We start from the raw sequence: 57,127 nt of genomic DNA, 5'->3' as shown, positions 1-57,127 counted from the left end.
CGCAAGCGCGGCCTGCCCCCGCCAAGCCTATCGCCTATTGCGGCTTGCCCTTGGCCCACACCACGTTCTGGCCGTAAAGCGGCACGGTCGTGACCGACATCTTCGCCGAGCCGTTCTGCACCTGGCGCGAATGCGACAGATAGATCAGCGTCTCGTTCTTCTTGTCGTAGATGCGGTTCACCACCTGCTTTTTCCAGATCAGGCTGAGGCCCTGCTTGAACACCTCCTCGCCGCCCTCGCCCATGTCGATGTCGCCGATGGTGATCGGCCCGGTCTGGCGGCAGGAGATCGACGAATCGGAAGGATCCTCGAACCAGTTGCCCTTATGCAGCCGGTCGATGATGCTGCGGTCGAAATAGGCGACATGGCAGGTGACGCCGTCGACCTTCGGGTCCTTGATCGCATCGACCATGATGTCGTTGCCGACCCAGTCGACACCCACTTTACCCACTTCGTCAGCCATGGCCGCGCCGCCGCTCAGGGCAAGACAGGCGGCGAACAAGCCGATCAGTTTTCGCAAGGAAGCCTCCTCGGTTCACGTTTGCCGATGTCAGGTGGGACAGGATCGTGGCGTTTGCAAGCCGATCGGCCCGCCCGGCGGCTTGCGGCAACGCGACATCTTTGCGCGCCCGGCGCCGACCCGCTAAGACTGTCGCCGAACTGGCTTCCAGCCAAAGCAACGGACATTCACTGATGATGCGCTCAATCCTGGTCGGCATTCTCGTCCTGATGGCGGCGGGCATCGGCTGGCTGACATTCGACTGGTACCGGGGCCACTATGGCGGCGAGCCCTTCGGCGCGCCCTTCACGCTGGTCGACCAGAAAGGCGCGCCGATCACCGAGGCCGCCTTCAGGGGACACCCCAGCGTCGTGTTCTTCGGCTTCACCCATTGCCCTGAAGTCTGCCCGACGACACTGTTTGAGCTCGCCGGCTGGCTGAAGACGATGGGCGACAGCGGCAAGGACCTCAACCCCTATTTCGTCACGGTCGATCCGGAACGCGACACGCCGGAGACGATGAACACCTATGTCAGCAACTTCTCCGACCGGATCACCGGCATCACCGGCGATCCGGACAAGGTGCACGCCATGGCCAAGGCCTTCGGTATCTACTGGAAGAAGGTCGACACCGGCGACGGCGACTACACGATGGACCACACGGCCTCGGTGCTGCTGCTCAACGCCAAGGGCGATTTCGCCGGCACCATCGCCTATGGGGAGAGCGCCGACACCGCGATAGCCAAGCTGAAGCGGCTGGCTGCGGGTGGGCAAACCTGATGGGCCAGACTAGGCTCCACTTCACCGCCAACAAGCTCGAGGCCGACCGCATCTTTGCCGCACTGGACGCCGCCTTCGAGGAGGACGGCCTGCCGATCGCCGTGCTGGAGCTCGACGAGGAAAAAGATATCCACGAAGTGTCGCTTTATGCCGATGGCGACGTCGATCCCGTCGAGGTCCGGGTTAGGGATGTCCTCGCCGGTCTCGGCCTGCCGAAGCCTGTCGAGCGTGAGGTCCTTCCCGACGTCGACTGGGTGTCGCGCTCGCTGGAAGGCTTGAAGCCGGTGCGCGCCGGACGCTTCTTCGTCCACGGCTCGCACGATCGGGCCAAGCGTCGCAGTGGCGACCTCGCCATCGAGATCGAGGCGGGCCTTGCCTTCGGCACCGGGCACCACGGCACCACCGCCGGCTGCCTCGAAGTTCTGGAGCAGGTGGTGCTGCGCGAGCGGCCGCGCAACGCGCTCGACCTCGGCACCGGCAGCGCCGTGCTTGCGATTGCGCTGGCCAAGCTCGCGCATATCCCGGTGCTGGCGACCGACATCGATCCGGTCGCCGTCCGCGTCGCCACCGCCAATGCCCGCCTCAATCACGTCAAGGCGCTGGTCGAGACGGTGACGGCGCCCGGCTTCCATCATCCGATCTTCGCCAGGCGCGCACCTTTCGACCTCATCGTCGCCAACATCCTGGCCCGGCCGCTGATGCGGCTCGCGCCCGAAATGGCCAAGCACATCAGTCTCGGCGGCTCGCTGGTGCTCTCCGGCATCCTCGACCGGCAGCGCGACGCGGTGATCTCGGCCTATGTCGGCCAAGCCTTCCGCCACGTGCGCACCTGGCATCGCGAGGGCTGGGTGACCATCCACCTCAAGCGCTGAGGCCGGGTTGCATCCAGCCGATCTGGCCCTGCCGAAATCGATTCCGATTTCCGGGGTCATGCGCTACGCTCGCAACAAGCATCGAAGAGAGGCCAAAAATGTTCCAGACCTTTGATTCCGCTGGTGATCCTGCCGTCGGTAAGCCGCGTGTGGCGCAGCTGCGGCAATGGCTGGCTGAGCATGGTTTGGATGGCTTCCTTGTTCCCCGCGCGGACGAGCACCAGGGCGAATATGTCGCCGACCGCTCGGCGCGGCTGAAGTGGCTGACCGGCTTTTCCGGTTCGGCCGGCGTCGCGATCGTGCTGCGCGACCGCGCCTTCATCTTCGTCGACGGCCGCTACACGCTGCAGGTGCGGGGCGAGGTGGACCTGTCGATCTTCACCGTCGAAAGCCTTGTCGACAATCCGCCGGCCAGCTGGATCAAGGACAATCTCGGCAAGGGCGCAAGGCTCGGCTTCGACCCCTGGCTGCACACGATCGGCGAGATCAAGGCGCTGAAGGCATCGGCCGAGCAATCCGGCGCGACATTGGTGCCGCTCGACAGGAATCCCATCGACATCATCTGGACGGATCAGCCGGACCCGCCGCGCGCGCCTGTCGAGATCCATCCGCAGAATCTTGCCGGCGAGCTCGCCAAGGACAAGCTCAAGCGGCTGGCGGGCGCGATCGAAAAGGACGGCGCCACCCATGCGGTGCTGACCGATCCTTCCTCGATAGCCTGGGCCTTCAACATCCGTGGCGGCGACGTGCCGCATACGCCCCTGGCGCTCGGCTTCGCCATCCTCGCTGCCGATAGCAAGCATCAGCTGTTCATGGACCAGCGTAAATTCCCGCGCCAGGTCGCAGCCTATCTCACCCAGCTTGCCGATCCGCATGATCCGGGCGAGTTCGAAGCCGCCATCGTCGCGCTAGCCAAGGACGGCGCCAAGATCGCGCTCGATCCGGTGCTGGCGGCGGAGAAGCTCCGCATGCTGGTCGAGGACAATGGCGGCACGGTCGTCCTGGCGGCCGACCCGGCGCGTATTCCGCGCGCGACCAAGAACCAGGCCGAGATCGCCGGCAGCCGCGCCGCGCATCGCCGCGACGGCGCCGCGGTCGCCAGGCTGCTGTGCTGGCTCGACCGCCAGAAGCCCGGCACGCTCGACGAAATCGCGGTGGTCACCAAGCTCGAGGAGGTACGCCGCCAGACCGGCGAGGAAACGCAGATGCCGCTGCGCGACGTCTCCTTCGACACGATTTCCGGCGCCGGCCCGAACGGCGCGATCATGCACTACCGCGTCTCGCGCGCCACCAGCCGCAAGCTTGAAAGCGGCGAGCTGTTCCTGCTCGATTCCGGCGGCCAGTATCAGGACGGCACGACCGACATCACCCGCACCGTGCCGATCGGCCAGCCGAGCGAGGAGATGCGCGAGCGCTTCACCCTCGTGCTGAAGGGCATGATCGGCATCTCGACGCTGCGCTTCCCCGCCGGCACGCGCGGTTCGGAGATCGACGCCGTTGCCCGCGTGGCCCTATGGAAGCATGGCTGCGACTTCGCCCACGGCACCGGCCACGGCGTCGGCTCCTACCTTGCCGTGCATGAAGGGCCGCAGCGCATCGCCCGCACCGGCACAGAAAAGCTGCTGGCCGGCATGATGCTGTCCAACGAACCGGGCTACTACAAGGAAGGCGCCTACGGCATCCGCATCGAGAACCTGATCCTGGTCACGCCGGCGGAGCAGATCGAGGGCGGCGACATCGCCATGCACGGCTTCGAGACGCTGACGCTGGCGCCGATCGACAAGCGGCTGATCCGCACCGACCTGCTGCATCGGGACGAGTTGCAGTGGCTGGACCGCTATCACGCCCGGGTGCTGGCCGAGATCGGCCCGATGGTCGACGGCGAAACGCTGGCCTGGCTGGAGAAGGCGACAGCACCGCTGCCGCACGATGCGAAGATTTGAGGTGAGCTTCTGTCTCCCGGTTCGACGGCTACGCCATGCACACATCTTCTGTGACTGGCGCGACTGATCAGGCCGAAGCCTTGATTGCCACGTGGTTCCCCCAATCCGTCGCTGCTTCGCAGCGCCACCTTTCCCCCTCCGGAGGGAAAGGAAGGGAGCCTTGCTGGACGAGCGTTGGCGGCAAAAAGCTCGGCGCCCTTCCTCTCCCCCGTCGATCGGGGGAGAGGTGGCTCGGCGAAGCCGAGACGGAGTGGGGGTCGACCAGCGCAGCGTAAGACAATGCATGCGCCAAGCTGCTATGCACGCTATCGTCCAAAGACCAGCCGCTTGGGAAATGTGTGCATCCCCTAGCGCTCCACAGCGAGAAATGCCCAGTTCATCCTCCGAAGCTGCTGCGGAGGACGGGCAGGACAATGAGGGGCAGCGCCAGCCATTCAGGATGGAAAGCTATCCGACGAACTGCCTCGCCAGAATCAGGACAGCGGCTCCAGCCAGAAACATCGCCATCAGGCCGCCGCGCAGCGACACCAGCACGGTGACGATCAGCGCCGCCCACTCAGCGGGCCCGGCATGCAGCAGCTCCGGCGCGACGAGGGTCGTCAGCACCGCGGCCGGCACGGCGTTGAGGCCGGCCTCGACGCGGGGATGGATCGTCTCGAAGCGCGAGATGACGAGGTGGCCGCCGATTCGGGTCAGATAGGTGGCAACGGCGCCAGCCAGGATGATCCAGAAGGTCGTGCTCATGGCCGCTTGCCCACGCCGCTGTGATGCGGCGGCAGGATCACCGCCAGGACGATGCCGGCGACCGCGCCGATCGAGACATGCCAGGGCGAGCCCACGGTTCGATAGGCGATGATCGAGGCGACGGCGCTGGCGGCGACGACGGGCGCCCAGAGCGGCCGTTTGCGAAAGCCGAGCACCAGGCCGAGGAAATAGATCGGCAAAAGGAAATCGATGCCCAGCGCATGCGTGTCGGGGATCAGCTTGCCGAACACCGCGCCCAATCCGCTTTCGATAACCCAGAACACATAGACCGGCAGGCCTAGCCCCAGATACCAGACGAAGCCGACGGGACGGCCGGACTCCGCCCTCGCCTCGGCGATGGCGAATTGTGGATCCGTCAGGATGAAATAGCCGAGCGCCTGCTGCAGCACCGGCCAATGCGCGATGCGCCTGCCGATGCCGGCCGAATAGAGCACGTGGCGAAAGTTCACCGCGAAGATCGACAGCACGATCAGCCATGGCGCGACATGCTGGCCGAACAGTTCGATGCCGACCATCTGGCTGGCGCCGCCATAGATCATGGCGCTCATCAGGAAGGCTTCGAGGACGGAAAACCCGTTGTCGACGGCGATCGTGCCGAACAGGATCGCGAACGGCGCGGAGGCGACGACCACCGGCATTGAAAGCCGCACGCCGTCCCAGAAATCGCCGCCCGTTCTGCCTTCAGAGATTGCTTCCGCTGCCATGCGCCGCTCCTCGTGCATGTCGCCCAGAAGTGCGCAGCGGTTCTGGGACAACGACATGCATCAACAAAAGACTTAAAGCGCGTCGCCTGGATTCGTTCAGCGCACGCGCTTTAAGAGCGGCTTGATTTAGAGAGCGTCGCCTCCAATGTCACACCAATTCGCTTGACCCAGCGATCAGCGGAACTGATCGCCGGGTTGCGAAACGTTGGAAATCTTCAGGCAGCTCAGCTGACGAAATAGCGCTGCCACTCGAAGTCCGTGATATGCGAGACCTGCCAGGCATCGAAGGCCGCCTGCTCGGCGCGGCGGCTTTCGGCGTAGTTGTCGCGGAACGCTTCGCCGAACGCCTCGGCGCAGAAATCGGATGCGGCGAAGGCTTCAATAGAAGCATTCAGCGTGCGCGGCAGCTTCGGCTTGTCGAGATTGGCGAGGTTGCTCGTCACCGACGCCTCGAGCGGTAAATCCTTCTCGATGCCTTCGCAGCCGGCCGCCAGGATCGCGGCGATCGAGAGATAGGGATTGACGTCGGCGCCAGGCGCCCGGTGCTCGAACCGGCACGCGGCATCGTTTGGCGTGGTGATGGCGCGGATCGGCGCGGTGCGGTTCTCGAAGCCCCAGGCGACGTCTTCCGGCGACCACGCGCCGCGATCGAAGCGGCGGTAGGAGTTGACCGTCGGCCGGAAGAAAATATGGGTCTCCTGCATGCGGTTGAGCACGCCGGCGAGGAATTTCTCGCCGACCGGCGTCAGCCGGTTCGGTCCAGCCGCGAAGGCCGGCTTGCCGTCCCGCCACAGGCTGACATGATGGTGCGCGCCGCAGGCGCTTTCCTTGCCCGGCGGCTGGAAGCGCGTCATGAAGGTCGCCACCAAGCCACGCTCGGCGCACAGCTCGCGCAGATGCAGCTTGGCGCGCATCGCGGCATCCGCCGCCGCCAACGCGCTCTTCGGCGTCAGCGCGTATTCATACATGCCGTAGCCATATTCGGTGACCAGCGAGGCGACGCCGATGTCGATGCTCTTCATGCGCGTAATGAACTCGGCGGCGAAATCCTGGTATTCGCCACTGCGCACGAGGTCGTAGTTGATCAGCGAATGGCCCCATGGCTTCAGCTCGCGATAACGGCCGGCGCGCATCAGATCATGGTCGGCGTGGAAAATGCCGAACTCGTATTCGAGCGCGAATTTCGGCTCATAGCCAAGCGCCCTCGCGCGCTCCTCGACGCGCGCCAGAACGCCGCGGGGATCATACGGGCAGATCGAGCCGTCCAGCATGTAGGAGCGCGTGATGGCGGAGGCGAATTTCGGCTTCCAGCCATGCTGCACCACTGTGTCCGGATCGATGATACCCTTGATATTAGGAAAGCCGTTCTCCTCATTGGCGCTCGGCGAGGCGAAGGCGACGTCGCCCATCGGCTGGCCGTCGCCATGCGTGACGCAATAGAGGATGGCATTGATCGACTCACCGGCTGTGGAGAGCTTCAGCGGCGCGATCTTGGAGCGTACGACGCCCGACGTGTCGACCGTATGCACCTCGACGAATTCGACGCCGCGCGATGCAAGCTCGGCCTGCAGCGCCTCGAGCTTCGGCGCATACGCCGCCACCCTGTCCTCAAATTCCACGTTCAACCTCCACCAGGAAAAGCTATTTGGCGCTGCGCCGCAAAAGAAGCGAGAGCAGCTCGTCGAGCTCGTGCCGTCCGCTGATGCCGCTCGGCCGGAACGCCATGCAAAGCACGATGACAACGCCGAGCGCCACGCCCGACAGGCCGAGCAGCTGCGGCATCTGGATACCCGCGACCGTCACGCCGGACTCAATGCTGCGGATGAATTCCAGCCCGATCGAAAGCACGATGACGCCGGTGACCGCCCCAGTCACCGTTGCCATGCCGCCGAGGATCAGCATCGCCAGCGTGTTGAAGATCATCTGGAAATAGAACAGTTTTGGGCTGATCGTGCCGGCGAAATAGGCGTAGAGCACGCCGGCGAGCCCGCAGATCAGCGCCGACAGCACCCATGACATGAGCCGCAGTTTCTTCGCATCGATGCCGAGCGCAGCCGCAGCCTGAGGGCTCTGCGCGCTGGCCCGCAGCTGCAAGCCCCAGCGGCTGTCCTTGAACAGTCGCGCCGCCACGATCGCCATCACCGCGAAGACCAGCATCCACGGCAGGCCGACCACTTTCGGAATGCCGAAGAAAGCCTGGTTGCCCTTGAACAGATTGGTCCAGTTGAGGAAAACCGAATGGACGATGATCAGCAGCGCCAGGCTGACGATGGTCGCAGCGACCCCCGACAGCCGGCTGATCACCTTGCCGCTGACCAGCGCCACGATGCCGACCACCAAGAGCGCAATGAGCGCCGACGAAACCGGATCGAGCTCCAGCGTCGCAAAGCCGAACGGCGCGTTGGGGATCGACAGCTTCTTCATGGCAAGCGGCGTCGACAGGATGGCGACGCTATAGGCGCCGAGCCCGACAAAGGCGCTGTGGCCGAGATTGGCGATGTTGGAATTGCCCATGAACACTTGCAGGCCGACCACGACGATCAGGTTTACGAAGGCGCCGAGTGCGAGGAAGGTGTAGTAGGTCGGCGCGAAGTTCAGCACCAGGAGCCCGATCGCCAGCACCGGCAGCGCTGTCACCAGCCCGCCGATCAGCGAGCGGAGGATCGCGTTGCCGGGCTGCGCGGTGGCGGCCGGCGCCGCCATCTTTTCGACCGCTTGCGAGAGTTCGGAGCCTGCCACGTCAGATCTCCCGCCCTAAATCTCTTTGTCGCCGAGTTCGATGCGCTGGCCGAGCAGGCCTTCCGGCCGGTAGACGAGCAGCGCGACGATGATGGCGTAGGTGAGCGCGTCCCGGAAGCCCGCATATTCCTGCGGCAGCGCGACGAGCAGGCCGACTTCGATGAAGCCGAGCAGCATGCCGCCGACCGCAGCACCCGGCAGCGAGCCGAAGCCGCCGATGACGCAGGCGACAAAGGCCTTCAGCACCAGGCCGAAGCCGAGATCGGGTGAGACGCTGCCGCGCCGCGCCAGGATGAAGACGGCGGCGATGCCCGCCAGCGCGCCCGAAATCGCAAACGCCGTGGCAATCACCCGGTTTGCCTTGATCCCCATCAGCCGCACGGTGGCGAAGTCGCGCGCGGCAGCGCGAATGGCGAGCCCGAGCGTCGAGCGGTTGAGGAAGAGCACGAGCGCAAGGATGGTCAGGCCCGACACGATCAGTTCCATCACTTGCAGCGAGGAGACGGCGAAGGGGCCGAAGAACCACATCTGGTTCAAGCCGTTGAGGATCGAGACCGACTGCGGCTTTGGCGAGACCAAAAGCATGAAAAGGTTCTGCACCACGATCGACACGCCGAAGGCGGTGAGCAGCCCGGTGGTGGTAGGCGCATAGCGCACCGGCCGGAAGGCGACGCGTTCGAACACCACCGCCGCCAGCGCCGCCATGCCGACGGCAAGCGGCACCGCGACGAAGGGCGAGGTCAGCCCGAGCGCGGCAGCCAGGAACACGCTGTAGGCCGAGACCCCGATGATCTCGCCATGGGCGAAATTCACCAGGCCCATGATCGAGAAGACGACGGCGAGCCCGAGCGCCACCAGGGAATATTCCGCACCGAAGGCGAGCGCGTTGAGGAGTTGCTGCAAGGCGTAATCCATCGCCGCCTACCCGCCGATATAAAGGTTGAACAGGCCGTGCTCGTCGGCGAGCCTGGCCGGCGGTCCGTCATAGCGCAGCGTGCCCGAGCTCACGACATAGACGCGGTCGGCGAAGCGCAGCGCCTGCTTGGCGTTCTGCTCGACCACCAGCAGCGTCAGCCCTTGCGCCTTGAGTTCGCCGATGAAATCGAAGATGCGCGCCACGATCTTGGGCGCGAGCCCCAGCGACGGCTCGTCGAGCAGCAACAGCTTCGGCCGCGACATCAGCGAACGGGCGATCGCCAGCATCTGCTGCTCCCCGCCCGAAAGCGTGCCGGCCGCCTGGCCGAAGCGTTCGGACAGCACCGGGAACAGCGACAGGAACCGCTCGATGTCCTGGCGCACGCTGGCGGGGTCGCGCCTTGTCGCGGCTCCTAGCCGCAGGTTTTCGCCGACGCTCAGGTTGGAGAAGATGTGCCGGCCTTCCGGCGTCGCGGTCAGTCCGGCGCGGATGCGGTCCTCGGTGCGGACATGCGAGATGTCCTTGCCGTCGAGCACGATGCGCCCCGAAGCTGGCGTGACCAGCCCGGTCAGCGCGTTGATGGTCGAGCTCTTGCCGGCGCCGTTGGGCCCGAGCAGGGCGACAAGCTCGCCCTGCCCCACCTCGAGCGACAACTCGCGCACCGCCGTGACGGCGCCATAGCGCACGACAAGCTTCTCAACCTTCAGCACGTGTTCCCGGCCCCGCTTAGTTCAGCGCCGGAACGAAGGTCGGCGGCGTGTCGGTGATCAGCACCCGCTTGCCGTCGGCAAAGCCCATCACCGGCACGGCTTTGACCGGATAGCCCTTCTTCTCGGCGAAGGAGATCGTCGGCGCGGTGGTGCCCGGATAGCCGCCAGGCGCGCGGATCGCCTCGCGTAAGGCGGCGGGGTCGACGGTGCCGGCCTTTTTCGCCGCTTCGTAGCTGATCTGCACCATGTCGGCGCCGAGCGCGTCGAAGATGCCGTTGATCTTGTAGCCGTCGGCCTTGCACTGGGCGAGGAACTTGTCGATCGGGCCGTCGACGCCGGTCGCGCCATGGGTCGCGAACATCACCTTTTCCAGCGACTTCGGATCGCCGACCGTGCCTTCCAGCGACTTGTCGTCGAAGGCATCGCAGCCCGCCACCCACCCCTCGTAGCCGTTGGCGCGCAATTGCCGGATCAGGATGCCGACATCGGGCAGCACTGCGCAGATATGGATCGCGTCCGGCTTCTGTGGCAACGCCTTGATCGAGGCGATCTGCGGGGACCAGTCGGTGGTGCCGTAGGAATAGTTGAATTTGCCGACCACCTTGCCACCGAGATGCTCGAACACCTCGCCGAACCACTCCGGCAGCTTCTCCGAGTAGGACCCGGCATCGGGTGACACCATCAGCGCGACGGTCCGCGCGCCTTTGCCGTAAAGCGCGTTGGCGGTGGCCGAGGCATTGATCGGATCGGGCACCGCGCCGGCGATGAAGTTGTCGAGCCCAGCCTGCTGCATCTCGAGCTGCGTGTTCGGCGCCGAGAACACGGTGGCGCCATAAGGCTGCGCGGTCTGCGCCATCGGGATCAGCGCATCGGGAAACGGCACGCCGGTGATCACCTGCGCGCCGGCATCGAGGAATTTCTGGCCGAGCGAGACCGAAAGCTGCGGATCGGAGCGGTTGTCCTCGATCATCAGCTCGACCTTGGGATCGTTCGCGCTTGCGGCCTTGTTCAGCCTGTCGGCCATGCAGCGCGCGCCCTCGGCCTCGCTATAGGGCGCGTAGGCGCCGGTCATGGCGACCGCAAGCCCGATCTTCAGATCGGCGGCGCCTGCATGCCCGGCCTGCAGCAGTCCCGCGGTCAGCACCGCGGCTCCCAGCAAAATCTTTTCCATTCTACCCCTCCTTCCTCTCATTGCGGTTGTTCCTCCGGGCCTTCAGGCCGTCTCTGACTGCCCGACATAGACCTCAATGACGCGCGGATCGCGCCACACGTCTTCCGTCTCGCCCGAAGCGATCACCTGGCCCTGGTCCATCACGCAAAGCCGGTCGCAGAGCCGGTTGATGAAGCGCAGGTCGTGATCGATGACGATGGTCGCGCAGCCGACGTCGCGGCGAATGCCTTCGATGGCGATGGCCAGCGTCTCCGACTCGGCCTCGTTGAGACCGGCGGCCGGTTCGTCGAGCAACAACAGCGACGGCCCAAGCGCCAGCGCGCGTGCGATCTCGAGCCGGCGCTGGCTGCCATAGGGCAGCGTTCCGGCCGGGCTGTCAGCGAAGCCTGCGAGCTCATATTGCTGCAGCAGCTGATCGACGCCGATGCGCATGGCGGCATCGGGGCGCACGGCCCGACAAGTGATATGCGCGACCTCGACATTCTGCCGTACAGTCAGGTCCTTGAATAATCTGATGGTCTGGAAGGTGCGGCCGACCCCTGCCCGCGCGCAATGCTCCGGGCTGCGGCCGGTGATCTCTTCGCCCGCGAGGCGCACGCTGCCGCTGTCCGGCTTGAGCACGCCCGAAATGGCGTTGACGAGGGTGGATTTGCCGGCGCCGTTCGGACCGATGAGACCGAGGATCTCGCCGGCCTCGCAGGTCAGCGAGGCGCTGCGTAACGCCTGCACGCCGCCGAATGTCTTGCTGACTGCCCCAACCGACAGCATCGGTCATCTCTCCCATTCCCGGCCGCTGGCTGTTCTCCTGTCGGCCGGTCAAAGGATGCTAGTCCTCCGACTTTTCCATAACAAGTATTTTTTTCCATTCTAGAAAAATTCTTGAGCTGAGGCCCGTCGGTCAGACGCCTGCTCCCGGCGGCAGCCCGTCGCGCGGTACCGTGTTCGACATCAGCATGATGACGGGCTCGTCGCCGAGCGCCACATAGGCGTGCTGCATTTCGCCGTCGAACAGGATGCTGTCGCCGGGCTGCAGGACGCTCGGGTCGTAGTGGAGCGTGTGGAGTTGCAGGCTGCCGCTCAACACATGGATGAACTCCTCACCCGAATGGCTGCGCCAGCCGCCGTTTTCCTCGAAGGTTCTGGCGCGCAACGTCACGCGCCAGAAAATATTGGTCTTGTCGCGGAAATCGCTGCACAAGACCTCGAATTCCATGGCGTTGCCTTCGTGCAAGATGCCGCTGCCGGCGCGCGTGATCGAGCGGCGCGCCTGCGGCCCGGGCTTCGGGCTGAACAGGAAGGAGGCCACCGGCACGTGCAGCACGCCGGCAATCATCAGCGCGATATCGACGGTCAACCTGGCCTTGCCGTTCTCCAGCTTCGAGAGCTGGGACACGGAAAGGCCGGAGCGCTCGCTGAGATCGCGCAAGGTGATGTTCTGCTGCTTGCGCGCGTCGCGGATCTTGCTGCCCACATTGCCTTGCATCGTCCACGCCCTTGGCTGCCGTGTTTCCAATTCGACAAGCTCTAGCGTTCCGATATTTGAGCGTCCAGCCTTCAGACGGCTACGGCTGATTGCGGCCATAGGGATATCGCGATGGTGGCAAAGGCAGCCTCCAGGAGGCGGCTGACGCGTTCGAAAGTTTCCGGATCGGCAAGCAAGTCGTTGCGCAGCTCGAGGTAGAGGCAGGGCCGGCCCTGCTGCAGCCCGTGCCGGTTCAAGGTGTAGCCGACAGCCTGGCGCCAGTCGTAAGGTTCGTTATCGCCGATTCTGAAGCCTGCTTCCGGGCCTTGGGCCCTGAGCGTTTTCAGCACCGAGGCGACGAAGGGCGACTGTTCCCGCCACAGCACGCCGATATCCACATTGCGCTTCACGCCGCCCATCACCGGCGTGAAGGAGTGCACCGAAATCAGCGCCCCCCTGCCGACAGCGGCTTCGATGATTGCCCGTTCGACCGGCGCCCAGGCGACGAGCTTGCGCAGCCTCGCATCCGCCGCGTCCACAGCGAAATTGCCCGGCACCGGAATGCCGCCGAGGTCGGAACGCATGAAGTCCCACTCCTCGGCGGGGCGGTTATAGTCGAGGAACAGCCGTGAATAGCGCGCGATCACCGCCGGCGCCCGCAGCGTTCGCGAGAGCCGGCGCGTCAGCGCGTCGACCCCGATGTCCACCGCGAAATGCGTGCCGAGATAAGGCTCCGCCAGGCCAAGGTCGCGCCACGGCGCCGGCACGACGTTGCCGGCATGCTCGGCAATCAGAAGATAGGGGCTGGTCGCATCCGGCAGCAATCGTTCCACCCCGGCCCCGGCGAGCGCCGCGACGGCCGCGTCGCCAAGCTTTTCAAGATCGCGCACGGCCGGATGCCGCTGGCGGTCAGGCGATGACGGAGCGGACATGATAAGCCTTCGCCGCCGTCGCCTCGATAAGGCCGGCGCGCCCGTTGGCGCGGCCAAGACCGGAATTCTTGATGCCGCCCCAGGGCAGATAAAGGTCGGCGTGATCGCATCGGTTGAGATAGACGGTGCCGGCCTCGACCTCGTCGAGCAAGGCCACGCCGCGTTCGACATCGCGCGTCCAGATCGAGGCGCTGAGGCCGTAGTCGCTGTCGTTCATCAGCCGGATCGCCTCGTCGTCGCCGCCGACGGCCTGGACGCAGGCCACCGGCCCGAACAGCTCGTCGCGCATGATCGGCATGCTGTGGTCGACGCCGGTCAGCACCTCCGGCGCGACATAGGCGGTCCCGAGGCTTGCCGCCTTGCGCGCGCCATCCTGCGGCATCAGGCGCTTCGCCCCTGCTCGCACCGCGCCTTCGGTCAGGTCGCGGATGGTGTCGGCCGCGACCGCGCGCACCACCGGGCCGACCATCGGCTTTTCAGCGATCGGATGGCCGATCGACCACTTCGCCGTCTCGGCGACCAGCGCCTCGACGAAACGGTCGTGAATCAGGCCGTCGACATAGATTCGCTCCACCGAGCAACAGGACTGGCCGGCGTTGGAATAGGTACCCTCTGCGATCAGCGGAACCGCCGCCTCGAGGTCGGCGTCGGAGCGCACATAGGTCGGATCCTTGCCGCCAAGCTCGAGATGGACCTGGGTGAAGGTGCCGGCCGCCGCCGCATGCACGCGCCGGCCGCCATTGACCGAACCGATGAAATTGACGGCGTTGAAGACGCCGGAAGCGATCAGCCGCTCCGCATCCGGATGATCAAGATGCAGGCACTGGAAGACCCCTTCCGGCCCGCCAGCCGCGCGAAAAGCCTCCTCGGCGAGCTCCGCGATCAGCGGCGTCTGCGGCGAATGCTTGAAGATCACCACATTGCCCGCGGCAAGAGGCGACGTGACCAGGTAGCCGAGCATGGCGGTCGGGTAGTTCCAGGCGCAGATCGAAAGATGTAGGCCGCCGGCCACCGGCTTGGCATAGCGGCGGATGTTCTCATCCGACGGATAGGGCGTGTCGGCCAGCGTCTCGGGCGCGGCACCGGCAAGCAATTCGCCGATCAGCGCCAGGCGCGGCGTCTCGTCGGCTTGCCACAAGGGCCTGCCGATCTGCCACGCCACCGCCTCGGCCAGCGGAGCGGCGCGCGCCTTCATCTCCTCGCCGAAGCGCAGAAGGATCGCCAGGCGCTCGGCCAGCGGCGTGCGCCGCCAGCCCGGCAGCGCCGCGCGAGCGCGGGCGACGGCCGCCTCGATCGCGGCCCCGTCCGCATAGTTGCGCTGGGCATAGATCGAGCCGTCGACAGGAGAGGTCACCGAGAAGGTCCGCGCGCCGGAATGCAGGGTCATGGTCTTGGAATCCACCCAAAAGGAAGCTGTCAGCCACGGCACGATATCGCGATTTTCTATTTTGGCAAATTTTTTCGAATACGGCTTGATGGATTTTTTGTCGGCCCCTATTGTCCCGCCATCGCGCCTTGGCGCAGAGATAGCGCCGCGCCTTGCAGCAAAAACCGAGGGGAAATGAATGGTCGTCTATGATTTCACGGGCCGGCATGCGGTCGTCACCGGAGCTGGCGGCGGGATGGGCGAAGCGATCGCGCTGGCGCTGCTCGATGCCGGCGCCTCCGTCACCGCGATCGACATCAAGCCGCGTCCGGCCTCCCTCGCCTCGTATGACGACCGGCTCACCTTCGCCCAGGGCGATTTGACCGACGCGGCCTTCGTGGAACGGACCATCGGTGCGGCGGGCCGCGAGCGTGGCGGCATCGACTATCTCGCCAATGTCGCCGGCGTATTGTGGTTCGGTCGCGACAAATCGGCGCTCGAAATGGACCTCGATGTCTGGGATCAGGTCTTCAACATCAACTTGAAATCCTTCGTGCACACCGCACGCGCGGTCGTTCCGCAGATGCGCGCCGGCGGCCGCGGCGGCGCCATGGTGCATTTCTCGACCATTCAGTGGTATCGCGGCGACCCGAAGCCTCAGGATGCCTATCAGGCCTCGAAGGCAGGCGTCTGCGCGCTGTCGAAGTCGCTTGCCATGCAGCTTGCCGGCGACGGCATCCGCTCCAACGCGATCTGCCCCGGCATGGCGCTGACGCCGCTGCAGGCGCGCTGGGACACCGAAGAAAAGCGCGCCGCCGTGGCGAATTATACGCCGCTCGGCCGCATCGGCACGCCGCAGGACATGGCAAACGCCGCGCTCTTCCTGCTCTCGGACGCCGCGAGCTACATCACCGGGATCGAGCTTGCCGTCGACGGCGGTCTGCTGATGCGGATGTAAGCCCCCGGCGACAGCCGGAGGCGGCGTCAGGCCGCGACAGCCGTCCCCTGGATCGCCCGGCCCCAGTCGAGCAGCGGCTTGGCGCCAAGCGTGAAGCCGACGAGATCGTCGACCAGCGCCGGCGAATGGATCGTTGCCGGATCGATGTCGTGCCGGACCACGAAATGCCGGTTGCGCACCGCCTGGGCGAGATCCTCGTCACCGACATCCTCGAAACCGCGCGGCGCCCGCTTCAGGCGGTCTTCCGCATCGAGCTCCAGGCCGGCCTTGTTGAGCAATGCGACCATGCCGCGGAACGCGGCCGGCTTGGTCACGATCGCCTTGCGCATCGCCTGCAGCAGTTCCGGCGCCGGCTGCCACCAGGCCACACCGGCAAAGCAGCGCTCCAGACCGATATGCACATAGAAGACGCCCTGCTCCATCTTGGTGCCGTCGGGCGACAGAATCGCCGAGAGATGCCGGTTGTAGGGCCGCTTGTCCTTGGAAAAGCGCACGTCGCGATTGATGCGGAACAGCGATTTCTTGCGGTCGCCGCGCAAGCCGAGCTTGGCCGCCTCGAAACGCTCTGTGAGCGTCTCGACCAGATCGCAGAACGGCCCATGCAGCTCGCTGTCGTAAAGGTCGCGGTTTTCCTGGAACCACTCACGGCTCTGGTGGAAGTCGAGCGCCTTCAGGAACGGAATGGCCTTCGGCCCAAAACCCTTGAACGCTCCAGTCATTAGCCGCCCCTGCCGATGCGCTGCAGCCATGTGTCCTCGTCGATCACCTCGATGCCGAGATCGCTCGCAACTTTCAGCTTCGAGCCGGCGCCGGGACCCGCCACCACCAGGTCTGTCTTGGCCGAAACCGAGCCCGCGACCTTGGCGCCGAGCCGCTCCGCCATCGCCTTGGCTTCCGAACGCGTCATCTTTTCCAGCGAGCCGGTGAACACCACCGTCTTGCCCGAGACTTCGCTGCCGGCCGAGATTTCCATGACGTAGGGTTTCGGATGAACCTGCGCCAGCAAGGCGTCCAGCACATCGTCATTGCGCTCATTGCCGAAGAAGTCGCGCAACGCGTTGATCACCGTGTCACCGATGCCGTTGATCGACGGGAAGACGCTGTGCGGATCCTCGGCCTTCGCCGTCTCCTTGCCGATACGGATCAGCTCCTCGATGGTCGAGAATTGGCGGGCAAGCACGGCAGCCGTCGTCTCGCCGATATGACGGATGCCGAGCGCGAAAATGAAACGGTCGAGCTCCGGCTCGCGGCGCGCATCGATGGCCGCAAACAGCTTGTCGAGACCTTCATAATTACGCTCCTCGACGCTGCGAACATTCTTGCGCGCCTTGCCCGAGGCTTCCTCGCGCAGCCTCGCCTGCTCCTCCCGTCGCTCGGCCAGCGCCCTGGTGACGGCGGGCCTTCGGTCCTTCAGCGTGAAGATATCGGCGGCGGTCTTCACCAGCCCCGAATTGAAGAACAGGTCGATGTTTTCGGCACCGAGGCCTTCGATGTCGAGCGCGCCGCGCGACACGAAGTGACGCAGCCTTTCGACCGCCTGTGCGGCGCAGATCATCTCGCCGGTGCAGCGCCGCCGCGAATCCTCCTTGCCCGTCTTCTCGTTGATCTCGCGCGTCGCCGGCGAGCCGCAGACCGGGCAGGTATGCGGGAATTCATAGGGCACCGCGCCAGCGGGCCGCTTATCGATGACGACGCTGACGATCTGCGGGATGACATCCCCTGCCCGCTGGATGACCACCGTGTCGCCGATACGCACGTCGATGCCGTCGCGGATCGGCTGGCCGTTGCTGTCGAAGCCCTTGATATAGTCTTCGTTGTGCAGCGTGACATTCTCGACCACCACGCCGCCAACGGTGACCGGCGCAAGCCGCGCCACCGGCGCCAGCGTGCCGGTACGGCCGACCTGGATGTCGATCCTCTCGACGGTCGTCATCGCCTGCTCGGCCGGGAATTTGTGGGCGACCGCCCAGCGCGGCTCGCCGGTGACGAAACCCCAGCGGCGCTGCAGCTCGAGCTGGTCGACCTTGTAGACGACGCCGTCTATGTCGTAGCCGAGCGAGGAGCGCTGCTCCTCGATGCGGTGGTAATGCGCAATCAGGTCCTCGATCGACTTCGCCCGCACCATCAGCGGGCTGACCTTGAAGCCCCATTCCTTGAACTTTTGTACGGAATCGAACTGCGTCGGCGCTGGGTCCGCTGTCGTATAGCCCCAGGCGTAGGCGAAGAATTTCAGATTGCGGCTTGCGGTGACCGACGGGTCCTTCTGGCGCAGCGATCCGGCCGCCGTGTTGCGCGGATTGACATAATCCTGGCCTCCGACCGCCGCTGAACGCTGCTTCAAAGCCTCGAATTCGGCATAGGTCATGTAGACCTCGCCGCGGATCTCGATGATTTCCGGCCAGCCCGAACCCTGCAACTTCTTCGGGATGTCGGCAATCGTTTTCAAATTGGCGGTGATGTCCTCGCCGACCGTGCCGTCGCCACGCGTCGCGCCCTGCACGAACACGCCGCTCTCGTAGCGCAACGAGGCCGACAGCCCGTCGATCTTCGGTTCGGCGGTGAAGGCGATGTCGAGGTCCTTGTCGCGGTCGAAGAAACGCCTTCCGCGCTCGATGAAATCGGCGACGTCCTGGTCGGTATAGGCCTTGGCGAGGCTCAGCATCGGCACCGCGTGCCGCACCTTGGTGAAGCCCTCCGCGGGCGGGGCGCCGACCCGCCGCGTCGGCGAATCCTCGCGCACGAGATCGGGGAAGCGCTCTTCGATGGCGAGGTTGCGTCGGCGCAGCGCATCATACTCGGCATCGGTGATCGTCGGCGCGTCCTCGGTGTGATAACGCCGGTCATGCTCGGCAATCTCCGCGGCCAGTTGCTTCAGCTCATCCGCGGCTTCGCCTTCGCTCAACGAATCGACGGGTTTTTCCGACATGCATCAGTCCTTGGATTGTGGCGCGCCACTATAAATCAGGATTTGACGGCAGGGAGTGGGCTTGCGCAAAAATCATTGCTGAACAGCACGATGCAGCCATCTGCTGACTCGGATTGGAACCGAAGAGGCCCAACTTTCTAAGCGGCGGCCGTGTTCTCGCGCAGCAACCGCTCCGCTGCCGCGCGCGCTTCGTCGGTGATGGTGGCGCCGGCCAGCATGCGCGCGATTTCTTCCTGGCGCGCCGCGCGGTCCATTTCGGCAATGCCGGTGGCGACGCGGTCCTTGCCGCCGGATTTGGAGATCAGGAAATGCGTGGCGGCGCGTGCCGCAACCTGCGGCGCATGCGTGACGGAAAGCACCTGTACCCGCTTTGACAACCGCGCCAGCCGCTGGCCGATGGCGTCGGCCACCGCGCCGCCGACGCCGGTGTCGATCTCGTCGAACACGAGTGTCGGCGCCGAGCCGCGATCGGCCAGCGCCACCTTCAGCGCCAAAAGGAAGCGCGAGAGCTCGCCGCCGGAAGCGACCTTCATCATCGGTCCCGGCCGGGTGCCCGGATTAGTGCGCACCCAGAATTCGACCTGGTCGATGCCTTCTTCCATGCGGCTTTCGGCATCGCTTCCCATCTCGACGATGAACTCGGCCCGTTCGAGCTTGAGCGCCGGCAGTTCCGCCATAACAGCCTTGGTCAGACCCGCCGCCGCCGCATGGCGCAGCGACGACAGCTGCGCCGCGGAAATATCGTAGGCCTCGCACGCCGCGGCGGCCTGCTTGGCCAGCGCGTGCAGCCGCTCCTCGCCGGCATCGAGGTCGGCAAGATCGGCCACCATCGTGTCGCGCAGCTGCGCCAGATCGTCGACCGCGACACTGTGCTTGCGAGAGGCGGCGCGCAACGCAAACAGACGCTCTTCCGCCTTCTCCAGACGCTGCGGATCATATTCGGTGGCGCGAAGCGCCGCTTCCACGCCGGACTGCGCGGCGTCGAGCGAGATCATCGCTTCGTCGAGCGATTTCACCACGTCGTCGAGCAGGCCGGGGGCTTCGCTGGACTTGCGCTGCAGCCGCCGCAACAGGCTGGCGAGTTGCGGCAAGGGCGAGGACGACCCCGACAGCACATCCTGCGCATCATGGATCTCGGCGGCGATCTTTTCGACGCGCATCATCGTCGCGCGCAATTCCGCAAGCTCCGTTTCCTCGCCCGGCTGCGGGTCGAGTCTTGCGAGCTCGGCCACGGAAGCGCGCAGATAATCGGCTTCGCGCGCCGCCGCCTCGACCTTGGCGCGATGCCGGGAAAGCTCCTGCTCGCAGTTTCGCCAGTACCGCCAGGCTTCGCCCGTGCCGCGCACGGCGCCCAGATGGCCGCCGAAACTGTCCAGCAATTCGCGATGCGCGCCGGGATCGACCAGCGCCCGCTCGTCATGCTGGCCATGGATCTCGACCAGCGCGCGGCCGACATCGCGCATCAGGGTGACGCTGGAGGGCTGGTCGTTGACGAAGACGCGGGTGCGGCCATCGGCGGTCTGTACGCGGCGCAGGATGATGTCGCCATCGTCCTCGATGTCGTTTCCGGCGAGCAACGCGCGTGCCGGATGGTTGCGCGGCACATCGAACACCGCGATGACCTGGCCTTGCGCGGCGCCATGGCGGACGAGCGAGGCATCGCCGCGCGCCCCAAGCGCCAGCGACAACGCATCGAGCAGGATGGATTTACCGGCGCCGGTTTCGCCGGTCAGCACCGAAAGCCCAGGCAGGAAGTCGATGTCCAGCTTCTCGATCAGGACGATATCGCGGATCGACAGTCTGGACAGCATCGCAAGTTTCAGGCGCCGGTGATCAGCTTCCCGGCCTTGGAAATCCACGATCCGGCATTTTCGCGGGGTTCAAGCCCGTTGCTCTGCAGGAGCTTGTAGGAATCCTTGTACCACGGGCTGTCCGGATAATTGTGACCAAGCACCGCCGCTGCCGTCTGCGCTTCCGAGGTCAGGCCCATCGCATAGTAGGACTCGGTCAGGCGCGCGAGCGCCTCCTCGACATGGCGGGTGTTGGAATAGTTCTCGACCACCGTGCGGAAACGCTTCACGGCGGCGATGTATTCGCGGCGCTCGAGATAGTAGCGGCCGACCTGCATCTCCTTGCCGGCGAGCTGGTCGCTGGCGAAGCGGATCTTGTCCTTGGCGTCGCCGACATATTCGGAGTTCGGCCAGCGCGTCACCAGATCCTGCATGGTCTGGATGGTCTGGCGCGCTTCCTTCTGGTCTTGGGTGACGTCCTTGATCTGCCGATAGTAGGAGAGGCCGATGATGTACTGCGCGTAAGCCGCGTCGTCTGTCGAGGGATAGAGGGTCAGGTAGCGTTTGGCCGAACCAATCGCCTCGTCGTAGTTGCCAGCGCGATAATCGGCGAAAGCGCCCATCACCATCGATTTGCGGGCGAATTCCGAATAGGGATGCTGGCGGTCGACCGCGTCGAACTTCTTGCTCGCCTCATCGAGGCGGCCGGCATTCATGTTGGCCAGGCCCTGGTTGTAGAGAACGTCGGCCGGCTCGGTTTGGTCGACATAGGTTGCCAGGTTGACATCCTTCTCGGAGGACATGCAGGCCGACAGCACGAGCGCGGGAGCAACCACCGACAGCGCCAGCAAAACACCCCGACGCGGCGTTACCGATTGACCAACTCGCGAAAAAAACATGTTTGGATTCCGCCCCTTCGGCGTCGTTTCGGTCCCGGGCCGAAGCCATAAACCATTATCCCCTTGCCCGGCAACGCTATGTCCGGCCAATCGCACATTTTTGTGGCAGGCCGACGCGATGATCAAAGCCGCGCGTTTTGGCGGTCCGGTGATGCAGCCATGCAACACAAGCCTGACCACAAAGCCAGAAAACGGTTAAGAATCAGATCACCCAAGGTGCGTAGACCGGCCGGCTGACAGCGATCATCTCGGCGACGCGGCCGCGCTCTCGGCGCCTCGTCTCGACAATCTCGAAGGCCGTGTGGTCGGAAAGCAGCCGGCGCAATGCCGAGGCATTCATCCGGTGGCCGCCGCGATAGGAGCGGAAGCAGCCGATGAAGCGCGCGCCGGCCAGCGCCAGATCGCCCATCGCATCGAGCGTCTTGTGGCGGGCGAATTCGTTGGGATAGCGCAGCCCGCCGACATTGATGACGCGATTGTCGTCGCCGATGACAAGCGAGTTTTCGAGCGACGAGCCGAGCGCGTAGCCGGCGGCCCAAAGCCTCTCGACGTCCTTCATGAAGCCGAATGTGCGAGCGCGCGCGATGTCGCGGCGGAAGATGTCGGGATTGATGTCGGAGGCGAATTGCTGGCGGCCGATCGCCGGGCTCTCGAAATCGATCTCGACCTCGAACCGCGTGCCGTCATAGGGGCGGAACTCCGCCCAGGACGCGCCGGCTTCCACGCGCACCGGCTTGACGACACGGATGTAGCGACGCCTCACCGCCAGCGTCTCGATGCCGGCCTGGTCGATGGCCTCGACGAAGGCCATGGCGCTGCCGTCGAGAATGGGGACTTCCGAACCGTCGATCTCGATGATCAAATTGTCTATGCCGAGACCGAACACCGTGGCCATCAGATGCTCGACGGTGCCGATATGATCGCCGGCCGGATCGCCAAGCATGGTGCAGAGATCGGTGGCGCCGACTTCCGCGACCAGCGCGCGGAGCTCCCGGGCTTCGCCGCCATTCGAAAGATGAAAGACGATGCCCGTATCGGCATCGGCCGGCAGGAAATGAACGGTCACGGTTTTGCCGCTATGGACGCCGATGCCAGCCAGCGTCACGCGCGATTTCACTGTCGTCTGATAGTCGTGCAAGAGTAACCCCATACGCCCTGAATGCCTGCGTCCGCTCCATCGGCCTTGGGTATCTTGCAGCCAGACTGATGGTCTGACGCTCGCGCAAAGGCGGCAAAATAAGCAAGAGCATGCGGCTCTGTATAATCGGCAGGCAGGGCTACTCCCCGAATCCCGGCAAACCGACTTTAGTCCGTGGCGAAGATAATGGCCCGCCCTGGAGACTCCAAATCACGGTTTCTTACCCCGTGTAACCACGGAAACGCATCAGAAACAGCTCGTAAAGCCTTGTTTTAAATGTCTTTTGCAAAAGCAACAGGCAGACGATTTCTCGTCTGCCTGTTAACAATTGTTATATACCGTTAACGATTGGCGGTCCGCCGTATCGATCAGTTGGCCTGGCGGCGCAGGAAGGCCGGGATTTCCAGCTGGTCGTCTTCCTGGACTGTGCGGGCCTGCGGCGTCAGCCGGCCCTGGTCGTCGAGCTGGCCGCGGCGCGGCGCATAGAGCGCAGGATCCTGGCTGGCGAGACGGCGCATCTCGGGCGCGGCCTGACGCAGCTTCGGCTCGCGCGGCTGCGCCGGCTGGAGCCGGGCCGGCTCTTCCTCGCGGCGGGTAAGGCCGTTGGTCAGCCGCTTGATCAGCCCCATCGGACCACTGTTCTCATGGTCCGCCGGCCGGCTCTTGGCTTCGACTTCAGCCCTTACCACCGGCGGAAAGTCTTCCACGCGCGGCATACGCTGCGGCGCCGCGGCCACCGGCTGCGGCATCTCGCGCTGCGGCGCGGGCTGCTGCATGACCTGCTGCGGCACCACCGGCTGCTGCTGCGGCTGCGCAGGCGGGGCTTGGAAGATCTTGCTCTGCGGCCGGAAGTCGTCCATCGGCACGGCGCGCGGCTGCGCCATGGCGGCGGCATTTGCCTCGGCAAGCTGGATCGCCTCCGCGACCGGATCGGCCGCGCGCGGCTCATAGGCCTGCGGCTGAACCGGAGCGGGGCGGATTTCGGCTACCGGAGCCGCCGCCGGGCGGGCGGCCGGCTTCTGCGGCGCCCGGATCGAGATCGGCGCAGCCGCGATTTCGGCCGCCGACTTGTCGATGCCGGTGGCGACGACCGACACGCGGATCACGCCTTCCAGCTCTTCGTCGAAGGTGGCGCCCAGGATGATGTTGGCGTCCTGGTCGACTTCCTCGCGGATGCGGGTCGCGGCCTCGTCCACCTCGAACAGGGTGAGATCGCGGCCGCCGGTGATCGAGATCAGCAGGCCCTTGGCGCCCTTCATCGAGGTCTCGTCGAGCAGCGGGTTGGCGATGGCGGCTTCAGCGGCGGCCATCGCGCGGCCCTCGCCCGAAGCCTCGCCCGTGCCCATCATCGCCTTGCCCATCTCGCGCATCACCGAGCGGACGTCGGCGAAGTCGAGATTGATCAGGCCTTCCTTGACCATCAGGTCGGTGATGCAGGCGACGCCCGAGTAGAGCACCTGGTCGGCCATTGCGAAGGCATCGGCGAAGGTGGTCTTGTCATTGGCCAGCCGGAACAGGTTCTGGTTGGGGATGACGATCAGCGTGTCGACGCATTTCTGCAGTTCCTCGATGCCCATGTCGGCCGTCTTCATGCGGCGCTGACCCTCGAAATGGAACGGCTTGGTGACAACGCCGACGGTGAGGATGCCTTTCTCCCGCGCCGCGCGGGCAACGACCGGAGCGGCGCCCGTGCCGGTGCCGCCGCCCATGCCGGCGGTGACGAAGCACATATGGGTGTTGGAGAGATGATCGATGATCTCGTCGATGCACTCTTCCGCCGCCGCGCGGCCGACTTCCGGCTGCGAGCCGGCGCCGAGGCCTTCGGTGACATGCGCGCCGAGCTGGATCAGCCGCTCGGCCTTGGACATCGTCAGCGCCTGCGCGTCGGTGTTGGCCACCACGAACTCGACGCCGCGCAGGCCGGCTGTGATCATGTTGTTCACGGCATTGCCGCCGCCGCCGCCGACACCGAACACGGTGATGCGTGGCTTGAGCTCGGTGATGTCCGGCTTCTGCAGATTGATGGTCATTGTCTCCGTCCTTTGCCTTTCCCGCCGCCTCGCCGCTGCGGCCGCCTATGGGGCTGTCCCCGTCAAATTAAAAACTGTCTCTCAACCACTGACTCACGCGATGCAGTTTTCCGCCCGTTCCGGTCATCCTGAAACCGGAAAGTCCTTTCGCCGAATGGCTCTCGAAGCTCGCCATCTGCGGATAGATCATCAGTCCGACCGGGGTCGAGAACGCCGGTCCCTTGGCCGCCTCCGGCAGGCCTGCGACGCCGAGCGGCCGGCCGATGCGCACATTGCGCCCGAGAATGCGGCGCGCCGCTTCCGGCAGGCCGGCGAGTTGGCTTGCGCCGCCGGTGAGCACCACCCGCTTGCCGACGGCATTGCCGTAGCCGGACTTGTTCAGCCGGTCGCGCAGAAGCTCCAGCGTCTCGTCGATACGGGCGCGGATGATGCGCGTCATTACCGAGCGCGGGATCTGCAGCGGCACATCGCCTTCCTCGCCGATCGGCTGGATTGAGACGAGGTCGCGGTCGTGGGGGGTGCCGGGCAGCGCCGAGCCATGCATCACCTTCAGCCGTTCCGCGGCATCGAGCGAGGTCGACAGGCCCTTGGCCATGTCGAGCGTCACATGGTTGCCGCCGATGGCGATCGCGTCGCCATGGACGAACTTGCCCTCCGAGAAGACCGAGATGGTCGTCGTGCCGCCGCCCATATCGATGCAGGCTGCGCCCATTTCGAGCTCGTCGTCGACCAGCGAGGCAAGCCCGCTGGCATAGGGCGTCGCCACCATGCGCTCGACCGACAGATGCGAGCGATTGATGCAAAGCTCCAGATTTCGCATCGGCGCCGCGTCGCCCGTCAGCACATGCATGTCGACGCCAAGCGCATCGCCCATCATGCCGCGCGGATCGCGCATGCCGCGCTCGCCGTCGAGCGAGAAACCGACGGGCAGCGAATGGATCACCTCGCGCTCCGCCCTGAGCGCCTGTTTGGCACCGGCGGCGAGCACGCGCTTGATGTCGACTTCCTCGACCTGATGGCCGCCGAGATTGATAGTCGCCGAGAAGGCTTCGCTCTTCAGCCGGCCGGCCGTCATGTTGACGATGAGGGAATCGACGGTGAGCCCGGCCATGCGCTCGGCCGCATCGACGGCAAGCCGGATGGCATGCTCGGCGCGATCGAGATCGACCACCACGCCGGACTTCACACCTTGCGATTTCTGGTGGCCGATGCCGATCACCTGGATGCGATGCGAACGTCCGCGCAGCAGCTTGCCGTCCTCGTTCGGCTTCAGCTTCGCCACGACGCAGCAGACCTTGCTGGAGCCGACATCGAGCACAGTGAGCGTGCCCGATCGGCGCGAAGAAGCGTCGCTGCCGCCGCCAAGCCAGCTCATATCTTTCTCTCCACCTTGCGCTTGGCCAGGGACTTCGGCTTGTCGCTGAGCGCTGCTTCGCGCTGTGTCGCCGCTTCCGGCGACAGCTCCACGACCAGCCGGTCGGAAAGCCGCATGTCGACGGCGGCGATGTCGCGGGTCAGCAATCCGTCGTCATGGTCGATCTTGACGAGCTCGGCGATCGCCTGGTCCTCGCCGTCTTCCGGCAGCTTGATCGTGATGCCGTTCTCAAGCCTCAGGTCCCAGCGCCGTTCGCCGACCCGAATGTAGCCTTTGACCCGCGCCGCAAGCTCGGGAAAGCGCTCGATCTTGGCGAGGAAGGCCGGCGCCATGGCCGGCGCGCCGGTGCCGATGATCAGCGGCAGCAGCGCCTGCTTGCCGCCCGAGAACGGCGCGATCATCTCGCCCGATCGCTCGATGACCGAGACCGAGGTGCCCTGCTGCCAAAGCGCGAAGGGTTGGCGCTCCTCTATGCGCACTTCCAGCGTATGCGGGTAGATCTTGCGCACAGCGGCTCCCTCGACCCACGGCAGCGTCGCGATGCGCGCGCGCGCGGCCTCGGCATCGAAGCCGATCAGCGAGGTCCAGCCGTCGAGGCCGAGCCGGTCGAGCACATCGATCTCGGAGGTCTGGCGGTTGCCGACCACCTTGATCTGGTCGACGGCAAAGCCGGTGCGCGCCGTCACGCCCTGCACGATGCTGTCGGCGTAGCCGCCGAGATAGGCGCCGTAGGCGCTGCTGGACGCGATCAGCGCAGCGGAAAGGATCGCCGCCGAAAAGCGCGGCGCCTCATACTCGCCGCCGCACAAACGCGCCAGCACGCGCATCGGCCGGCGAAGCTGACGCGGCAGCACGAAACGGTCGAATGACAGCGACATACCGAACAGCGCGAGACCAGCCGCGCCGACGCCATTACCCTGCCCCAACCTCAACGCAGACACGAAGCGTCCTCCACCATCCAACTCAACAAATCGCCGAACGAATGTCCCGCTTGCGCGGCGATTTCAGGCACCAGAGACGTCGGCGTCATGCCCGGCTGAGTGTTGACCTCGAGCCAGACAACCTCGCCGTTTTCGGAGTGGCGATCGTCGTAACGGAAGTCCGATCGGGAGACGCCCCGGCAACCAATGGCAAGATGAGCCTTGAGGGCCAGTGTCTGTATTTTTTGGTAAATATTCGGTGAAATTTTAGCAGGGATTTCGTGTTTTGATCCGCCGGGAACGTATTTTGAATCGTAATCGTAGAAGGAATGCCCGGTCGGGATGATCTCGCAGACGCCGAGCGCCACATCGCCCATCACCGCGCAGGTCAATTCGCGGCCATGAATGTAGCGCTCGACCATGACGATCTCGCCATATTGCCATTCCGTGGAGCCGATCACCTGCGGCGGATGCGACTGCCCCTCATGCACGATGACCACGCCGAAGCTCGACCCCTCATTGACCGGCTTGACCACATAAGGCGGCTTCATCGGATGCTTGTTCTGGACGGCGAAACGGTTGACCACCTTCGACTCCGCGACCGGAATGCCGGATGCCTTGGCGATTTTCTTGGCCTGCTCCTTGTTCATGGCCAGGGCCGAAGCGAGCACACCCGAATGGGTGTAGGGAATTGCGAGATATTCGAGAATTCCCTGGATGGTGCCGTCCTCGCCGAACGGGCCATGCAGCGCGTTGAAGGCGACGTCAGGCTTGAGCTCGGCAAGCACAGACCCGACATCGCGCGAAACATCGATCCGGGTGACCTGATAGCCTTCATTCTCGAGCGCATCCGCACACGCCTTCCCCGAGGACAGAGACACGGGCCGCTCCGAGGAGAATCCACCCAGGAGGACAACCACATGTTTCTTCTTCATCCCGTCATCCCCTCTCACGCCGGGCCTGCAACCGATATTCCCGCACCGCATTTCCAAACATTGAGTCCGAGCCCTCCGGCAGGTTGCCCCCCCGGACGGAAAACGCGACTTAACGCGTCGAACGACTCAAATCAGGAAACGCTTTAGGGCAGAGAATCAGAGAGTTGATTCGCTGGCAAGTACCTATGATTCCGAGAGATTCACTTTCCGCGAAAACAGCCGCAAAAAGTGAATTGTGAGTCTTTGAGGCAACGGTTCTACGGCTGTTTCAGATCGCTGGAAGTTCAAGCATCACATGAACTTAAGCCTAAGCTAAAGAAGCTGCCCGAGAAACTCCTGCACCGCATGGCCGGGCCTGAAATTGCCGAGGCGCTTGATCTCCCAGTGCAGCCGGATGCCCGAATTCTCGAGCACCCGCGCCCGCACCGTCTCGCCCAGATATTCGAGGTCGTAGCCGGTGGCCGTGCCGGTGTTGATCATGAAGTTGCAATGCATCGGCGACATCTGCGCGCCGCCGATCATCAGCCCGCGGCAGCCGGCCTTGTCGATCTCCTTCCACGCCGAGGTGCCTTCCGGATTCTGGAAGGTCGAGCCGCCGGTCTTCTCCCTGATCGGCTGCACCGTCTCGCGATGGTTCTGCACGGCATCCATTGCCGCCTTGATCGCCGCCTTGTCTTCCGCAAACCCTTCGAAAATGGCCGAGGTGAAGATCAGTCCTGCAGGCGCGGACGAATGGCGATAGGCATAGCCCATATCGGCATTGCTCAGCGTATGGAGATTGCCCCTGCGATCCAGGGCCCTCACCTCGACGACCCGCTCACGCGTCTCGACGCCGTTGGCGCCGGCATTCATCCTGAGCGCGCCGCCGACAGCGCCAGGAATGCCGTGATAGAAATGGAAGCCGCCGATGCCGGCTTCATACGCCACCGCCGCGAGGCGCTTGTCCGGCGTCGCCGCGCCGGCTTTGATCGTGGTCGGCCCGGTGGTCTCGGCCTCGCCGAAACCCTTGGCCGAGAGCCTAACAACAAAACCCGGAATGCCGCCGTCGCGCACCAGAAGGTTCGAGCCGACGCCGACCACCACGACCGGTATCTCTTCCGGCACCGCGCGCAGGAAGGCCGCGAGGTCCTCCTCGTCGGCCGGCTGGAACAGCGCCTCGGCGAGGCCGCCGGTCCGGAACCAGGTGATCTTGTCCATCTCGGCGTTCGGCGTGATACGGCCGCGCAGGCCGGCAAGCTTGTCGCCGAGTTTATCGATCAGGTCCTGGCCGCGCATCATGAGGGCGTCCCACCAAGTTCCTTGGGCAGCGCATAGGCCCATTGCGTGATGTTGCCGGCGCCGAGGAAGACGACGAAATCGCCGGCCTTGGCAAGCTCTCGAATGGCGGGCGCGATTGCTGCCTGACCATCGATATAGCGTGCGTCGCGGTGGCCGCCGGAGCGGATGCGCGACACCAACGCGTCGGAAGTCACGCCTTCGATGGGTTCCTCGCCGGCCGCGTAGACCGGCGCCACCATGACCGTGTCGGCGTCGTTGAAGCAGACCGAGAATTCCTCGAAGAGATCGTGAAGCCGGGTGAAGCGATGCGGCTGCGCGATGGCGATCACCCGTCCCTTGGTCGCGCTGCGCGCGGCCTTCAGCACCGCCGCGATCTCGACCGGGTGGTGGCCGTAATCGTCGAACACCTCGACACCGTTCCACGAGCCGGTACGGGTGAAGCGCCGCTTGACGCCCGCGAAGGACGAAAGGCCCTTCTTGATCGCCTCGGCCGAGAGGCCAAGCTCATGCGCCACCGCGATCGCCGCCGTTGCGTTGGAGACGTTGTGCCGGCCGGGCATCGGCAGGCGCAGGTCATTTATCGACGTCGTGCCCCGCCCCTTGCGATCGCGGATGACGATATCGAATTCGGAAATCGCGCCTTGCATGCGATGATTGGTGAAGCGCACGTCGGCCTGCGCGTTCTCGCCATAGGTGATGACGCGCCGATCCTCGATGCGGCCGACCAGCGCCTGCACTTCCGGATGGTCGGTGCACATCACGCCGAAACCGTAGAACGGCACGTTCTCGACGAACTGGCGGAACGCCTCGCGCACCTTGTCGAAGCTGCCATAGTGGTCGAGATGCTCGGGATCGATGTTGGTGACGACGGCGATGTCGGCCGGCAGTTTCAGGAAGGTGCCGTCGCTCTCGTCGGCCTCGACCACCATCCACTCGCCATCGCCCATGCGCGCATTGGTGCCGTAGGCGTTGATGATACCGCCGTTGATGACGGTCGGGTCGAGCCCACCGGCCTCGAGCAAGGTCGCCACCATCGAAGTCGTCGTCGTCTTGCCATGCGTGCCGCCGATGGCGACCGCCTGGCGGAAACGCATCAGTTCGGCCAGCATCTCGGCCCGGCGCACGATCGGCAAAAGCTTCTCGCGCGCGGCCTTGAGCTCAGGGTTGGACTTCTTGATCGCGGTCGAAACAACCACGACTTCGGCATCGCCGACATTCTCGGCCTTGTGGCCGACGAAGCATTCGATGCCCTTGTCGCGCAACCGCTGCACATTGGCGCCGTCGGCCTGGTCGGACCCCTGCACCTTGTAGCCCAGATTGTGCAGCACCTCGGCGATGCCGCTCATGCCGATGCCGCCGATGCCGATGAAATGCACAAGGCCGATCGTCTGCGGCATCTTCATGGGCGCGTCCTCCTGTAGTCCGAAACCGTTTTGCCGGACGCAATAGCCTCTGTCAGATCGGCGAGCAACCGCGCCGCGTTCGGTTTCCCGGCCGAGCGGGCGGCGGCGGCCATAGTCGCCAGCCGGTTCGGGTCCTTGACCAGCCCGCCGACCAGCTCGGCGATGCGCGCCGCCGACAGCGTCGACTGCGGATGGAGCTCGGCTCCCCCGGCGGCGGCAAGGGCTGCCGCATTCGCCGCCTGATCGTGGTCGAGCGCGTGCGGATAAGGCACCAGCAGTGCCGGCCGGCCGATGACGGCGATTTCCGAAACCGTCGAGGCGCCGGAACGCGACATCACCAGATGCGCCGCCCCGATGCGCGCCGCCATGTCAGTAAAGAAGGGCGAAACCTGGGCGTCGACGCCGAGATCGGCATAGGCCGCCTTCACCCGCGCCACATCCTCGGCGCGCGCCTGCTGGGTGATCACCAGCCGCTTGCGCAGGTCTTGCGGCAGCAGCGCGATCCCCGCGGGCACCGCGTCGGAAAAGAATTGCGCGCCCTGGCTGCCGCCAAACACCAGGAAGCGGAACGGCTCGCCCTCGTTGGAGGCCAGATATGGCGCCTTCGCCGCTTCGAGGATCTGCGGCCTGACCGGATTGCCGGTGGTCACGGTCTTTGCGCCGGCGGCGCTCGCCCCTTCCGGCAGGAAGCCGCCGGCTATCGCGTCGACGCGGCGGGCGAGCGCCTTGTTGGCGCGGCCCATGACGGCGTTCTGCTCATGGATCAGCGTCGGCACTTTTCGCCTTGTCGCGGCATAGAGCGGCGGCAGCGTCGGATAGCCGCCGAAGCCGACGACAGCCTCCGGCTTGATCCTGGCGATTACACGGCCGGCCTCCCGCACGCCTTGCCAGATCTGCCAGAAGGCCGAGAGCATGGCGACCGGGTTCTTCGAACCCAGCGTTGCCGAGGGGATGGTGTGAATGTCGGCTGCCGGGAAATGGCGGGAATAGCGCTCGGCGCGATTGTCGGTGGCAAGATGCACCTTCCAGCCGCGCTCGATCAGCTCATGCGCCAGCGCCTCGGCCGGAAACAGATGTCCGCCCGTTCCGCCGGCCGCAAGCAGGATGACCCCCTTCGCCATCCTGCCTCATTCCGCCGGCATTGCGCGCTGCGAAAGGACGAAGCCCATCTGCTTGCGCTTTTCCGGACGCTTGCGCGTCAAGGCGAGCACCATACCCATCGAGACGGCGATGGCGATCTGCGAGGAGCCGCCATAGGAGATGAAGGGCAGCGTCATGCCCTTGGCCGGCATCAGCTGCAGGTTCACGCACATGTTGATGGCCGATTGCAGGCCGAAGACGGTGACGAGGCCGCCCACCCCATAGCGGGTGAAATCGTCCTGCTCCTTGAGCGCGATGCTCAGGCCGCGCAGCACGATGAAGGCGAAGATCGACATGATGAAGAAGCACATTATGAGGCCGAACTCCTCGCCGGCGACCGAGAAGACGAAGTCGGCGTGGCTGTCGGGGATGACCCGCTTCACCGTGCCCTCGCCCGGGCCGACGCCGAACCAGCCGCCATTGATCAGCGCCTCGCGGCCCATATCGACCTGGAAGGTGTCGCCTTCGCCGGTCATGAACTTGTCGATGCGCGCGGCGACGTGCGGAAACACCGTATAGGCCGCGAACACGCCGCCGACGCCGGCAGCCCCCAGCGCGACGATCCAGAACCACGGCAGGCCGGCCATGAAGAACATCACGCCCCAGGTGCCCAGCACCAGCATGGTCTGGCCCAGATCGGGCTGAGCCACCAGAAGCGAGATGACCAGCGCCAGCAAAAGCATGGCGAACAGATTGCCGGGAATGTCTGGCTGGCGCCTGTGCTCCGCAAACAGCCAGGCGCAGATGATGACGAAGGCCGGTTTCAGGAACTCGGACGGCTGGATGGAAAGACCGGCGAGCGATACCCAGCGCCGCGCCCCCTTCACCTCGACGCCGATGTAGAGCACCGCCACCATCAGCACCAGCATGATGCAGATCATCACCAGCGACATGCGCCTTATCTGCCGCGCCTCCAGGAAAGAGACTGCCAGCATCACGATAAGCGCCGGGATGGTGAAGATGATCTGGCGTGTGGCGAAGTGGAAGCTGTCGAGGCCGATGCGCTCGGCCACCGCCGGGCTTGCGGCGAAGGACAGCACGATGCCCAGTCCCATCAGCGACAGGAATGCCGCCAGGAACCAGCGATCGATCGTCCACCACCAGGTGGCGACAGGACTTTTGTCGAGACGGCTTTGCATCAACGTGGCCCTCCGATGGATTTCACCCCATCAATAGCAGTCGCAGCTTGCCTGAAGGCTTCGCCGCGAACTTCGAAATTCTTGAACTGGTCGAAACTGGCGCAAGCCGGCGAAAGCAGCACCACGGCCTCGCCGCCGGTGTCCTTTGCCGCGTCGTTGGCGGCATGCTCGACCGCCGCCGCCAGCGTTCCGGATATTTCGTAGGGTACTGCCTCGCCGAGCGTCGCCGAGAAGGCTGGCGCCGCCTCGCCGATCAGATAGGCCTTGGCGATGCGCGGGAAGAAGCCGCGCAGCGGCTCGATGCCGCCTTCCTTGGGCAGGCCGCCGGCGATCCAATAGACGCGGTTGAAGCTCGACAGCGCGGGTGCGGCCGCATCGGCATTGGTCGCCTTGGAATCGTTGACGAACAGCACATGGTCCTTGCGGCCGACCTGCTCCATGCGATGCGCCAGCCCCGGGAAGCTCTCGAGGCCGGCCTGGATCTCGCCGAGATCGAGGCCGATCCTCAGGCACGCGGCGACGGCGGCCAGCGCGTTCTGCGCGTTGTGCTGGCCGCGCAGCGACCCGATGCCTTCGAGGAAGGCGACGCGGCTGTAGCGGCCGTGCACGGCTTCCATCAGATTGGTGCCGTCGGCGAAATAGCCGTCCGTCAAAGGCAGGCGCTTGGAAATGCGGATGACCTGCCGGCCGGCGCGCTCCAGTCGGTCGGCGATCTGGGCGCACCAGGAATCGTCGACGCCGACGATCGCGGTGTCGCTGCCGGCGACCAGCCTTTCCTTGATCGAGGCGTAGTGCGCCATCGTGCCGTGCCGGTCGAGATGGTCTGGCGTCAGGTTGAGCAGGATGCCGGCCGTCGGGTTGATCGAGGGCGCGAGGTCGATCTGGTAGGACGAGCACTCTACGACATAGTGCCGTGTCGGCTCGGGCGGATCGAGCGTCATGACGGCACGGCCGATATTGCCGCCCATCTGCGTGTCGCGGCCTGCCGACTTCAGGATATGCGCCGTCAGCGCCGTCGTCGTCGACTTGCCGTTGGTTCCGGTAATCGCGATGAAGGGTGCTGCCGGCGCGTGGCTGTTGCGTTCGCGGCAGAACAGCTCGATATCGCCGATCACCTCGACGCCGGCGCCGCGCGCCAGCTCCACCGTCCAATGCGGCTTCGGATGCGTCAGCGGCACCCCCGGCGACAGCACGAAGGCGGCGAAACGCGGCCAGTCGGCCGCGCGCAGATCTCCGGTCGTAATCCCCGCGGCCGCTGCCTTGGCGACGCTGTCCGGATTGTCGTCCCAGGCCAGTACCTCGGCGCCGCCTGCGATCAGCGCATGCGCGGTGGCGATCCCCGAGCCGCCAAGCCCGAAGAGCGAAATGCGTTTGCCTGAGAAGGAAGCGGCGGGGATCAAGCAGCGAGTCCTATCTGAGCTTGAGGGTGGACAGGCCGACCAGCGCCAGGATGACGGCAATGATCCAGAAGCGTATCACCACCTGGCTTTCGGTCCAGCCGAGCTTTTCGAAATGGTGATGGATCGGCGCCATCAGGAAGACGCGCTTGCCGGTCATCTTGAAATAGCCGACCTGGATGATGACCGACAGGATCTCGACCACGAACAGGCCGCCGACGATCACCAGCACGATCTCGTGCTTGGTAGCGACCGCGATGGTGCCGATCAGCCCGCCCATCGCCAGCGAGCCGGTGTCGCCCATGAAGATCGCGGCCGGCGGCGCGTTGAACCAAAGGAAGCCGAGGCCCGCGCCGATCACCGCGCCGAGCACGACGGCGAGCTCGCCGGTGCCGGGAACGAAATGGATCTGCAGATATTCGGCGAACACCGCGTTGCCCGAAAGATAGGCGATGACGCCGAAGGACGCCGCCGCGATCATGATCGGCACGATCGCCAGGCCGTCGAGGCCGTCGGTCAGGTTCACCGCATTGCCGGCGCCAACGATGACGAAGCAGGAGAACGGCACGAAGAACCAGCCGAGGTTGATCAGGAATTCCTTGGCGAAGGGAAAGGTCAGCGACGACGAGAACGGCGCCTGGCCATTGTGCATGATCACCCAGGCGGCGATGGCGGCGATGACGAACTCGATCGCCAGGCGAGCCTTGCCGGAGAAGCCCAGATGCGACTGCTTGGTGACCTTGAGATAGTCGTCGTAGAAGCCGATCGAGCCGAAGCCGACGGTGACCAGCAACACGACCCAGACATAGATGCTGGACAGGTTTGCCCATAAGAGCGACGAACCGATGATGCCGGACAGGATCATCAGCCCGCCCATGGTCGGCGTTCCAGCCTTCTTGAAATGCGTCTGCGGGCCGTCGGCGCGGATCGGCTGGCCCTTGCCTTGCCGCAGGCGCAGCGAATTGATGATCGTCGGCCCAAAGATGAAGACGATCAGCGCAGACGTGATCAGCGCGCCACCTGTACGAAAAGTGATGTAGCGGAAGACGTTGAAGAACGAGATCTTGTCCGCGAAATCGACGAGCAGTGTGAACATGGTCCTTCCGTCCCCCGGAGCCCGACCCTAGGCCGGCTTCATGTTTGTGGCTTCCGCCGGAAATTTGCCGAGCAATGCCTCGACCAGCTTTGAAAACCCGATGCCCTTCGACGACTTGACCATCACCACGTCGCCGGGCCTGAGCGCGGCGATCACGATCGGCTTCAGTTCTTCCGCTCCCGATCGATACTCGGTTGCAATGTCTGACGGCAGGGCCTCGGCCAGCGCCTGCATTTCCGGCCCGCCGAGAAAGACGTTACGCGTGCCCGTGCCGACGATCAGCTTGGCAAGCGCTGCGTGGAGATCTGCCGAATGGCTGCCGAGCTCCAGCATGTCACCGAGCACGGCGATGCGCCGGCCCTCGCCCGCGACTGGCGTGGCGTTGAGCAGCGCCATTGCCGCCGCCATCGACGCCGGATTGGCGTTGTAGCTCTCGTCGATCAGCGTGATCGGCCCGTTGGGATGATGCAGGATATGGCGCCGGCCCCGCCCGCGCTCGGCCGAAAGATCTGCCAGTGCCGCCGCGACCTTGTCGAGGTCGGCGCCGACCAGCTGCGCGGCGCCCAGCACCGCCAGCACGTTCTGCACGATATGGCGGCCGGGCGCCCCGACACGAGCCGTCAGGTCTTTCTTGCCGATCTTGACGGCGATGTCGGAATGGTCGGCATGAAGCTCGCAGCCGACAAGGCGGAACGCCGAGCGGACATTTTCGCCGAAGCCGAAGACATGCTCGACGCCCGCCTCTTTCGCCATTTTGCCGAGCAGCTTCCAGCGTGGATCATCGCGGTTGAGCAGCGCGGCGCCACCCGGCTCGATTCCCTCGAAAATCTCGGCCTTGGCCATGGCGATCTCGTCGAGATTCTTGAAGAAGCCGAGATGAGCGGCGGCGATTATGGTCACGATGGCGACATGCGGCCTGACCATCTTGACCAGCGGCCGGATCTCGCCCGGATGGTTCATGCCGATCTCGAAGACGGCATAGTCGCAGTCCTGCGGCATGCGCGCCAGCGTCAGCGGCACGCCCCAATGGTTGTTGAACGACTGCGCCGAAGCATGCACCTTGCCGACCGCCGACAGCACATGCCGCAGCGCTTCCTTGGTGGTCGTCTTGCCGGCCGAGCCGGTGACCGCGATGATCCTGGCCTTCGAGCGAGCCCGCGCCGCCACGCCGAGCTTCTCGAGGGCCGCGAGCACGTCCTGCACGACGATCATCGGCGCCGTCAGCCGGCCAAGCGAAGGCAGCTTGCCCTCCGCGACGACCAGCACCGCCGCTCCGGCCTTGACCGCCGCTGTCGCGAAATCATGGCCGTCCATCGCTTCGCCCTTGATGGCGAAGAAGGCGTTTCCCGGTTCCAGACTGCGGCTGTCGATCGAAATGCCGGTGATGCCTTCCGGCAGCAAGCCGATCGGCCTGCCGCCCATGGCTTCGACGAGCGCTTCCGACGTCCACAGCAGGTTCATGCGGCACGCTCCTTGAGCGCCTCACGCACTTCCTCATGGTCGGAGAAGTGAAAGGTTTCGGTGCCGACGGTCTGGCCTTCCTCATGTCCCTTGCCGGCAACGATAAGCGTGTCGCCGGCGCGAAGCATCGCCACCGCCTCGTGGATCGCCTTGCGGCGGTCGCCGATCTCGATGGCGCCGGGCGCGGCAGCAAGGATCGCGGCGCGGATGGTCTCGGGCACTTCCGTACGCGGGTTGTCGTCGGTGACGATGACGACATCGGCGAGCCGGGTCGCGATCTCGCCCATGATCGGCCTTTTTCCCCGGTCGCGGTCGCCGCCGCAACCGAACACCACGACGACGCGCCCCGTGGTGAAAGGCCGGACCGAGGTCAGCACATTCTCCAGCGCATCGGGCTTGTGGGCGTAGTCGACATAAACGGGAGCGCCGGCCGCGGTGGCGCCGACGAGGTCGAGCCGGCCCGGCGCGCCCTTCAATTTCTCCAATGCCGCCAAGGCTTTGCCCGCGGGCGTTCCAGTCGCGATGGCAAGCCCGGCCGAGACCAGCGCGTTGGCGATCTGGAAATCGCCGGCCAAAGGCAGGTCGACCTCGTGCAGCACGCCGTCGGCCACGATTTCGGCGCGCTGGCGATGCCGCTCATGCTCGACCCGCTTCAGCGTCAGGAAATCGCCATGGCGGCCGACGGTCAGCACTTCCAGCCCCGCCGCTTTCGCGGCTTTGATGGTCGGCTCCGACCACTGATCGTCGGCAAAGACGATGGCGGGCGCGCCCTTCGGCAGCAGCGTGTCGAACAGGCGCAGCTTGGCGCGGTGATAATCCTCCACTGTCGGATGGTAATCCATGTGGTCGCGGCCGAGATTGGTGAAAGCGCCGGCCGCCAGCTTCACCCCGTCGAGGCGGCGCTGGTCGAGGCCGTGGCTCGAAGCTTCCATCGAGGCGTGGGTGACGCCCGCATCCGCCAGCTCCTTGAGCAATCGGTGCAACGCCACCGGGTCGGGCGTCGTCAGCGAGCCATATTCGTTGCGGCCGGGCGCTACGACGCCGGTCGTGCCGATCGAGGCGGCGGCAAAACCCACCTGCTCCCAGATCTGGCGGGTGAAGGCGGCGACGGATGTCTTGCCGGCGGTGCCGGTGACGGCGACCATGGTCTGCGGCTGGCGTCCGAAGAAGCGCGCCGCACTGAGCGCCAGCGCCAGGCGCGGATCATCGACGGCAAGAACCGGGATCGACAGGCTGGAGACGCTCGCGCCCTTGCCGGTGACGATCGCAGCCGCGCCGCGGGCCGCGGCATCGGCGGCATAGGTCGAGCCATCGGCCTTGCTGCCGGCAAGCGCGAAGAAGACGACGCCGGCCTTGACCGCGCGGGAATCGGAGGAAAGTCCGGTCACCTCCAGATCGGGGGAAGCTGTTCCCTCGACAGGCAGGATGCCGGCTAGATCTTTTAGCTGCATTGAGTCCCGTTCACCGCAACAAAATAGCGCGCAGTTGCCGGCGCGCCCCAAGAATCACTGATAGGAAACCAGCGTTGCACCATTTTCATGGCTGAAATCTGGCTTCACGCCAAGCATGGCGGCCGCGCGTCTGATGATGTTGCCGGCCATGACCCCCGCATTGTTGGCGGCAACGTCGGTCATCCCGGGCTTTTCAGGATGCGGGGCGTCGGCGATCGTGAACACCAGATATTGCGGATCGTCCATCGGGAAGGCGGCGACGAAAGTGTTGAAATTCAAGTCCTTGGAATAGCGGCCGTTGATGACCTTCTCGGCCGTTCCGGTCTTGCCGCCAACGCGGTAGCCGGGGACCCTGGCGTTTCTGGCCGAGCCCTTCTCGGCGTTGAGCGTATAGAGGTAGCGCATGCCTTCGACAGTCTTGTCGCTGACCACTTTCTTGGCGACCGCCATTGCCTCCTGCTCGCTGCGCACCAGGAATGTCGGCTCGATCAGATAGCCCTGCATCAGCGCCGCGCAGCCGACGGCGGCTTGCAGCGGCGTCGTCGACACGCCGTGACCGAAGGCGATGGTGAACGAGTTGACCTGTTTCCAGACCTTGGGTTCGGTCGGGCGGGCGACCTCCGGCAGTTCGGTCTGCATCCGGTCCAGAATGCCGAGGCGGTGCAGGAATTCGCGATGCCCCTCGATGCCGACCAGCTCGGCCTCTCTGGCCGATCCGATGTTGGACGAAAAGAGGAACACCTCCGGCAGCGACAGCACGCGGTTCTTGCCGTGGAAATCGTGGATGGCCTGATGGCCGACCCGGATCGGATGCGACGCGTCGAAGCGGCTCGCCATCGTCGCTTTGCCGGAATCGAGCGCCATGGCCGAGGTGAAGCTCTTGAAGGTTGAGCCCATCTCGTAGAGACCGGCCGACATGCGGTTCAGCCGGTCTTTCTCCTGCGCATTATACGGATTGTTCGGATCGAAATCCGGCACCGAGGCCATGGCCATCACTTCGCCGGTCTTGATGTTCAGCACGACGGCGCCGGCGCCGATGGCGCGATATCGCTCCAGGCCTGCGGCGATCTCGTCGCGCACCACATGCTGGACGCGCAGATCGATCGAAAGCCTGACCGGCTTGAGATCCTTGGCCACGGCGAGCCCCGACGCCTGCAGATCGCTCAGCCCCTGCTCGTCGATATACTTCTCCATGCCGGAGATGCCCTGGTTGTCGATGTTGGTGAGGCCGACGATATAGGACGAGGTCTCGCCGCTCGGATAGAAGCGGCGCTTTTCGGTGCGGAAGCCGAGGCCGGGAACGCCCAGCGCCAGGATGTCGGCCTGCTGCTTCGGCGTCAGCTGGCGCTGCAACCAGACGAAGCCGGCGCCGCTCTTGAGCTTGCGATAGGTCTGCTCGTAGTCGATCTCCGGCAGCACGGTCGACAATCTCTCGATCGCTTCGTCGGCGTCGACGATGCGGCGCGGCTCGGCAAACAGCGACGCGGTCTTGATGTCGGTCGCCAGCACCTCGCCATTGCGATCGACGATATCCGGACGCGATGCAGTGACGCGGTTCTCCGGGCCGCCCGAAAGATCGGGATTCTGCAGCCCGAGATAGACGAGCCGGCCGGCAATGGTCGAATAGATGGTGAAGAACACCGCCATGGTCATGACGATGCGCGTCTTGGCCTTGCCGCCGGTCGCCTTGCGGGCGGCGTCGACGACGATCGAGCCGTCCTCAACCTGCTTCTTCCGGCGCGTCAGCAGGCCGCCGATCCTTGGAAGGCCGATCATTGAACGGTGCTCCCGGTGACCACCGGATCCTTGCCGTCCGAGGGCTCCTTGCCCGAATTGTCGGCCATGCCGCCAAGCTGCTGCGAGGAGAGGTCTTCGATGGTCACGGGTTTCACGGGAATGTCGTCGAGCCCGCCGATCTGGTGCGCGTTGACCGGTTCGAGCCCGAGCTGGCTCTTATAGACGTCGGCAAGCTTCTGCAGTCGCGACGGCTGAGTGAGCAGGCTCCAGTCCGCCTTGAGGAGATCGATCGTCTCTTCCTCGTAGTGGATCTGCGCCTGGATCTTCTGCACGGCCGCCTGTTGCTCTTCGGCTTCGCGCTTCGTTTTGTAGGTCAGCGCCGCGGCCGAGACCATGACGGCGATCAGGACTATGTCGCTGGTACGAAACACGTGCTCACCTCTCCCCCGGCCGCTCGACGGCGGGAAGCTTTGGAAGGCCGAAAATCGAAAAATCGCCGGCGCGCGCCGGCGCCTCGGTGCGGATCGCCGCGCGCAGCCTGGCCGAGCGCGCCCGCGGGTTGGCGTACAGCTCAGCCTCTCCCGGCGTCACACCGCCGCCGGCCTTGCGGAAGGTGGCAATGCGCGCGGGCGCGTCAGGCATGTGCCGCGAGCCGCTGGCCGCCTCGGAGCGGTCGGCGATGAAGCGCTTGACGATGCGATCTTCCAGCGAATGGAACGTCACCACGGCTAGCCGTCCGCCGGGTTTCAGCGCCCGCTCGGCAGCCAGCAGCGCCCTTGCGAGCTCGCCAAGCTCGTCATTGACGAATATGCGCAGCGCCTGGAAGACACGCGTGGCCGGATGGATCTTGTCCTTCGGCCCGCGCCCGATATGGGTTTCGATGGCGTCGGCGAGATCGAGCGTGCGTTCGAAGGGCTTCTTCTCGCGACGGCTCTCGATCATGCGCGCGATGCGGCCGGCATGGCGCTCCTCGCCGAGAAAGCCGAAGATGCGGGCAAGGTCGCCCGCCTTGAAGGTGTTGACGACGTCGGCGGCGGACAGACCCGCCTGCGCCATGCGCATGTCGAGTGGCCCGTCGGCGCGAAAGGAAAAGCCCCGCTCCGCCTGGTCGAGTTGCATCGAGGAAACGCCGATGTCGAGCACCACGCCGTCGGCGCCCTCGACATGCTCGTCCAGCGTTGAGAACGGTGCCTGGACAAGCCTCAGCCTGCCGCCGGACTGTCGTTCGAGCGCCCTGCCCGCCCCGATCGCGTCCGGGTCGCGGTCGATGGCGACGACGGAGGCGCCGCGATCAAGGATGGCGCTGGTGTAGCCGCCGGCGCCGAATGTCCCGTCGACGACCGTCTCGCCGGCCTTCGGCGCAAGCGCGTCGAGCACCTCGGCAAGGAGGACCGGAATGTGACGGGCCGGTCCGCCAACGGCGCGAGGGTCATCGCCGTGGCCAGCCATCATTCCGATCGCTCCCCGGGCTTCGTCCCCTGCCGAAGCTGCAAAAGCCTGGCCCGCGCCTGCGCCCCATAGGCGGCAAGCCGTCCGGGCTCCCAGACTTGAAAGAAATTGCCGCGGCCGACAAAGGCCACCTCGTTCGAGATGCCCGTATGCTCGCGGATGAAATCGGTCATGGTGATGCGGCCGTCCTGGTCGAGCTTCAGAAATGTCCCGTCGCCATGGCAAAAGAACGACATGTCGTCCGCCGTCTGCAGAAAGGGATCCTCCAGCGCGATCCGCTGCTCGTAGCGGTCGAGCAGGTCGAGCCCGCCGACATCCATGGCCGGCAGATCCAGGCAGCGTAGCGCGTAGAGTTCCGAATAGCCGCGTTTTTGCACCACGGCGCGAAAATGCGCCGGAACGGATACCCGCCCCTTCGCATCGATCTTGCTCACCGTGTTTGACAGAAACCGGTCCAATAAACGCTACAGCCGCTGTTGCCGCTGCACCCCTCATGTTGTTCTCCGCGCCCCTGCCGCATTTGCGGCAAATCGCTTCATTCACCGGGGCGAGAACCGACAAACGCGCAGCCGCCGCGGCTGCCCGATTGGCGTACGCTTCACCCTGACGCGGAACGAAAGCTTGATCTGAATGGGATATCATGGGGCACTATGGGCGTCAACGGGAACAGGCATCACAAACAAACGCGCCACACCAGAAAGCGCAGGCTGAAGACACGTCTCGTCTTTATCGTCCATTAAGCCTAACGAAGCGTTTAGAGCCCTCTGGCCTAAAAAGACCCAGCTTGCCGCGCACAGCCGGCGCGCATAGCGTCGGTTGAAGTTTTCTGCCCAAGGGATCGAGCCGATGTCCGACACTGCGAAGTCACGCGCCGCGACACTTGCCCATTTGCGCAGCGCCGATTTCGCCAAGGGTGATCCCATTCCCTTGCCGCTGACCATGGCCTCGATCTTCCACGCACCGGGCGACGCGACGGGTTTCGATCAATATGGCCGCTTCAGCAACCCGACCTGGCATGCGGTCGAGCAAGCGCTCGGCCACCTGGAAGAGGCGCAATGCATTATTTTTCCGTCGGGAATGGCCGCGATTTCCGCGGCTTTGTTCGCGCTCGTCAAATCGGGCGACCGCATCCTCTTGCCGTCGGACGGCTATCACACGACACGGGCCTTGGCTGAGCGTTTTCTGAAACCGCTCGGCGTCGCTTATGACGTGAGGCCGACGGCAAGCATGCTCGATGGCGGCTTCGCCGGCTACCGGGCGGTTTTCGTTGAAAGTCCGTCGAACCCGCGACTGGACATTTGCGACATCGCCGCCGTCGCCAAGGCCGTCCATGCGCAAGACGGAACCCTGATCGTCGACAACACAACGATGACGCCCTTCGGCCAGCGCCCGCTCGATCTTGGCGCCGACATCGTGGTCTCGGCCGACACCAAGGCGATCAATGGCCATTCGGACGTTCTCTTTGGCCATGTCGCCAGCCGCGATCCCGACATTGTCGCCAGGGTGAAGGATTGGCGCGAGACGGCCGGCGGCATCCCCGGTCCGTTCGAAGCATGGCTGGTGCATCGCGGCCTCGAAACGCTGGAAGTGCGCTTCGATCGGATGTGTTCGTCGGCTGAAACCATCGCGCGGCGGCTGAAGGGTCATCGCGCCGTCAGCGGCCTGCGCTTTCCCGGGCTCGAGGGCGATGCCTCGCACAATCTGGCGCGCGCTCAGATGGAGCGCTTCGGCTTCCTGATTTCGTTCGAGCTGGCCTCCGAAGAACAGGCAGAGGCGTTCATCGACGGTTGCGCGCTGATCGAATCGGCAACGTCCTTCGGTGGCGTGCACACATCGGCCGAGCGGCGCTCGAAACGCGGCGACGCCGTTCCGCCGGGCTTCGTTCGCCTGGCCATCGGCTGCGAGCCGGTCGAGGAACTCTGGCAGGCGATCGAGGCGTCCCTGGACAAGATCGGCACATAGTCCGCCAACTATATCAGATCGTCAGCCTCAATTTTGCGCCGGCCGTGCAGCACGCGGAGGATTTCGATCGCGTCGTTGCCAATCCGATAAAACGTAAGATACTCCCCGACAACGAGGTGGCGGATGCCCGGCAAGATGTCATCGCGCGGCGCGCCTGATTGGGGATGAAGGGTCAGCAAATCCCATCGCCTCTGAAGAGCTTCCACAAAACGGACTGCGGCGTTTGGGTTGCGGGCAGCGATGTAGTCGCCGATAGTTTCGAGGTCGACCAATGCCTGTGGAAGCAGGCAGTACTTCACTCGTCAGCGCCTTTGGCTTCCGCCATCTTCGCATATTTGGCGCGCAATCGCTCCATTAAGGGGGGGCCGTCCAGCGCAGGTCCGCTGTCGATGCCTTCCTGCACCAGTTCCCGCAATTCCTCGACGGTATAGCCCAGCAGGTCGCGCCGCTCCTTCCATTGCCTGAGTGCATCGCGGATGACTTCACTGGCCGAGGCGTATTCGCCAGCAGCGACGACATTGTCGACCGCAGCCGCCAGTTCCGGCGAAAGCGTGATACTGCGTTTGTCGACCTGGCCCATGATGCACTCCTGCTCTTCCCCAAGGTACGATTTAATCGCACCAGCTTCAAGGATATGTTCGACCAGGCCGCGGAGGCTGTCTTGCAGAATGCTTGAATCGGAAGATACGCCTGTCGGCGTAACCTCCTGATCCCGTTCGGCTATCGCTACGAGAAAAATGCCAGCTGGCCTGTAAGCCGGGTTCTGTATGGCCCTCGCCTCGCGGCGAGAACGTGGCGGCCATTCATCTTGGGCGCATGTTGCCACGCGCCTCACGCAACCTACCCGGACGGTGGGCCGGAAACAGCCCTCGAAGGTTTCCCCTCGCACCGCCCCTATTCGGTTTTGCTCCCGGTGGGGTTTGCCCTGCCGCTTCTGTTGCCAGTCGCGCGGTGGGCTCTTACCCCACCCTTTCACCCTTGCCGTGGCCGAAGCCGCGGCGGTTTGCTTTCTGTGGCACTTTCCCTGGGGTCGCCCCCGCCGGCCGTTAGCCGGCACCGTGTCTCCATGGAGCCCGGACTTTCCTCACCCGCAACCTTTCGGCACGCGCGGGCGCGGCCGCCCGGCCAGCTGACAAGGGCGTATAAAGGGATTCCCGCCTGAAAACGCAAACGAAAAAGCTGTTGCCGTCGCCCAAATGCGCAGCGGTTTGGGACAACGACGCGCTTGAAACAGACACGCGTCGCCCAAATCCACTTCGGCGGACGATCTTAGGCCGGCGAACCCAGCGCTGCCATCTGCACCTTCACCTTGCTGCAATAGGCGGCCGAAATCGGATTCATCCGCGTCGCGCCGTGACCGGCATTGTATTTCAGGATCGTGCCGCAGGTGGTGCCACCGCCAAGACCCTGCGCCATGGCGAGGTACTTCATGCCGTATTTGATATTGGTGTCGGGATCGAACAGTCCCTTGGCGGAACCGGTGTAACCCATCATGCGCGCCGTGGCCGGCTTGATCTGCATCAGGCCGATCTCGCCGGCGCTGCCGACCAGATTCGGCCGGTAGTTGCTTTCGATCTTGATGACGGCGCTGGCCAGGGACACCGGCACGCCGTAGCTCGCGGCATAGCGGGCAATGATCGACGAATACTGGCCGCCGCCGGGTGCGGCGGATGTCGCCAGAGCGATCTTGCCCGTGGGGATCGAGGCAGTCGGGGTGAGATCGATCGTCTTTCTGACGCGCTTGGCGCGCTTGGCCGTCGATTTCGCCGCCCTGGTCGCGGCGGCCTTCTGCACCTTAGCCGGGGCTCTCTTGATCTTTGGCGCTTTGTTCGCCGGGGCAGCCTTGGTCGTAGGGGCGACGGCAAGGCCATTGTCTGCCCTGAGGCTTAAGGGGGCGCTGTTTGCCGGACTGAAGGCAAAGCTTATTACTCCGGCAGCAACGGCTGCCGCTACAACGGTCAATTTCTGCATGTAATCCTGTTCTGTTAGAACTGCGCGAAGAACTTCGCGCAGTTGTGTCAATTCAACATCGGAGCATCAGAGGGGCTAGACGTCCAACAACTTGCGGGAGAGGCATTTGGCGGCGGAATTAGCGGCAATGAAGGCGGCGCAATTCACTTTAAATAACAGGTTGTAATTTAATGACCTTATCGCGACTATTTGGCAGAGGCTGCCGCGACGGAAGTCAGGAGCCTCTGCAGCGTGCGGATCGTCGAATTGTCGGCCACGCCATCCACCAGCCGCCGCCGGAAATGCCGCTGGAACGCCGCCACCGCGATTTCCGTCTGCCGGTCGTAAATACCCGATATCTCAATACCATAGCCATAGAGCGCCAGCATCGACTGCAGCGCCTCGACGTCGGAGCCGGTGTCGCCGGCCTTCAACGCGGCGCCCGGTTTTATCGGCGCCGCCGGTACGAGGTGACCGATACCGGCCGCGAACAGAACCTTCCACGGAAATTTTTCGCCCGGGTCGACCTTGCGGCCCGGCGCCACGTCGGAATGGGCAAGCACCCTTGTCGCTGGGATGGAATAACGGCCCACGATGCCCGCGCACAAATCGATCACGGCATCGATCTGCCGCCTCGGGAAGGCTTTGTAGCCCAGTGAATGCCCGGGATTGACGATCTCGATACCGACCGAACAGGAATTGATGTCGGTGCGCCCGAGCCAGGAGCTCTTGCCGGCATGCCAGGCGCGATCGCTCTCGCGCACCATCTGGATGATGCGGCCATCTTCGTGGACAAGATAATGCGAGGACACTTCACTTGCTGGATCGCACAGCCACGCCTCGGCGCCGGCGCCGGTTGCCATGCCGGTATAGTGCAGCACGATCATGTCGGGCCGCAGCGTCTCGCGGCGCGGACCGAAATTCGGCGACACCCGGACCTCGGCACCTGGCTGGTCGGGCAGGAACCCGCTCATGCGTGCCTGAGGCCCCGCTCGATTATTTCATAAGCGGCGTTGATCGCCGCGACCCTGGTCGTGGCGATCTTGATGAATTCCTGCGGCAAGCCGCGTGCGATCAACCTGTCGGGATGATTGTCCGAGATCAACTTGCGGTAGCGTTTTCTGATTTCCTCGAACGGCTTGCCGCGCTCGATGCCCAATACGACGTAAGGATCGGCGGCGCCGAGATTGACGTGCCTGGACAGGATCATCTCGTAATGCGCCTCGTCGATCCGGAAGATCTCCGCGATCCGATGCAGGAACTGCCCTTCCCGCTCATGGATCAGGCCGTCAGCCTTGGCGATATGGAATAGGCCGTCGAGTATGTCTTCAAGCATCATGCAGTTGGCATGGCCGGAACCGCAGAGTTGCGCCATGCGCCGGGCGTAGGTCTCGAACCCGGCGACGTCCTGCTTGGCGATGTCGTAAAGCCGCGCCACGTTGCGCGTCTCGCTCGGCGGCACCTCGAAGATGTCCTGGAAGGCGCGCACCTCGTCCTGGGTGACGATGCCGTCGGCCTTGGCCATCTTGGCCGAGAGCGCGATCATCGCCACCGAGAACGCAACGCGCCGGCGCAAGTCCGGATCGCCGGAAAACACGGTGCGCACAGCTTCAACAACATCCGCGACGCCCGAGGACGCCGATGACGAAACACGAGCGATGAAGTCGCCAAGGCGGTCCCAAATCGACATGTCGGCTTCATAGAGCGAACCGGGCGGTTCTATCAAGCCGGGACGATGCCGCAGTTGACTGGCGATGCGCGGGATCGATAGCGCAAAAAAAGAAGGCCGGCAGTGCCGGCCTTCTTCGGTATTGTGGGACGGCCCTTACTGCGCAGGCGCGGTAGGAGCCGGCTTTGTTGCCGGAGCCGGTTCGGCAGGCTTCGAAGCGTCGGGCGTTGCCGGTTTCATCGGCTGTTCGTTGGCCGGCGGATTGGTGCTCTGGGTGGTGGTATTGTCAGTGCCGGTGCCACTGTCGCTACAAGCCGCGACCCCCAGCAGGGCGAGCGCCGAGACCGACGCCAGAATGAGCTTCTTCATGCTATCTCTCCTTCGACAGACGCTCACATTTCGGTGAGCGGTCGCAGGGGAAATGCATCAGCCAGCTGCCGGTTTCGTAACGTTGCATTTCCACGTGTAACATCAACTTGCGATTGCTGGCGCCGAAATCCCGAACTAACACAACATACGCCCAAAGAGATTATGGATAAGCAGAATGCCGGCAGCCGTGGGAACTGGGAAATGGGACTTCTGGATCGACCGCGGCGGCACCTTTACCGACATCATCGGCCGTGATCCGCGGGGCCGGCTGCACCCCCGAAAACTCCTGTCCGAAAATCCCGAGGCGTATGCGGATGCCGCCATCCAGGGCATCCGCGACCTATTGGGCCTGAAAACCGGCGCCGTCATCTCCGCCGACGCGATCGGCGACGTTAAAATGGGCACGACCGTAGCCACCAATGCGCTGCTCGAGCGCAAGGGCGACCGTGTGCTGCTGCTCATCACCAAGGGGTTCCGCGACGCTTTGCGCATCGCGTATCAGGCAAGGCCGGATATCTTCGCCAAGGAGATCATCCTGCCGGAGCAGCTCTACGAGCGGGTGATCGAGGTCAATGAACGCGTGCGCGCCGACGGCTGCGTCGAGCGCCTGCTCGACATCGCGGCCTGCCGCCCAGCGATCGAGCAGGCGAAGGCCGACGGCATCGATGCGGTCGCCATTGTCTTCATGCACGCCTGGAAATACCCGGACCACGAAAAGGCCGTGGCGAAAGTCTGCCGCAAGATCGGCTTCAGCCAGATCTCGGTCTCTCACGAGGTCTCTCCGCTCATCAAGCTGGTCGGCCGCGGCGACACCACCGTGGTCGACGCCTATCTGTCGCCGATCCTGTCGCGCTATGTGCAGCGGGTGGCCGGCGAACTGGGCGCCGGACCGCGCCTGATGTTCATGATGTCGTCGGGCGGCCTCACCGCCGCCGACATGTTCCAGGGCAAGGACGCGCTGCTTTCGGGACCGGCGGGTGGCGTCGTCGGCATGGTCGAGACGGCGAAGCTCGCCGGCTTCGAAAAGGTCATCGGCTTCGATATGGGCGGTACGTCGACCGACGTCGCCCACTATGACGGCGAATATGAGCGCGCCTTCGACACCGAGGTCGCCGGCGTTCGCATCCGCGCGCCGATGATGCGCATCCACACCGTCGCCGCCGGCGGAGGCTCGATCCTGCACTATGAGGCGGGCCGCTTCCGCGTCGGCCCGGATTCTGCCGGCGCCAATCCCGGGCCTGCCGCCTACCGGCGCGGCGGCCCGCTCGCCGTCACCGATGCCAATGTCATGCTCGGCAAATTGCAGCCCGATTTCTTTCCGGCGATTTTCGGCGCGGGCCAAGACCAAGCGCTCGACATCGGCACGGTTGGCGAAAAATTCGCGGCGCTTGCCGCCGAAATCGGCGACGGCCGGACGCCCGAGGCGGTCGCCGAAGGCTTTGTCACCATCGCCGTCGAGAACATGGCCAACGCCATCAAGAAGATCTCGGTGCAGCGCGGCTATGACGTCACCGAATATCTCTTGAACTGTTTTGGCGGCGCCGGCGGCCAGCACGCCTGCCTGGTCGCCGATGCGCTCGGCATGGAGGCGGTGCTCATCCATCCCTTCTCCGGCCTTCTCTCGGCTTACGGCATCGGCCTCTCGTCGGTCTTCGCCTCGCGCCAACAGGGTCTGCTGCAGCCGCTTGCCGAAGAATCCCGCGCGGCGATCGAGGCGCTCATCGCGGCGCTGCGCGGCGACGTCATTGCCGAGCTCGGCGAGCAAGGCATTGCCGGGGACGCGGTTTCAACGAGGCCTGTCCTGCATATCCGCTATGACGGCACCGATACGGCGCTGCCGGTGAATTTCGAGCATGGCTCGATCTTCCGCGCCAGAAGCGATTTCGAGGCCGCGCACAAGGCGCAGTTCGGTTTCGTCTATGACGATAAGCCGATCGTCGTCGAGACCGTCGCCGTCGAAGGCATGGAAGTCGCCCGACAGGACAAGGCTGAAGCCCCGGCGCTCGCCGGACCGGCAGGAATTGACGCCAAACCCTTGGAAAGCCGGCGCATCTACACCGAAGGCCGCTGGCACGAGGCCGGCGTCTATCGCCGCGAAGGCCTGCGGCCGTCCCACACGGTCGCCGGGCCCGCGCTTATCATCGAGCCGAACCAGACCATCGTCGTCGAGCCGGGCTGGCGCGCCGAAATCACCGGTCTCAACCACGTCGTGATACGCCGGACAGAAAGAAAGGCGCGAGCCGCGGCACTCGGCACCGAGGCCGATCCGGTGATGCTGGAAGTCTTCAACAATCTCTTCATGTCGATCGCCGAACAGATGGGCGTGACGCTGCAGAACACCGCCTATTCGGTCAACATCAAGGAACGGCTCGACTTCTCCTGCGCCGTATTCGACCGTCATGGCGCGCTGGTCGCCAACGCGCCGCATATGCCGGTGCATCTGGGTTCAATGGACCGTTCGGTGGAGACAATCATCCGCCTGAACTCCGGCGATATCCATCCCGGCGACGTCTTCGCGCTCAACGCGCCCTATAATGGCGGCACGCATTTGCCCGACATCACCGTGGTGACCCCGGTGTTTGACAACGCCCGCAAGGAAATCCTGTTCTGGGCGGCCTCGCGCGGCCATCACGCCGATGTCGGCGGCACCGCGCCGGGCTCGATGACGCCGCTTGCGACAACGGTCGATGAGGAAGGCGTGCTGTTCGACAATTTCCGCATCGTCGATCGCGGCCGCTTCCGCGAGAAGGAGCTGGAGACGCTGCTGACCGACCATGCTTATCCGGCGCGCAATCCCGTCCAGAACATCGCCGACTTGAAGGCGCAGATCGCCGCCAACGAAAAGGGCGTGGCGGAGCTGCGCAAGATGGTCGCGCATTTCGGGCTCGATGTGGTCGAGGCCTATATGGGCCACGTACAGGACAATGCCGCCGAGAGCGTGCGCCGCGTGATCGAGCGGCTTCCCGACAGCGCGGCGTACGAATATCCCACCGACACCGGCCAGGTGATCAAGGTGAAGATTACCGTCGACCGGCAAAGGCGCGAGGCGACCGTCGATTTCACCGGCACGTCGCCTGTCATGAAGAACAACTTCAATGCGCCGGAGCCCGTCGCCCGCGCCGCGGTGCTCTATGCCTTCCGCGTCATGGTCGAGGACATGATCCCGATGAATGCCGGCTGCCTCAGGCCGATCAACATCGTTATTCCGGACGGTTGCATGCTCAAGCCGTCCTATCCCGCGGCCGTCGTCGCCGGCAATGTCGAGACCTCGCAGCATGTCACCAACGCGCTGTTCGGCGCGATGGGCGCGATGGCCAACGCCCAAGGCACGATGAACAACCTCACCTTCGGCAACAAGAAATACCAGTATTACGAGACGATCTGCTCCGGCTCGCCGGCCGGCCGGATGAATTCGGGCCGGGGCTTTGCCGGCACGTCCGGCGTCCATACCCATATGACCAATTCGCGCCTCACAGATCCGGAGGTGCTGGAACTGCGCTTCCCCGTTGTGCTGGAAGACTTCCATATCCGCAAGGATTCCGGCGGCAAGGGCAAGTGGAATGCCGGCGACGGCACCAGGCGTACCATCCGCTTCCTCGAAAGGATGGAATGCGCGATCCTGTCCTCGCACCGCAATCGGCCGCCCCAGGGCCTCGACGGCGGCGGTGACGGCGAGGCGGGCTCGACCAAGGTCAGGCGCAATGACGGCTCGGTCGACGTCCTGAAGGCCTGCGACCAGACCACGCTCGATGCCGGCGAGGCCGTCATCGTCACCACGCCGACACCGGGAGCGTTCGGCAAAGCGTAGCAATTCGTACCAACCTGCCGTCAACAGGCTGTCACCTGCCTGTCATGCCGCTGCGCTACCCGCTTGCGCCAAAGCAAACGGGGAATCACCTTTCCATGTCGGACGTATCCGGAGAACTCGTTTATCGTCGAGGCAAGGAAGTCGGAAAGGCCGTCTACCAGAACCGGGCATTGTCGAAGGACGGCATTTCCGAGCGGCTCTTCGCCTTCCTGTTCTCCGGCCTCGTCTATCCGCAGATCTGGGAAGATCCCGATGTCGACATGGAGGCCATGCAACTTGGCGCCGGGCACCGAGTCGTCACGATCGCCTCGGGCGGCTGCAACATCCTGGCTTACCTGACCCGCACGCCGGCCCGGATCGACGCCGTCGATCTCAATGCCGCGCATGTCGCGCTGAACCGCATGAAGCTGGAAGCGGTGCGCCACCTGCCGTCGCAGGGCGACCTGTTCCGTTTCTTCGGCGCCGCCGGCACCAGCCACAATTCCGATGCCTATGATCGCTTCATCGCGCCGCATCTCGATCCGGTCAGCCGCCATTACTGGGAACGCCGCAACTGGCGCGGCCGGCGCCGCATCTCGGTTTTCGACCGTAACTTCTACCAGACCGGCCTGCTCGGCCTCTTCATCGCCATGGGCCATCGCGTCGCAAAACTGTTCGGCGTCGACCCAGCCGGCATCATGAAGGCCGAGAACATCGGTGAGCAGCGCCGCTTCTTCAACGAGGAGCTGGCGCCGGTCTTCGAAAGGAAGCTCTTGCGCTGGGCAACGTCTCGCAAAGCCTCGCTGTTCGGCCTAGGCATTCCGCCGGCTCAGTACGATTCGCTCATCACCTCCGGCGACGGCACCATGGCGAGCGTGCTCAAGGCGCGGCTGGAAAAGCTCGCTTGCGACTTCCCACTCAAGAACAATTACTTCGCCTGGCAGGCCTTTGCCCGCCGCTATCCGCAGCCCGGCGAGGCGGCGCTGCCTGCTTATCTGGAAGAGCGCAATTACAAGACGATCCGCGACAACATCGATCGCGTCGCCATCCACCACGCCAATCTGATCAAATTCCTGGCCGCCAAGGATGCGGGCAGCGTCGACCGCTTCGTCCTGCTCGACGCGCAGGACTGGATGACCGACGACCTGCTCAACGCGCTGTGGACCGAGATCACCCGCACAGCCTCGGCCGGCGCCCGCGTCATCTTCCGCACCGCGGCCGAACCGAGCCTCCTGCCCGGCCGTGTCTCCAGTTCCTTGCTCGACCAGTGGACCTACGAGGCCGACGCCTCGCGCGAATATTCGGCAAAAGACCGCTCGGCCATCTATGGCGGCTTCCACCTTTATGTGAAGCGTCCCGCATGAGCACGACGGAACTGCCGGCCAGCCATGCCGAACTGATGGACGGCGTCTACCGCTGGCAGCGCCATATCTATGATCTGACCCGTAAATACTACCTGCTCGGCCGCGACCGTCTGATCGACGGGCTGGACGTGCCGCAAGGCGGCACCGTGCTGGAGCTTGGCTGCGGCACCGGCCGCAACATTGCGCTTGCCGCCCGCCGCTATCCGGATGCGCGCTTCTTCGGTTTGGACATCTCGGCCGAGATGCTGGAGACGGCTAGCGCGGCCATTGCTCGCGAAGGCCTGTCCGACAAAGTCAGGCTGTCGCGCGGCGACGCAACCGACTTCGATGCCATGGCGCTCTTCGGCATCGCGCAGTTCGACCGCGTCTTCGTGTCCTATTCGCTGTCGATGATCCCCGGCTGGGAAAAGACGGTTTCGGCAGCCCTTGCGGCGCTCGCGCCCGGCGGTTCGCTGCATGTCGTCGATTTCGGCCAACAGGAAGGCCTGCCGCACTGGTTCCGCCCCCTGCTGCGCGGCTGGCTGCGGAAATTCCATGTCGCGCCGCGCGCCTCGCTGCGCGACGTACTTGAATCGGAATCGCAGCGCACTGGCGCAACCTTCCGCTTCAGAACGCTTTATCGCGGCTACGCCTGGCTGGCCGTGATCGGATCCCGCAAATAAAAGAACGCGATCAGTGCAGGGCCTTCACCAGCGCGCTGACCATCGCTTGTGGCCGATAGCCAAACTTGCCCGGCGTCAGACCTAGCCTCACCACCACCAACTGCTCGGACGGAATGATCGCCACCGTCTGGCCGTCATGGCCCTCCATCCAATAGGTGTCCTTGGGCAGGCCTGCAGCGACCCCCGCGCCGGGATTTTCCTCATCGCCCGGCCCCTCGATCCAGACTTGGCCTTTGCCATACACCTTTGAGGCCGGTGCGGCCTCGCGCATCCAGTCGACGAAACCGGCGGGCAGGATCTGGTTTCCGTTCCAGACGCCGCCCTGCAGCAGGAACTGGCCGAAGCGCGCCCAATCATGGGCCGTGGCATAGAGATAGGACGAGCCGACGAAGGTACCTTGCTCGTCGGTCTCGAGCACCGCGCTATGCATGCCGAGCGGCTCGAACAGCGCCGTGCGCGGCCATGCCAGCGCCTTCGCCTTGTCGCCGATCGCGTCCTGCCACAGCCGCGACAGCATCACCGCCGTGCCGCTCGAGTAGGAAAACACTTTTCCCACCTCGCCGGCCAGAGGTTGGGCCTCGGCGAAGCGAGCCATGTCCGGTTCGAGATAAAGCATGCGGGTCACGTCGGCGACGTCGCCGTAATCCTCGTTGAACGCCAGCCCGCTCGACATCGCCATCATGTCGGCAAGGCTGATGGCGGCGCGGCCATCGGCCTTCCACGGTGCGAAGAGCCCCTTGTTATCGAGCGCCAGCTTGCCGTCCCTGACCAGCGTGCCGACGATCGCGGCATTCACCGTCTTGGTCATTGACCAGCCAAGCAGCGGCGTCTTGGCCGAAAAGCCCTCGCCATAACGCTCCGCGACGATCCGGCCGTTCTTCACCACCACGATGGCGCGCATGCCGGTGCCGGCCATCGCGGCATCGTCGACGATCTTCGCGACCTCGGGGTGCTGCGAAGCATCGACCCGCTCGCCATCGGGCCAGAGCGCGTCGGGTTGCGCCGCGGCCGGCGGCGCGGCGTGCAGCGACGTCTGCCTTGCCTTGCCGGTGTCGCCGTCGGCAACCGACGCGCAACCGACGCCGTCGCGCTCGACCGCGACACTCTTGCCGAAAACCCAAAGCAGGCCGGCCGAAACCAGTCCCCTTTCCTTGTCGACGGAGACCTTCATCAGCTTCAGCAACGGATGGCCCGGCGCCTGCACGTCGACGGCCAGGACCTCTTTGGCGTCGCGGCCGGCGATGAAGACGTTCGAGCAGACGATCTTGGCCGAGTAGCCGGAGCCGACGCGGATGAGTTCTGGCGGCGCGAAATAGAGCCAGGCGAAGAGCGCCGCCACCGCCAGGACCACAAGCCCAAGCAGCCATTTGATGAACTTCACGACGGCTCGCATCTTTCCCCGCCTTTTGGATTCGCCGGCTCGATTTATGTCATCGATTTGCCGCCATTGCTTCCGCAAAATCGCCGGCATCGTCGAGCGCCGTCAATGGATTATCAACCATGTTCGGCGATCAAATGAATCCATGTCGCCCAAAAGTGCGCAGCGGTTTTGGGATAACGATTTGGACGGAATAAATCGGGACGGTCTTGTGGGGCGATCGTCCGGAGGGGGCCCGCGTAAGCGACCACCATCGATGAAGGACCCATCAGCGGCCGGCTGATCCCGGCTCGGGGAATATCATGCGCCGTCTTGCGGCCATCCTGATGCTTACGCTGCTGGGCGCCTGCTCGACTGTGGAGGACCTCTCACCATTGTCACCGTCGCAGACGGTTGCCGTGCGCGCGCCCAAATTCGAGGACTCCAAGCCGCATGAGTGGGACAGCGGCGCACCGTGGACCTACGCCATCCACGGCACGGATGTCTCCAAATACCAGACCTCGGTCGACTGGCCGACCGCCAAGGCCAGCGGCATCTCCTTTGCCTTCATCAAGGCGACGGAGGGCGGCGATCGTTTCGACGACTATTTCAACGAGCACTGGGCGCGTACAAGGGCCGCCGGCGTTCCGCGCGCGGCCTATCATTTCTTCTATTTCTGCACGCCGGCCGAAACCCAGGCGCGCTGGTTCATCGCCAATGTCCCGAGAGACCCGTCGGCAATGTCGCCGGTGCTCGACATGGAATGGAACCCGAAATCGCCGACCTGCAGGCTGCGCCCCGACCCGGCCACGGTGCGCAGCGAGATGACCGTCTTCCTGCAAATGGTCGAGCGCTACTACGGCAAGAAGCCGATCATCTACACCTCGGTCGACTTCTTCGACGACAACCAACTGGCGACCTTCCGCGGCTATCCCTATTGGCTGCGCTCGGTCGCCGGCCATCCGCGCGAGAAATACGGCAGCCACCCCTTCACCTTCTGGCAGTACACCGGCACCGGCATCGTGCCCGGCATGACCGGCAAGTCCGACATCAACGTCTTCAACGGCTCGGAAGCTGCCTGGAAGAAGTGGCTGCGGCAGAACACCCGTTGACATCGGCCGCCGCGCCTGCTTTTCGACACGGCGGGCGGCGAAACATGCAACCGCTGGTAATCTGGAGCGGCGTACTCGTGCGAGTGCCTAGCGAGGCTCCTGAGCTTTGAAATCCTCGCATGCGCCCGTCCGATCCAGTCCGGGGTCGCGATCGGGTCATGCGCCGGTCTCGAAAGGAAAGCGATGCGATTGCGCGTTGAAATCCTGGCGGCGCTCTTCCTCGGTGCGCTTGCGCTGCCGTCGGCGGCGCAGGAATGCGGCGGCGATTTCGAGGCTTGGAAACAGGGCGTCGCGGCAGAAGCCAAGGCAGCCGGCGTCGGCGCCGTCGGGCTCGACGCGCTGGAGGACGCCACCATCGACCAGCGGGCGCTGGCGCGCGACCGCGCCCAGGGCGTCTTCACCCAGACTTTCACCGAATTCGCCAACCGAATGATTTCGGCCTACCGCCTGAAGCAGGGTGCGGCCAATCTGAAGAAATATGCCGAAATCTTCGACCGCGCCGACAAGGAGTTCGGCGTCCAGCCGGCGATCATCGCAGCCTTCTGGGGGCTGGAGACCGACTTCGGCGCCGTCCAGGGCGACTTCCATACGCTGAATGCGCTGGTGACGCTTTCGTATGATTGCCGCCGTCCCCAGCTGTTTCGGCAGCAATTGGTGCCGCTGCTTACCTTGATCGACCGCGGCGTGCTGCCCGCCGACGTCAAGGGCGCCTGGGCCGGCGAGATCGGCCAGACGCAGATCCTGCCGACCGACTATCTGGCGCGCGGCGTCGACGGCGACGGAGACGGCAAGGTCGATCTGAGGAACAGCGTGCCGGACGTCATCATGACCACGGCCGACAAGATCATGTCGCGCGGCTGGAAGCGCGACCAGCCCTGGGTCCAGGAGGTGCGCGTCCCCGACGAGATGCCATGGGACCAGACCGGCCGCACCAACAAGCTGCCGCTGTCGCAATGGGCGCAATGGGGCGTCACCGAACCCAACGGCAACCCGCTCATCGACAATGGTCTCAAGGCTGGTCTGGCGCTGCCGATGGGCCGCAAGGGTCCCGCCTTCCTGACCTATGACAATTTCGACGTCTACCTGGAATGGAACCAGTCCTTCACCTACGCGCTGACGGCGGCAGTGCTTGCGAGCCGCCTTGCAGGCGCGCCGCAATTCGATCCGCGCACGCCCGAGCAAGGCCTGAGCGGCGACCAGATGAAGGCGCTGCAGACAAAGCTAGAGGCCAAGGGCTACGACGTCGGCACCGTCGACGGTATCCTGGGCACCAACACGCGCGAGGCGGTCCGCAAGGAGCAGATGCGGCTTGGCCTGCCGGTGGATGGTTGGCCGACGCCGGAGCTTTTGGCGAAGCTGTAGCGCCCTGTCCTTCTCCCCTTGCGGGAGAAGGTGGATCGGCGCGCAAGCGCCGAGACGGATGAGGGGTGTTCCAGCGGAGTGAGACGTCGGCTTTCCCTGGAGCACCCCTCATCCGTCGCCTTCGGCGACACCTTCTCCCACAAGGGGAGAAGG

Annotated in this window: 50 protein-coding genes, 1 other RNA gene and 1 pseudogene; 11 read left to right on the top strand and 41 right to left on the bottom strand. The window is 64.7% G+C overall.

What is annotated here, in order from left to right:
• Positions 1–34: 34 nt before the first annotated feature.
• Positions 35–463, bottom strand: a complete 429-nt coding sequence (locus tag LB515_RS18260; protein WP_224549666.1) for a CreA family protein — start codon at positions 461–463, stop codon at positions 35–37.
• A 230-nt stretch (positions 464–693) separates the two neighbouring features.
• On the opposite strand from LB515_RS18260, the gene LB515_RS18255 reads away from it, so the two are divergent.
• The 3 genes from LB515_RS18255 to LB515_RS18245 all read left to right on the top strand — a co-directional run bounded on the left by LB515_RS18255 (position 694) and on the right by LB515_RS18245 (position 4,093).
• Positions 694–1,278: an SCO family protein gene (locus LB515_RS18255; protein ID WP_224708533.1), complete on the top strand. Its 585-nt coding sequence runs from the start codon at positions 694–696 to the stop codon at positions 1,276–1,278.
• Positions 1,278–2,150 carry a 50S ribosomal protein L11 methyltransferase gene (locus tag LB515_RS18250; RefSeq protein WP_224708532.1) on the top strand — a complete coding sequence of 291 codons (873 nt, stop codon included), beginning with the start codon at positions 1,278–1,280 and terminating at the stop codon, positions 2,148–2,150. The genes LB515_RS18255 and LB515_RS18250 overlap by 1 nt, the downstream gene beginning before the upstream one ends.
• 98 nt (positions 2,151–2,248) lie before the next feature.
• Positions 2,249–4,093, top strand: coding sequence for an aminopeptidase P family protein (locus LB515_RS18245; RefSeq protein WP_224708531.1), 1,845 nt, complete (start codon positions 2,249–2,251; stop codon positions 4,091–4,093).
• A gap of 447 nt (positions 4,094–4,540) precedes the next feature.
• Here LB515_RS18245 and LB515_RS18240 read toward each other — a convergent pair whose 3' ends face one another.
• The 11 genes and pseudogenes from LB515_RS18240 to LB515_RS18190 form a co-directional block, all read right to left on the bottom strand.
• Complete coding sequence (locus LB515_RS18240; RefSeq protein WP_224708530.1) at positions 4,541–4,837, bottom strand: AzlD family protein; 297 nt, start codon at positions 4,835–4,837, stop codon at positions 4,541–4,543.
• Positions 4,834–5,562 (bottom strand): AzlC family ABC transporter permease, encoded by a 729-nt coding sequence (locus LB515_RS18235; RefSeq protein ID WP_095769034.1) that lies wholly within the window; start codon positions 5,560–5,562, stop codon positions 4,834–4,836. The genes LB515_RS18240 and LB515_RS18235 overlap by 4 nt, the downstream gene beginning before the upstream one ends.
• Before the next feature lie 224 nt (positions 5,563–5,786).
• Positions 5,787–7,181 (bottom strand): glutamine synthetase family protein, encoded by a 1,395-nt coding sequence (locus tag LB515_RS18230; protein ID WP_224708529.1) that lies wholly within the window; start codon positions 7,179–7,181, stop codon positions 5,787–5,789.
• 22 nt (positions 7,182–7,203) lie between these two features.
• The gene (locus tag LB515_RS18225) at positions 7,204–8,301 is read right to left on the bottom strand and encodes a branched-chain amino acid ABC transporter permease (RefSeq protein WP_224632926.1); all 1,098 of its coding nucleotides are present in this window, start codon (positions 8,299–8,301) and stop codon (positions 7,204–7,206) included.
• A gap of 15 nt (positions 8,302–8,316) precedes the next feature.
• Positions 8,317–9,216 carry a branched-chain amino acid ABC transporter permease gene (locus LB515_RS18220; protein WP_224632927.1) on the bottom strand — a complete coding sequence of 300 codons (900 nt, stop codon included), beginning with the start codon at positions 9,214–9,216 and terminating at the stop codon, positions 8,317–8,319.
• Positions 9,217–9,222: 6 nt separating this feature from the next.
• Positions 9,223–9,927: an ABC transporter ATP-binding protein gene (locus LB515_RS18215; RefSeq protein ID WP_224600797.1), complete on the bottom strand. Its 705-nt coding sequence runs from the start codon at positions 9,925–9,927 to the stop codon at positions 9,223–9,225.
• Between the two features lie 16 nt (positions 9,928–9,943).
• Positions 9,944–11,098 (bottom strand): ABC transporter substrate-binding protein, encoded by a 1,155-nt coding sequence (locus tag LB515_RS18210; RefSeq protein WP_095769010.1) that lies wholly within the window; start codon positions 11,096–11,098, stop codon positions 9,944–9,946.
• A gap of 42 nt (positions 11,099–11,140) precedes the next feature.
• Positions 11,141–11,806, bottom strand: a pseudogene (locus LB515_RS18205) (ABC transporter ATP-binding protein); the annotation flags it as partial.
• Between the two features lie 190 nt (positions 11,807–11,996).
• Complete coding sequence (locus LB515_RS18200) at positions 11,997–12,581, bottom strand: helix-turn-helix domain-containing protein (RefSeq protein ID WP_095769008.1); 585 nt, start codon at positions 12,579–12,581, stop codon at positions 11,997–11,999.
• A 71-nt stretch (positions 12,582–12,652) separates the two neighbouring features.
• Entirely contained in the window at positions 12,653–13,492 is an 840-nt protein-coding gene (locus LB515_RS18195) for an N-formylglutamate amidohydrolase (protein WP_224708528.1), read from the bottom strand.
• The gene (locus tag LB515_RS18190; RefSeq protein WP_224708527.1) at positions 13,470–14,879 is read right to left on the bottom strand and encodes an aldehyde dehydrogenase family protein; all 1,410 of its coding nucleotides are present in this window, start codon (positions 14,877–14,879) and stop codon (positions 13,470–13,472) included. Before LB515_RS18190 ends, LB515_RS18195 begins: the two co-directional genes overlap by 23 nt.
• Here LB515_RS18190 and LB515_RS18185 point away from each other — a divergent pair.
• Together LB515_RS18185 and LB515_RS18180 are read left to right on the top strand one after the other, a co-directional pair.
• On the top strand, positions 14,878–15,057 hold the full coding sequence (locus tag LB515_RS18185) for a hypothetical protein (protein ID WP_224708526.1): 180 nt from the start codon (positions 14,878–14,880) through the stop codon (positions 15,055–15,057). The genes LB515_RS18190 and LB515_RS18185 overlap by 2 nt on opposite strands.
• Positions 15,058–15,816 (top strand): SDR family NAD(P)-dependent oxidoreductase, encoded by a 759-nt coding sequence (locus LB515_RS18180; protein ID WP_095769006.1) that lies wholly within the window; start codon positions 15,058–15,060, stop codon positions 15,814–15,816.
• Positions 15,817–15,842: 26 nt separating this feature from the next.
• On the opposite strand, the gene LB515_RS18175 is transcribed toward LB515_RS18180, so the two are convergent.
• The 21 genes from LB515_RS18175 to mraZ all read right to left on the bottom strand — a co-directional run bounded on the left by LB515_RS18175 (position 15,843) and on the right by mraZ (position 41,838).
• Positions 15,843–16,535: a DUF2461 domain-containing protein gene (locus LB515_RS18175; RefSeq protein ID WP_224708525.1), complete on the bottom strand. Its 693-nt coding sequence runs from the start codon at positions 16,533–16,535 to the stop codon at positions 15,843–15,845.
• Positions 16,535–18,742: an NAD-dependent DNA ligase LigA gene (gene ligA / locus LB515_RS18170; protein ID WP_224708524.1), complete on the bottom strand. Its 2,208-nt coding sequence runs from the start codon at positions 18,740–18,742 to the stop codon at positions 16,535–16,537. The genes LB515_RS18175 and ligA overlap by 1 nt, the downstream gene beginning before the upstream one ends.
• Before the next feature lie 137 nt (positions 18,743–18,879).
• Positions 18,880–20,553, bottom strand: coding sequence for a DNA repair protein RecN (gene recN, locus LB515_RS18165; RefSeq protein ID WP_224708523.1), 1,674 nt, complete (start codon positions 20,551–20,553; stop codon positions 18,880–18,882).
• Between the two features lie 8 nt (positions 20,554–20,561).
• Positions 20,562–21,431, bottom strand: coding sequence for an outer membrane protein assembly factor BamD (locus LB515_RS18160; RefSeq protein WP_095769002.1), 870 nt, complete (start codon positions 21,429–21,431; stop codon positions 20,562–20,564).
• A gap of 202 nt (positions 21,432–21,633) precedes the next feature.
• A complete protein-coding gene (gene lpxC, locus LB515_RS18155) occupies positions 21,634–22,581 on the bottom strand; it encodes a UDP-3-O-acyl-N-acetylglucosamine deacetylase (RefSeq protein WP_095769001.1) in 948 nt (315 codons plus the stop codon).
• Positions 22,582–22,937: 356 nt separating this feature from the next.
• A complete protein-coding gene (gene ftsZ / locus LB515_RS18150) occupies positions 22,938–24,599 on the bottom strand; it encodes a cell division protein FtsZ (RefSeq protein ID WP_224708522.1) in 1,662 nt (553 codons plus the stop codon).
• Between the two features lie 67 nt (positions 24,600–24,666).
• Entirely contained in the window at positions 24,667–25,974 is a 1,308-nt protein-coding gene (gene ftsA, locus LB515_RS18145) for a cell division protein FtsA (protein WP_224708521.1), read from the bottom strand.
• The gene (locus tag LB515_RS18140; protein ID WP_224708520.1) at positions 25,971–26,915 is read right to left on the bottom strand and encodes a cell division protein FtsQ/DivIB; all 945 of its coding nucleotides are present in this window, start codon (positions 26,913–26,915) and stop codon (positions 25,971–25,973) included. The genes ftsA and LB515_RS18140 overlap by 4 nt, the downstream gene beginning before the upstream one ends.
• Positions 26,903–27,829: a D-alanine--D-alanine ligase gene (locus LB515_RS18135; RefSeq protein WP_224544823.1), complete on the bottom strand. Its 927-nt coding sequence runs from the start codon at positions 27,827–27,829 to the stop codon at positions 26,903–26,905. Before LB515_RS18135 ends, LB515_RS18140 begins: the two co-directional genes overlap by 13 nt.
• A 312-nt stretch (positions 27,830–28,141) precedes the next feature.
• Complete coding sequence (murB, locus tag LB515_RS18130; RefSeq protein ID WP_224708519.1) at positions 28,142–29,107, bottom strand: UDP-N-acetylmuramate dehydrogenase; 966 nt, start codon at positions 29,105–29,107, stop codon at positions 28,142–28,144.
• Positions 29,104–30,510: a UDP-N-acetylmuramate--L-alanine ligase gene (gene murC, locus LB515_RS18125; RefSeq protein ID WP_224708518.1), complete on the bottom strand. Its 1,407-nt coding sequence runs from the start codon at positions 30,508–30,510 to the stop codon at positions 29,104–29,106. The genes murB and murC overlap by 4 nt, the downstream gene beginning before the upstream one ends.
• The gene (gene murG, locus LB515_RS18120; RefSeq protein WP_224708517.1) at positions 30,507–31,631 is read right to left on the bottom strand and encodes an undecaprenyldiphospho-muramoylpentapeptide beta-N-acetylglucosaminyltransferase; all 1,125 of its coding nucleotides are present in this window, start codon (positions 31,629–31,631) and stop codon (positions 30,507–30,509) included. Before murG ends, murC begins: the two co-directional genes overlap by 4 nt.
• A gap of 6 nt (positions 31,632–31,637) precedes the next feature.
• Entirely contained in the window at positions 31,638–32,789 is a 1,152-nt protein-coding gene (ftsW, locus tag LB515_RS18115) for a putative lipid II flippase FtsW (protein ID WP_140839705.1), read from the bottom strand.
• Positions 32,789–34,189: a UDP-N-acetylmuramoyl-L-alanine--D-glutamate ligase gene (gene murD / locus LB515_RS18110; RefSeq protein WP_095768992.1), complete on the bottom strand. Its 1,401-nt coding sequence runs from the start codon at positions 34,187–34,189 to the stop codon at positions 32,789–32,791. The genes ftsW and murD overlap by 1 nt, the downstream gene beginning before the upstream one ends.
• A 10-nt stretch (positions 34,190–34,199) precedes the next feature.
• Positions 34,200–35,282 carry a phospho-N-acetylmuramoyl-pentapeptide-transferase gene (mraY, locus tag LB515_RS18105; protein ID WP_095768991.1) on the bottom strand — a complete coding sequence of 361 codons (1,083 nt, stop codon included), beginning with the start codon at positions 35,280–35,282 and terminating at the stop codon, positions 34,200–34,202.
• Positions 35,283–35,309: 27 nt separating this feature from the next.
• Positions 35,310–36,743, bottom strand: a complete 1,434-nt coding sequence (locus tag LB515_RS18100; RefSeq protein WP_224708516.1) for a UDP-N-acetylmuramoylalanyl-D-glutamyl-2,6-diaminopimelate--D-alanyl-D-alanine ligase — start codon at positions 36,741–36,743, stop codon at positions 35,310–35,312.
• Positions 36,740–38,194, bottom strand: a complete 1,455-nt coding sequence (locus LB515_RS18095) for a UDP-N-acetylmuramoyl-L-alanyl-D-glutamate--2,6-diaminopimelate ligase (protein WP_224708515.1) — start codon at positions 38,192–38,194, stop codon at positions 36,740–36,742. Before LB515_RS18095 ends, LB515_RS18100 begins: the two co-directional genes overlap by 4 nt.
• A gap of 54 nt (positions 38,195–38,248) precedes the next feature.
• Complete coding sequence (locus LB515_RS18090) at positions 38,249–39,970, bottom strand: peptidoglycan D,D-transpeptidase FtsI family protein (protein ID WP_224708514.1); 1,722 nt, start codon at positions 39,968–39,970, stop codon at positions 38,249–38,251.
• Positions 39,967–40,362 carry a hypothetical protein gene (locus LB515_RS18085; protein WP_095768987.1) on the bottom strand — a complete coding sequence of 132 codons (396 nt, stop codon included), beginning with the start codon at positions 40,360–40,362 and terminating at the stop codon, positions 39,967–39,969. The genes LB515_RS18090 and LB515_RS18085 overlap by 4 nt, the downstream gene beginning before the upstream one ends.
• Before the next feature lie 4 nt (positions 40,363–40,366).
• Positions 40,367–41,383 carry a 16S rRNA (cytosine(1402)-N(4))-methyltransferase RsmH gene (rsmH, locus tag LB515_RS18080; RefSeq protein WP_224708513.1) on the bottom strand — a complete coding sequence of 339 codons (1,017 nt, stop codon included), beginning with the start codon at positions 41,381–41,383 and terminating at the stop codon, positions 40,367–40,369.
• Positions 41,380–41,838 carry a division/cell wall cluster transcriptional repressor MraZ gene (gene mraZ, locus LB515_RS18075; RefSeq protein ID WP_140839693.1) on the bottom strand — a complete coding sequence of 153 codons (459 nt, stop codon included), beginning with the start codon at positions 41,836–41,838 and terminating at the stop codon, positions 41,380–41,382. The genes rsmH and mraZ overlap by 4 nt, the downstream gene beginning before the upstream one ends.
• Before the next feature lie 388 nt (positions 41,839–42,226).
• Between mraZ and LB515_RS18070 the strand changes: the two genes are divergently transcribed.
• The gene (locus LB515_RS18070; protein ID WP_224708512.1) at positions 42,227–43,342 is read left to right on the top strand and encodes a cystathionine gamma-lyase; all 1,116 of its coding nucleotides are present in this window, start codon (positions 42,227–42,229) and stop codon (positions 43,340–43,342) included.
• Positions 43,343–43,350: 8 nt separating this feature from the next.
• Here the strand turns inward: LB515_RS18070 and LB515_RS18065 are convergent, their stop codons facing one another.
• From LB515_RS18065 to LB515_RS18035, 7 genes are all read right to left on the bottom strand, one after another.
• Positions 43,351–43,641 (bottom strand): type II toxin-antitoxin system RelE/ParE family toxin, encoded by a 291-nt coding sequence (locus LB515_RS18065; protein ID WP_140839689.1) that lies wholly within the window; start codon positions 43,639–43,641, stop codon positions 43,351–43,353.
• Positions 43,638–43,922, bottom strand: a complete 285-nt coding sequence (locus LB515_RS18060) for a type II toxin-antitoxin system ParD family antitoxin (protein ID WP_140839687.1) — start codon at positions 43,920–43,922, stop codon at positions 43,638–43,640. Before LB515_RS18060 ends, LB515_RS18065 begins: the two co-directional genes overlap by 4 nt.
• A gap of 156 nt (positions 43,923–44,078) precedes the next feature.
• Positions 44,079–44,475: RNase P RNA component class A (gene rnpB / locus LB515_RS18055), an RNA gene on the bottom strand.
• 136 nt (positions 44,476–44,611) lie between these two features.
• Positions 44,612–45,313, bottom strand: a complete 702-nt coding sequence (locus LB515_RS18050; protein WP_224522876.1) for a lytic transglycosylase domain-containing protein — start codon at positions 45,311–45,313, stop codon at positions 44,612–44,614.
• A 185-nt stretch (positions 45,314–45,498) separates the two neighbouring features.
• Positions 45,499–46,266, bottom strand: a complete 768-nt coding sequence (locus LB515_RS18045; RefSeq protein WP_224522877.1) for an N-acetylmuramoyl-L-alanine amidase — start codon at positions 46,264–46,266, stop codon at positions 45,499–45,501.
• A complete protein-coding gene (locus LB515_RS18040; RefSeq protein ID WP_224708511.1) occupies positions 46,263–46,982 on the bottom strand; it encodes a J domain-containing protein in 720 nt (239 codons plus the stop codon). The genes LB515_RS18045 and LB515_RS18040 overlap by 4 nt, the downstream gene beginning before the upstream one ends.
• 135 nt (positions 46,983–47,117) lie before the next feature.
• The gene (locus tag LB515_RS18035) at positions 47,118–47,330 is read right to left on the bottom strand and encodes a hypothetical protein (protein WP_224635982.1); all 213 of its coding nucleotides are present in this window, start codon (positions 47,328–47,330) and stop codon (positions 47,118–47,120) included.
• 175 nt (positions 47,331–47,505) lie between these two features.
• On the opposite strand from LB515_RS18035, the gene LB515_RS18030 reads away from it, so the two are divergent.
• From LB515_RS18030 to LB515_RS18020, 3 genes are read left to right on the top strand one after another with little or no spacing between them, the layout of a single operon-like run.
• The gene (locus LB515_RS18030; protein ID WP_224708510.1) at positions 47,506–51,138 is read left to right on the top strand and encodes a hydantoinase B/oxoprolinase family protein; all 3,633 of its coding nucleotides are present in this window, start codon (positions 47,506–47,508) and stop codon (positions 51,136–51,138) included.
• A gap of 44 nt (positions 51,139–51,182) precedes the next feature.
• On the top strand, positions 51,183–52,481 hold the full coding sequence (locus LB515_RS18025) for a DUF3419 family protein (protein ID WP_095768979.1): 1,299 nt from the start codon (positions 51,183–51,185) through the stop codon (positions 52,479–52,481).
• Positions 52,478–53,143, top strand: a complete 666-nt coding sequence (locus tag LB515_RS18020; RefSeq protein WP_224708509.1) for a class I SAM-dependent methyltransferase — start codon at positions 52,478–52,480, stop codon at positions 53,141–53,143. The genes LB515_RS18025 and LB515_RS18020 overlap by 4 nt, the downstream gene beginning before the upstream one ends.
• A gap of 10 nt (positions 53,144–53,153) precedes the next feature.
• Here LB515_RS18020 and LB515_RS18015 read toward each other — a convergent pair whose 3' ends face one another.
• Positions 53,154–54,536: a serine hydrolase domain-containing protein gene (locus LB515_RS18015; RefSeq protein ID WP_224708508.1), complete on the bottom strand. Its 1,383-nt coding sequence runs from the start codon at positions 54,534–54,536 to the stop codon at positions 53,154–53,156.
• A 287-nt stretch (positions 54,537–54,823) separates the two neighbouring features.
• On the opposite strand from LB515_RS18015, the gene LB515_RS18010 reads away from it, so the two are divergent.
• Both LB515_RS18010 and LB515_RS18005 read left to right on the top strand, forming a co-directional pair.
• Positions 54,824–55,612, top strand: coding sequence for a GH25 family lysozyme (locus tag LB515_RS18010; RefSeq protein ID WP_224708507.1), 789 nt, complete (start codon positions 54,824–54,826; stop codon positions 55,610–55,612).
• A gap of 183 nt (positions 55,613–55,795) precedes the next feature.
• Entirely contained in the window at positions 55,796–56,974 is a 1,179-nt protein-coding gene (locus LB515_RS18005; RefSeq protein ID WP_224635975.1) for a lytic murein transglycosylase, read from the top strand.
• Positions 56,975–57,127 lie beyond the last annotated feature (153 nt).

This window comes from Mesorhizobium sp. CA15 (assembly GCF_020165215.1).
Classification (GTDB): Bacteria; Pseudomonadota; Alphaproteobacteria; order Rhizobiales; family Rhizobiaceae; genus Mesorhizobium.
The sequence above is the reverse complement of the archived record's forward strand: the minus strand, read 5'-3'. Positions and strand labels throughout refer to the sequence as shown.

What these genes read in the sequence shown, in the direction of transcription:
- LB515_RS18090 (WP_224708514.1), bottom strand. Translation starts at nt 39,970, where the DNA reads ATGATCGGCCTTCCAAGGATCGGCGGCCTGCTGACGCGCCGGAAGAAG.
- LB515_RS18030 (WP_224708510.1), top strand. Translation starts at nt 47,506, where the DNA reads ATGCCGGCAGCCGTGGGAACTGGGAAATGGGACTTCTGGATCGACCGC.
- LB515_RS18010 (WP_224708507.1), top strand. Translation starts at nt 54,824, where the DNA reads ATGCGCCGTCTTGCGGCCATCCTGATGCTTACGCTGCTGGGCGCCTGC.
- LB515_RS18210 (WP_095769010.1), bottom strand. Translation starts at nt 11,098, where the DNA reads ATGGAAAAGATTTTGCTGGGAGCCGCGGTGCTGACCGCGGGACTGCTG.
- LB515_RS18255 (WP_224708533.1), top strand. Translation starts at nt 694, where the DNA reads ATGATGCGCTCAATCCTGGTCGGCATTCTCGTCCTGATGGCGGCGGGC.
- LB515_RS18175 (WP_224708525.1), bottom strand. Translation starts at nt 16,535, where the DNA reads ATGACTGGAGCGTTCAAGGGTTTTGGGCCGAAGGCCATTCCGTTCCTG.
- LB515_RS18005 (WP_224635975.1), top strand. Translation starts at nt 55,796, where the DNA reads ATGCGATTGCGCGTTGAAATCCTGGCGGCGCTCTTCCTCGGTGCGCTT.
- recN (WP_224708523.1), bottom strand. Translation starts at nt 20,553, where the DNA reads ATGCTGTCCAGACTGTCGATCCGCGATATCGTCCTGATCGAGAAGCTG.
- murC (WP_224708518.1), bottom strand. Translation starts at nt 30,510, where the DNA reads ATGAAGATGCCGCAGACGATCGGCCTTGTGCATTTCATCGGCATCGGC.
- LB515_RS18100 (WP_224708516.1), bottom strand. Translation starts at nt 36,743, where the DNA reads ATGAACCTGCTGTGGACGTCGGAAGCGCTCGTCGAAGCCATGGGCGGC.
- ftsZ (WP_224708522.1), bottom strand. Translation starts at nt 24,599, where the DNA reads ATGACCATCAATCTGCAGAAGCCGGACATCACCGAGCTCAAGCCACGC.
- LB515_RS18185 (WP_224708526.1), top strand. Translation starts at nt 14,878, where the DNA reads ATGGTCTTGGAATCCACCCAAAAGGAAGCTGTCAGCCACGGCACGATA.
- murG (WP_224708517.1), bottom strand. Translation starts at nt 31,631, where the DNA reads ATGGCGAAGGGGGTCATCCTGCTTGCGGCCGGCGGAACGGGCGGACAT.
- LB515_RS18070 (WP_224708512.1), top strand. Translation starts at nt 42,227, where the DNA reads ATGTCCGACACTGCGAAGTCACGCGCCGCGACACTTGCCCATTTGCGC.
- ligA (WP_224708524.1), bottom strand. Translation starts at nt 18,742, where the DNA reads ATGTCGGAAAAACCCGTCGATTCGTTGAGCGAAGGCGAAGCCGCGGAT.
- ftsA (WP_224708521.1), bottom strand. Translation starts at nt 25,974, where the DNA reads ATGAGCTGGCTTGGCGGCGGCAGCGACGCTTCTTCGCGCCGATCGGGC.
- LB515_RS18095 (WP_224708515.1), bottom strand. Translation starts at nt 38,194, where the DNA reads ATGCAGCTAAAAGATCTAGCCGGCATCCTGCCTGTCGAGGGAACAGCT.
- LB515_RS18235 (WP_095769034.1), bottom strand. Translation starts at nt 5,562, where the DNA reads ATGGCAGCGGAAGCAATCTCTGAAGGCAGAACGGGCGGCGATTTCTGG.
- LB515_RS18195 (WP_224708528.1), bottom strand. Translation starts at nt 13,492, where the DNA reads ATGTCCGCTCCGTCATCGCCTGACCGCCAGCGGCATCCGGCCGTGCGC.
- LB515_RS18135 (WP_224544823.1), bottom strand. Translation starts at nt 27,829, where the DNA reads ATGAAGAAGAAACATGTGGTTGTCCTCCTGGGTGGATTCTCCTCGGAG.
- LB515_RS18180 (WP_095769006.1), top strand. Translation starts at nt 15,058, where the DNA reads ATGGTCGTCTATGATTTCACGGGCCGGCATGCGGTCGTCACCGGAGCT.
- LB515_RS18040 (WP_224708511.1), bottom strand. Translation starts at nt 46,982, where the DNA reads ATGTCGATTTGGGACCGCCTTGGCGACTTCATCGCTCGTGTTTCGTCA.
- LB515_RS18020 (WP_224708509.1), top strand. Translation starts at nt 52,478, where the DNA reads ATGAGCACGACGGAACTGCCGGCCAGCCATGCCGAACTGATGGACGGC.
- LB515_RS18245 (WP_224708531.1), top strand. Translation starts at nt 2,249, where the DNA reads ATGTTCCAGACCTTTGATTCCGCTGGTGATCCTGCCGTCGGTAAGCCG.
- LB515_RS18025 (WP_095768979.1), top strand. Translation starts at nt 51,183, where the DNA reads ATGCCGCTGCGCTACCCGCTTGCGCCAAAGCAAACGGGGAATCACCTT.
- rsmH (WP_224708513.1), bottom strand. Translation starts at nt 41,383, where the DNA reads ATGATGGCTGGCCACGGCGATGACCCTCGCGCCGTTGGCGGACCGGCC.
- murB (WP_224708519.1), bottom strand. Translation starts at nt 29,107, where the DNA reads ATGATGCGCGGCCAGGACCTGATCGATAAACTCGGCGACAAGCTTGCC.
- LB515_RS18035 (WP_224635982.1), bottom strand. Translation starts at nt 47,330, where the DNA reads ATGAAGAAGCTCATTCTGGCGTCGGTCTCGGCGCTCGCCCTGCTGGGG.
- LB515_RS18260 (WP_224549666.1), bottom strand. Translation starts at nt 463, where the DNA reads ATGGCTGACGAAGTGGGTAAAGTGGGTGTCGACTGGGTCGGCAACGAC.
- LB515_RS18240 (WP_224708530.1), bottom strand. Translation starts at nt 4,837, where the DNA reads ATGAGCACGACCTTCTGGATCATCCTGGCTGGCGCCGTTGCCACCTAT.
- LB515_RS18220 (WP_224632927.1), bottom strand. Translation starts at nt 9,216, where the DNA reads ATGGATTACGCCTTGCAGCAACTCCTCAACGCGCTCGCCTTCGGTGCG.
- lpxC (WP_095769001.1), bottom strand. Translation starts at nt 22,581, where the DNA reads ATGGGGTTACTCTTGCACGACTATCAGACGACAGTGAAATCGCGCGTG.
- LB515_RS18050 (WP_224522876.1), bottom strand. Translation starts at nt 45,313, where the DNA reads ATGCAGAAATTGACCGTTGTAGCGGCAGCCGTTGCTGCCGGAGTAATA.
- LB515_RS18160 (WP_095769002.1), bottom strand. Translation starts at nt 21,431, where the DNA reads ATGTTTTTTTCGCGAGTTGGTCAATCGGTAACGCCGCGTCGGGGTGTT.
- LB515_RS18250 (WP_224708532.1), top strand. Translation starts at nt 1,278, where the DNA reads ATGGGCCAGACTAGGCTCCACTTCACCGCCAACAAGCTCGAGGCCGAC.
- ftsW (WP_140839705.1), bottom strand. Translation starts at nt 32,789, where the DNA reads ATGCAAAGCCGTCTCGACAAAAGTCCTGTCGCCACCTGGTGGTGGACG.
- LB515_RS18045 (WP_224522877.1), bottom strand. Translation starts at nt 46,266, where the DNA reads ATGAGCGGGTTCCTGCCCGACCAGCCAGGTGCCGAGGTCCGGGTGTCG.
- LB515_RS18200 (WP_095769008.1), bottom strand. Translation starts at nt 12,581, where the DNA reads ATGCAAGGCAATGTGGGCAGCAAGATCCGCGACGCGCGCAAGCAGCAG.
- LB515_RS18015 (WP_224708508.1), bottom strand. Translation starts at nt 54,536, where the DNA reads ATGCGAGCCGTCGTGAAGTTCATCAAATGGCTGCTTGGGCTTGTGGTC.
- mraY (WP_095768991.1), bottom strand. Translation starts at nt 35,282, where the DNA reads ATGTTCACACTGCTCGTCGATTTCGCGGACAAGATCTCGTTCTTCAAC.
- LB515_RS18190 (WP_224708527.1), bottom strand. Translation starts at nt 14,879, where the DNA reads ATGACCCTGCATTCCGGCGCGCGGACCTTCTCGGTGACCTCTCCTGTC.
- LB515_RS18060 (WP_140839687.1), bottom strand. Translation starts at nt 43,922, where the DNA reads ATGGGCCAGGTCGACAAACGCAGTATCACGCTTTCGCCGGAACTGGCG.